Annotated in this window: 51 protein-coding genes and 1 tRNA gene (2 of these 52 cut by a window edge); 17 read left to right on the plus strand and 35 right to left on the minus strand. The window is 37.4% G+C overall.

From position 1 onward, the window contains the following. The 4 genes from HMPREF0693_RS02335 to HMPREF0693_RS02350 all read right to left on the minus strand — a co-directional run. Positions 1–168, minus strand: the 5' portion of a protein-coding gene (locus HMPREF0693_RS02335) for a threonine/serine exporter family protein (RefSeq protein ID WP_004243198.1). Its footprint begins 636 nt before the window's first position; the window shows 168 of its 804 coding nt (coding positions 1–168); the start codon lies at positions 166–168; its stop codon lies beyond the left edge, outside the window. Positions 169–357: 189 nt separating this feature from the next. Then, the gene (locus tag HMPREF0693_RS02340; RefSeq protein WP_004243199.1) at positions 358–1,185 is read right to left on the minus strand and encodes a DUF4435 domain-containing protein; all 828 of its coding nucleotides are present in this window, start codon (positions 1,183–1,185) and stop codon (positions 358–360) included. Further along, positions 1,172–2,266 (minus strand): AAA family ATPase, encoded by a 1,095-nt coding sequence (locus tag HMPREF0693_RS02345; RefSeq protein ID WP_004243200.1) that lies wholly within the window; start codon positions 2,264–2,266, stop codon positions 1,172–1,174. The genes HMPREF0693_RS02340 and HMPREF0693_RS02345 overlap by 14 nt, the downstream gene beginning before the upstream one ends. A 203-nt stretch (positions 2,267–2,469) precedes the next feature. After that, on the minus strand, positions 2,470–2,880 hold the full coding sequence (locus HMPREF0693_RS02350) for a hypothetical protein (RefSeq protein ID WP_004243201.1): 411 nt from the start codon (positions 2,878–2,880) through the stop codon (positions 2,470–2,472). Between the two features lie 318 nt (positions 2,881–3,198). Between HMPREF0693_RS02350 and HMPREF0693_RS02355 the strand changes: the two genes are divergently transcribed. Further along, a complete protein-coding gene (locus HMPREF0693_RS02355; protein ID WP_248694447.1) occupies positions 3,199–3,816 on the plus strand; it encodes a YidX family protein in 618 nt (205 codons plus the stop codon). Between the two features lie 180 nt (positions 3,817–3,996). On the opposite strand, the gene HMPREF0693_RS02360 is transcribed toward HMPREF0693_RS02355, so the two are convergent. From HMPREF0693_RS02360 to HMPREF0693_RS02375, 4 genes are all read right to left on the minus strand, one after another. Then, entirely contained in the window at positions 3,997–4,434 is a 438-nt protein-coding gene (locus HMPREF0693_RS02360) for a universal stress protein (RefSeq protein ID WP_004243203.1), read from the minus strand. A gap of 66 nt (positions 4,435–4,500) precedes the next feature. Beyond that, the gene (locus HMPREF0693_RS02365) at positions 4,501–4,839 is read right to left on the minus strand and encodes a hypothetical protein (protein WP_004243204.1); all 339 of its coding nucleotides are present in this window, start codon (positions 4,837–4,839) and stop codon (positions 4,501–4,503) included. 115 nt (positions 4,840–4,954) lie between these two features. Beyond that, positions 4,955–5,383, minus strand: a complete 429-nt coding sequence (locus HMPREF0693_RS02370; protein WP_004243205.1) for a universal stress protein — start codon at positions 5,381–5,383, stop codon at positions 4,955–4,957. Positions 5,384–5,529: 146 nt separating this feature from the next. Beyond that, positions 5,530–6,420: an NAD(P)H-hydrate dehydratase gene (locus tag HMPREF0693_RS02375; protein WP_004243206.1), complete on the minus strand. Its 891-nt coding sequence runs from the start codon at positions 6,418–6,420 to the stop codon at positions 5,530–5,532. A gap of 290 nt (positions 6,421–6,710) precedes the next feature. On the opposite strand from HMPREF0693_RS02375, the gene HMPREF0693_RS02380 reads away from it, so the two are divergent. From HMPREF0693_RS02380 to HMPREF0693_RS02395, 4 genes are all read left to right on the plus strand, one after another. Continuing rightward, positions 6,711–6,932, plus strand: a complete 222-nt coding sequence (locus HMPREF0693_RS02380; RefSeq protein ID WP_004243207.1) for a DUF2594 family protein — start codon at positions 6,711–6,713, stop codon at positions 6,930–6,932. Positions 6,933–7,209: 277 nt separating this feature from the next. Continuing rightward, positions 7,210–7,572, plus strand: a complete 363-nt coding sequence (locus HMPREF0693_RS02385) for a hypothetical protein (protein WP_004248202.1) — start codon at positions 7,210–7,212, stop codon at positions 7,570–7,572. A gap of 215 nt (positions 7,573–7,787) precedes the next feature. Then, positions 7,788–8,765, plus strand: a complete 978-nt coding sequence (gene hemB, locus HMPREF0693_RS02390; RefSeq protein WP_004243210.1) for a porphobilinogen synthase — start codon at positions 7,788–7,790, stop codon at positions 8,763–8,765. A 154-nt stretch (positions 8,766–8,919) separates the two neighbouring features. After that, positions 8,920–9,384 carry an HIT family protein gene (locus tag HMPREF0693_RS02395; RefSeq protein WP_004243211.1) on the plus strand — a complete coding sequence of 155 codons (465 nt, stop codon included), beginning with the start codon at positions 8,920–8,922 and terminating at the stop codon, positions 9,382–9,384. 85 nt (positions 9,385–9,469) lie between these two features. On the opposite strand, the gene HMPREF0693_RS02400 is transcribed toward HMPREF0693_RS02395, so the two are convergent. From HMPREF0693_RS02400 to betI, 5 genes are all read right to left on the minus strand, one after another. Further along, entirely contained in the window at positions 9,470–10,747 is a 1,278-nt protein-coding gene (locus tag HMPREF0693_RS02400) for a cytosine deaminase (RefSeq protein ID WP_004243212.1), read from the minus strand. Then, positions 10,737–11,987: a cytosine permease gene (gene codB / locus HMPREF0693_RS02405; protein ID WP_004243213.1), complete on the minus strand. Its 1,251-nt coding sequence runs from the start codon at positions 11,985–11,987 to the stop codon at positions 10,737–10,739. Before codB ends, HMPREF0693_RS02400 begins: the two co-directional genes overlap by 11 nt. 378 nt (positions 11,988–12,365) lie before the next feature. Beyond that, entirely contained in the window at positions 12,366–14,033 is a 1,668-nt protein-coding gene (gene betA, locus HMPREF0693_RS02410; RefSeq protein WP_004250946.1) for a choline dehydrogenase, read from the minus strand. Positions 14,034–14,078: 45 nt separating this feature from the next. Beyond that, positions 14,079–15,554 carry a betaine-aldehyde dehydrogenase gene (gene betB / locus HMPREF0693_RS02415; RefSeq protein WP_004243216.1) on the minus strand — a complete coding sequence of 492 codons (1,476 nt, stop codon included), beginning with the start codon at positions 15,552–15,554 and terminating at the stop codon, positions 14,079–14,081. Positions 15,555–15,578: 24 nt separating this feature from the next. Next, the gene (gene betI / locus HMPREF0693_RS02420; protein WP_004248206.1) at positions 15,579–16,181 is read right to left on the minus strand and encodes a transcriptional regulator BetI; all 603 of its coding nucleotides are present in this window, start codon (positions 16,179–16,181) and stop codon (positions 15,579–15,581) included. 209 nt (positions 16,182–16,390) lie between these two features. On the opposite strand from betI, the gene HMPREF0693_RS02425 reads away from it, so the two are divergent. Continuing rightward, positions 16,391–18,433, plus strand: a complete 2,043-nt coding sequence (locus HMPREF0693_RS02425; protein WP_004248207.1) for a choline transporter — start codon at positions 16,391–16,393, stop codon at positions 18,431–18,433. A gap of 259 nt (positions 18,434–18,692) precedes the next feature. After that, entirely contained in the window at positions 18,693–19,850 is a 1,158-nt protein-coding gene (locus HMPREF0693_RS02430; protein ID WP_036932147.1) for a pyridoxal phosphate-dependent aminotransferase, read from the plus strand. Positions 19,851–19,910: 60 nt separating this feature from the next. On the opposite strand, the gene HMPREF0693_RS02435 is transcribed toward HMPREF0693_RS02430, so the two are convergent. The 16 genes from HMPREF0693_RS02435 to nirB form a co-directional block, all read right to left on the minus strand. Further along, positions 19,911–20,468 (minus strand): fimbrial protein, encoded by a 558-nt coding sequence (locus tag HMPREF0693_RS02435; protein WP_004243220.1) that lies wholly within the window; start codon positions 20,466–20,468, stop codon positions 19,911–19,913. 18 nt (positions 20,469–20,486) lie between these two features. Then, the gene (locus tag HMPREF0693_RS02440; RefSeq protein WP_004248210.1) at positions 20,487–21,482 is read right to left on the minus strand and encodes a fimbrial protein; all 996 of its coding nucleotides are present in this window, start codon (positions 21,480–21,482) and stop codon (positions 20,487–20,489) included. A gap of 26 nt (positions 21,483–21,508) precedes the next feature. Beyond that, positions 21,509–24,112: a fimbria/pilus outer membrane usher protein gene (locus HMPREF0693_RS02445; RefSeq protein ID WP_004243222.1), complete on the minus strand. Its 2,604-nt coding sequence runs from the start codon at positions 24,110–24,112 to the stop codon at positions 21,509–21,511. A 33-nt stretch (positions 24,113–24,145) separates the two neighbouring features. Beyond that, on the minus strand, positions 24,146–24,838 hold the full coding sequence (locus tag HMPREF0693_RS02450) for a fimbria/pilus periplasmic chaperone (RefSeq protein ID WP_004243223.1): 693 nt from the start codon (positions 24,836–24,838) through the stop codon (positions 24,146–24,148). Positions 24,839–24,862: 24 nt separating this feature from the next. After that, positions 24,863–25,405 (minus strand): fimbrial protein, encoded by a 543-nt coding sequence (locus tag HMPREF0693_RS02455; protein ID WP_004243224.1) that lies wholly within the window; start codon positions 25,403–25,405, stop codon positions 24,863–24,865. A 61-nt stretch (positions 25,406–25,466) separates the two neighbouring features. Next, positions 25,467–26,027, minus strand: a complete 561-nt coding sequence (gene fimA / locus HMPREF0693_RS02460) for a type 1 fimbrial major subunit FimA (protein ID WP_004243225.1) — start codon at positions 26,025–26,027, stop codon at positions 25,467–25,469. Between the two features lie 249 nt (positions 26,028–26,276). Continuing rightward, a complete protein-coding gene (locus HMPREF0693_RS02465) occupies positions 26,277–26,612 on the minus strand; it encodes a helix-turn-helix domain-containing protein (RefSeq protein ID WP_012368005.1) in 336 nt (111 codons plus the stop codon). 798 nt (positions 26,613–27,410) lie between these two features. Beyond that, positions 27,411–28,418, minus strand: coding sequence for a murein tripeptide/oligopeptide ABC transporter ATP binding protein OppF (gene oppF, locus HMPREF0693_RS02470; RefSeq protein WP_004243227.1), 1,008 nt, complete (start codon positions 28,416–28,418; stop codon positions 27,411–27,413). Then, complete coding sequence (gene oppD, locus HMPREF0693_RS02475; protein ID WP_004243228.1) at positions 28,415–29,404, minus strand: ABC transporter ATP-binding protein; 990 nt, start codon at positions 29,402–29,404, stop codon at positions 28,415–28,417. Before oppD ends, oppF begins: the two co-directional genes overlap by 4 nt. A gap of 7 nt (positions 29,405–29,411) precedes the next feature. Then, entirely contained in the window at positions 29,412–30,320 is a 909-nt protein-coding gene (gene oppC / locus HMPREF0693_RS02480; RefSeq protein WP_004243229.1) for an oligopeptide ABC transporter permease OppC, read from the minus strand. 18 nt (positions 30,321–30,338) lie between these two features. After that, complete coding sequence (gene oppB, locus HMPREF0693_RS02485) at positions 30,339–31,259, minus strand: oligopeptide ABC transporter permease OppB (RefSeq protein ID WP_004243230.1); 921 nt, start codon at positions 31,257–31,259, stop codon at positions 30,339–30,341. Between the two features lie 78 nt (positions 31,260–31,337). Then, complete coding sequence (oppA, locus tag HMPREF0693_RS02490) at positions 31,338–32,975, minus strand: oligopeptide ABC transporter substrate-binding protein OppA (protein ID WP_004243231.1); 1,638 nt, start codon at positions 32,973–32,975, stop codon at positions 31,338–31,340. Between the two features lie 267 nt (positions 32,976–33,242). Beyond that, the gene (locus tag HMPREF0693_RS02495; protein WP_004243232.1) at positions 33,243–34,883 is read right to left on the minus strand and encodes an ABC transporter substrate-binding protein; all 1,641 of its coding nucleotides are present in this window, start codon (positions 34,881–34,883) and stop codon (positions 33,243–33,245) included. 650 nt (positions 34,884–35,533) lie between these two features. Further along, on the minus strand, positions 35,534–36,916 hold the full coding sequence (cysG, locus tag HMPREF0693_RS02500) for a siroheme synthase CysG (protein WP_004243233.1): 1,383 nt from the start codon (positions 36,914–36,916) through the stop codon (positions 35,534–35,536). A gap of 26 nt (positions 36,917–36,942) precedes the next feature. After that, positions 36,943–37,275, minus strand: coding sequence for a nitrite reductase small subunit NirD (nirD, locus tag HMPREF0693_RS02505; protein WP_004243234.1), 333 nt, complete (start codon positions 37,273–37,275; stop codon positions 36,943–36,945). Continuing rightward, positions 37,272–39,818, minus strand: a complete 2,547-nt coding sequence (gene nirB / locus HMPREF0693_RS02510; RefSeq protein WP_004243235.1) for a nitrite reductase large subunit NirB — start codon at positions 39,816–39,818, stop codon at positions 37,272–37,274. The genes nirD and nirB overlap by 4 nt, the downstream gene beginning before the upstream one ends. A 334-nt stretch (positions 39,819–40,152) precedes the next feature. Between nirB and HMPREF0693_RS02515 the strand changes: the two genes are divergently transcribed. The 5 genes from HMPREF0693_RS02515 to HMPREF0693_RS02535 all read left to right on the plus strand — a co-directional run bounded on the left by HMPREF0693_RS02515 (position 40,153) and on the right by HMPREF0693_RS02535 (position 45,195). Beyond that, positions 40,153–41,718, plus strand: coding sequence for an ABC transporter substrate-binding protein (locus HMPREF0693_RS02515; protein ID WP_170827679.1), 1,566 nt, complete (start codon positions 40,153–40,155; stop codon positions 41,716–41,718). 74 nt (positions 41,719–41,792) lie between these two features. Continuing rightward, positions 41,793–42,833, plus strand: a complete 1,041-nt coding sequence (locus HMPREF0693_RS02520; protein WP_004243238.1) for an ABC transporter permease — start codon at positions 41,793–41,795, stop codon at positions 42,831–42,833. After that, on the plus strand, positions 42,833–43,663 hold the full coding sequence (locus HMPREF0693_RS02525; protein ID WP_004243239.1) for an ABC transporter permease: 831 nt from the start codon (positions 42,833–42,835) through the stop codon (positions 43,661–43,663). The genes HMPREF0693_RS02520 and HMPREF0693_RS02525 overlap by 1 nt, the downstream gene beginning before the upstream one ends. Beyond that, a complete protein-coding gene (locus tag HMPREF0693_RS02530; protein WP_004243241.1) occupies positions 43,656–44,492 on the plus strand; it encodes an ABC transporter ATP-binding protein in 837 nt (278 codons plus the stop codon). The genes HMPREF0693_RS02525 and HMPREF0693_RS02530 overlap by 8 nt, the downstream gene beginning before the upstream one ends. Further along, the gene (locus tag HMPREF0693_RS02535) at positions 44,482–45,195 is read left to right on the plus strand and encodes an ABC transporter ATP-binding protein (RefSeq protein ID WP_004243243.1); all 714 of its coding nucleotides are present in this window, start codon (positions 44,482–44,484) and stop codon (positions 45,193–45,195) included. Before HMPREF0693_RS02530 ends, HMPREF0693_RS02535 begins: the two co-directional genes overlap by 11 nt. A gap of 92 nt (positions 45,196–45,287) precedes the next feature. Here HMPREF0693_RS02535 and HMPREF0693_RS02540 read toward each other — a convergent pair whose 3' ends face one another. Continuing rightward, positions 45,288–45,932: a YchE family NAAT transporter gene (locus HMPREF0693_RS02540; RefSeq protein ID WP_004243244.1), complete on the minus strand. Its 645-nt coding sequence runs from the start codon at positions 45,930–45,932 to the stop codon at positions 45,288–45,290. A gap of 514 nt (positions 45,933–46,446) precedes the next feature. Between HMPREF0693_RS02540 and adhE the strand changes: the two genes are divergently transcribed. Beyond that, a complete protein-coding gene (gene adhE, locus HMPREF0693_RS02545; protein WP_004243246.1) occupies positions 46,447–49,110 on the plus strand; it encodes a bifunctional acetaldehyde-CoA/alcohol dehydrogenase in 2,664 nt (887 codons plus the stop codon). A gap of 1,176 nt (positions 49,111–50,286) precedes the next feature. Here the strand turns inward: adhE and HMPREF0693_RS02550 are convergent. Then, positions 50,287–50,883 (minus strand): thymidine kinase, encoded by a 597-nt coding sequence (locus HMPREF0693_RS02550; protein WP_004243248.1) that lies wholly within the window; start codon positions 50,881–50,883, stop codon positions 50,287–50,289. Positions 50,884–51,392: 509 nt separating this feature from the next. On the opposite strand from HMPREF0693_RS02550, the gene hns reads away from it, so the two are divergent. Continuing rightward, positions 51,393–51,797, plus strand: a complete 405-nt coding sequence (gene hns / locus HMPREF0693_RS02555; RefSeq protein ID WP_004243249.1) for a histone-like nucleoid-structuring protein H-NS — start codon at positions 51,393–51,395, stop codon at positions 51,795–51,797. Positions 51,798–52,026: 229 nt separating this feature from the next. On the opposite strand, the gene HMPREF0693_RS02560 is transcribed toward hns, so the two are convergent. The 3 genes from HMPREF0693_RS02560 to rssB form a co-directional block, all read right to left on the minus strand. Further along, a complete protein-coding gene (locus HMPREF0693_RS02560; RefSeq protein ID WP_004243250.1) occupies positions 52,027–53,034 on the minus strand; it encodes an NAD-dependent epimerase in 1,008 nt (335 codons plus the stop codon). 255 nt (positions 53,035–53,289) lie between these two features. Next, complete coding sequence (gene galU / locus HMPREF0693_RS02565; protein ID WP_004243251.1) at positions 53,290–54,195, minus strand: UTP--glucose-1-phosphate uridylyltransferase GalU; 906 nt, start codon at positions 54,193–54,195, stop codon at positions 53,290–53,292. A 181-nt stretch (positions 54,196–54,376) separates the two neighbouring features. Continuing rightward, positions 54,377–55,396, minus strand: coding sequence for a two-component system response regulator RssB (gene rssB / locus HMPREF0693_RS02570; RefSeq protein ID WP_004243252.1), 1,020 nt, complete (start codon positions 55,394–55,396; stop codon positions 54,377–54,379). A 122-nt stretch (positions 55,397–55,518) separates the two neighbouring features. On the opposite strand from rssB, the gene HMPREF0693_RS02575 reads away from it, so the two are divergent. From HMPREF0693_RS02575 to HMPREF0693_RS02585, 3 genes are all read left to right on the plus strand, one after another. Next, positions 55,519–56,010 (plus strand): YchJ family protein, encoded by a 492-nt coding sequence (locus HMPREF0693_RS02575; protein ID WP_004243253.1) that lies wholly within the window; start codon positions 55,519–55,521, stop codon positions 56,008–56,010. Between the two features lie 38 nt (positions 56,011–56,048). Further along, complete coding sequence (gene purU, locus HMPREF0693_RS02580) at positions 56,049–56,897, plus strand: formyltetrahydrofolate deformylase (RefSeq protein ID WP_004243254.1); 849 nt, start codon at positions 56,049–56,051, stop codon at positions 56,895–56,897. A 276-nt stretch (positions 56,898–57,173) separates the two neighbouring features. Further along, positions 57,174–57,258 (plus strand) — tRNA-Tyr (locus HMPREF0693_RS02585). Between the two features lie 24 nt (positions 57,259–57,282). On the opposite strand, the gene HMPREF0693_RS02590 is transcribed toward HMPREF0693_RS02585, so the two are convergent. Beyond that, a protein-coding gene (locus HMPREF0693_RS02590; protein ID WP_036932149.1) for a helix-turn-helix domain-containing protein crosses the window boundary here: on the minus strand, positions 57,283–57,671 show its final stretch. The gene runs 475 nt beyond the window's last position; the window shows 389 of its 864 coding nt (coding positions 476–864); its start codon lies beyond the right edge, outside the window — the gene reads right to left on this strand; the stop codon is at positions 57,283–57,285.

The following is a 57,671-nucleotide window of genomic DNA, read 5'->3' on the forward strand; positions in this document are numbered from 1 at the left end:
TTGATGAACGCCTAAAGCCAGCCCAAGTCGCGTTGAGAGCTGTTCAACCAACATACTTTCAGCACCATGTTGTAACAACAATAGCGCCGTTTGAATACATAATTTCGTAATTTCACGCTGTTTATCTTGTGAAATGGCATATTCTTCAGCCATTATCTGATTATCCATACTACGCCTTAGTATTTATCAAAAAACGCGCCATAACCAATTGAAAGCTTATCAGTATAGTTCAATCATGACGCTATCGTCTTTCTATACTATTATGAATAATTAAAATATTTAAGGCTGAAAGTAGATCAAAGTTTTCTCTTACTATCATATGATTGTAATAAATATAAAATATAGTGATTATATTTCTCAAATAGTATTGATATTAGTCATCATATGTTGCCAAAGGAAATCAAGATCTTCCGGAATAGGTTGTGAATTAAATAACTGTTTTTTAAGTTCTTTTTCTTTTATATTACCAATATGAGAAATAAGCACAGGATAAACTACATTTTTAAAAAAATGTTTCCCGTGTATATATTGTTTTAATTGTTGATCTACTGTGCATGCATTTATTTCTTGCTTTTTATGCTTGAGTTTTTCTAATAATTGAGAAGGCTCAAGATATTGATGCCACTTTTGTAAAATTTGTTCAATTTTTACTGTATCATTGCTTGTATTAAGTTCTAATAACGATTCTTTAAATCCCAAACTTCTTAATCCTTCCCATAAAGGATTAATGATTGCCCATACCGCAGCATGATTTCGCCAATTTTCAAGCTGAGTCTCGATATCTTTCCTTAATGTTTCACATCCATTTTCTATGCTATTTTTCTTATTTTCAGGTAATGCAGACCAAATTTCATCAGGAAGAACAAGATAGTTCTCAATACAAAAACGAGGAAGAATGAATAAATTGGGTAATTGTTCTTGTTTTTCCTCAATTTTAGCATTATCCCATTCATCTCTATCGACAATACCAAGCCAATCTTGTTCTTGGGCTAAAATATCCAACATATTTTGTTTCTTGCCCGTGCTAGCAATAACCCAATACTGTTCCCAACTAGGAAACTTTTTTCTTAAAAAAGCGCCAAAAGCTAACTCATCATCACTGCCTTCAACTAATAATACTTTTTTAGTTGAGCTACCTACTTGTTGATCTTTTATTCGATTAATTGTTCCATCAATTTTCGACATTCACCGATCCTTTTAGCAAAGTAAGATCAATACGTGAACCAAAATTTTCATAGCGTTGCCAAACTTCTGTTGAGTGTGACGTTAAAATTAACTGCCCTTTCTTATTAGCCACAATATTTTCGATAGCCGCTAAGAGAGGTGCTATAACAGAAGGATGTAGATGTAGATCAGGTTCATCTATTAATACAATTCCTCCTGGTTTTAGCCAACGTTGGATTGTAAATAACATAATAAGTATTTGATGTTCGCCAGAACTTAACTCATCAAACGTATGTTGCCTTCCATTTGATAAAATAATCTGTTGACGTGTACCTGGAAGAATTTCACTATCAATTCTTTTATCTGAAAAAAAGTAATTTAAACTCTTTATCATGTTAGGGTATTCATTAGGCAGTGTCGCTTTTAAATTAAACAGTAAAGTTTCTATTTGCCCATTCCAATCATTAGTCACCGTATAAGTCGCGAGCCATGCTTGGTTAAGATCGTCTGGGTATAATGATTTTCTCGTTGCTGTTGGATTTACCCATTTACGCGCTTCTGCATCTAAATAGACAATATTAGGAATAGATAATTCTGGATCCAATTCATTATAAAGTGATTGAATACGTCTTTTCCCTAAATATTTATAGGTCTCAATCAGATTATCATTATGTTTATTTTCACTAGATGGAAAATATAATTTATTTTTCTTTTTATTATTTGAAATTTCACCTATCCACATTACATCTAAATAGTTTGTTACTACTTGGGAAAAAAAATCATCTGAACCATAAAAAAGTCCAATTTTAATCTTATCATCAGAAGAAAGATTAAAATCTTCAAAAATAATAGCGATCCCTCCCCAACGTTCTAACCATTTTCGTGTATTGCTCGCTGGAGCTAACGGTTGTTCAGTACTTAGCCAAATACCTAATGCTTCCCATAAAATAGCTATGCCCCGTAATAAAGTCGATTTACCACAACCATTATTACCGGTAAATAAAACTTGAGCTTCAATCTCATTAGACCAATCATCTTCTAACTTAATAACACCATCAGCTAATGGTCCTACAGATTGTGTATAAATTGAACTAATTCTCATTGGAATGCCCTGAAATGTTTACTTTAATAGCTAAAATACCATCTCTTTATTCTCGCGTCTTTACCTCTTTCACACAACGATAAAATATTCTCTTTCTATTGTTAACTTACATCATCAATATGACTATTACGCTTTCAAATTAGTATAAAAGCACCTTAGGATGCTTTTATACCTAACTTAACTTATTCATAATCCTTTATTTATTATTTATTGCCCAGAAGTTTATTAGCTTGAGCATAAGCCCCATCAAGGGTTTCTTCAACAAAGATAGGTACACCGTACACCGCAGAAACAACGGGAGATAACTGCATCAGTTGCTCTTTATCATTTGTTTGTTGATTGACGGTCATGATCATTCCAGCACAATATTGACTTAATGGCATTTTCCCTGTTTTCAGCCAGCGTCTAACGGCTTTCATGCCCTCCATATCCTCTTGTTCATTTTTCTTGTTGATAGGTGGGTAAACCAATACAAAGTTTTGTTTTTGAGCAAGCACTAAGTCCATTTCAGCAATCCAGTTATTAGCATGCTCTAACGTTTCTGGGAAAACCTGCATGGTAATAATGGGAAATTGGTCAACAGACATTATTGTAAAATTGTTATTATTCAACATATTGTTATCTCTCAGTCATTATCTTCACTTTATATTAGAATAATTATCATTTACATTCAATAAAAAGGCTCTTTATTAGTGCACTGATCGCATTAATAGACAATTTTTGTCAGCAATAAATTTCTATCGACTTATATTATATTTATTCTTTTAATATATAAAACACTATAATTATTTTATATATTCTTTATAATTATTTTATTTTTAATAAATAAGCTATTCATAAAATGACCACTTTATAAATTTGAAAATATATTTGAAGTCATTTAAAGATTATCATGACAGAATTCATTAATTTATAACTAAGAGAAAATTAATATGGTAAGTTTTTTGAGAACAAAGTCCGCTGTCTTATTATCAATAGTTATTTTTCCTATTTTCTTTTTATTATCAGGCTGTTTTTCATTCGGGTTAATGTTATCAACTAAAAATGATAATGGCTATCATCGTTCTCATTGGAAAGGCGATTCAATTACCGCACTCTCTCTAGCAAAAGATAGTAACGGTACTAGTGGGTGGGTATTTATTGGTGATCATTTTGATTATTTATTAATAAGAGGTGGAGATAACGCAGTAAATATTTTAAGAGATCCTCTTATCCACCATGATAAATTGAGCGTAGAAAATCCAGTTGAATTTATTATTGATAATCAAAAGAAGCAATTTAATGGGAAAATTAAAATAAATTATAACTGGATAACTCAAACCGATAAAGAAGCAGCACTAACTTACGGTTTTATATGTAAAAAAGATATAAACACCTGTTCACTAAAAATAGATAATTTACTTGGAACAGTTCATCAAAAAAATAAAGAACAAAAAATGAGTATTTACTACCTTTTAACCATCCCTTTAATGTTGAATTCTACCAATACAAAGAAAATCTTATTGGTGCCAGCACACCAAGAATATTATTACCCGTTACTTTGGCGCTAGATATAGTCACATCTCCTTTACAATTGCTGATGATCCCAATACTAAGCAAGTAGTCTCGATAAAATAATTGATTATCAAACACTAAATATTCTAGTTTGATTAATAAGGAGATAGCGTTACCTCTATCTCCTTTTATACCATATTATACTATGATGTTAGCCTATTTCATCGCTTATAGGATTAACGCACAACCAACACAGATTGTTTGGCGTAAGCCACAATTCCTGATGCATTAGAGCCTAATAAATGAGTTGAAATGCTAGGACGACGAGAGCCAACAACAATTAAATCCGCTTTAATTTTTTCTGCCAGCTCTAACACTTTATCTCTTGCTGAGCCAAATGCGGCAGAGAAATCAACTTGCTCTTTAGGTAAATCTACAGAATTAGCTAATTCTTGCAGTTGTTCTTGAACTCGTTCAATCGCTTTATTAGCAAAAGAGCTTAACATATCATAATGGTAGCTATAACTAATTGAAAAACGTGAAACATCAGGAATAGCATGAAACAAATGGATCTTAGCCCCTTCAAGCTTTGCAATATAAACAGCGTGTTGTAAAGCCTTTTCGGTTAATTCATCTTCTGAAATATCCACGGGCACTAGAATTGTCTTATACATAGCAACTCCTCATTATTAATTATCGTCTGTTTGTTATTTTGATTTTTTCAACCAACAGTATGATTGCTAATCCTCTTCAAGATGCCATTTATGTAATTGTCGATGAATAAAAGGGGTCACCACTAATCCAATCGATAAAATAAAAACACACTGAAGAAACAAACCATAAATCGCAATAAAAAAACGCCCTGTTGGTGTTGCAGGCGCAGGCTCTACCGGTTGACCACTTAACATTGATATTGCGTTTAATGAGGACTCCATAAAAGTATGTCCTTCAATAAAATAGAACCCTAGCACGCCCGGTAATAATCCTAAAAAAAAGAATACAGTACCTATTATATAGTAGCGTAGAATACGTAGAATAAAATGGTCGAGCCTTAAAAGTTCTTGTGTAAATTTTTCCATCCCATTGACTCTATTAATGCGCAACCCAATGAAAATAATTTAATAATGGTAAAATAGATAATTTAAAAGAGAAAAAATAGGTTATGAAACCTCATAACCTATTAGCATGTGTCAATTAACGAACCACTAACACAGAAATATCTGCATAACGAACAACGCCTGCGGCCGTAGAGCCTAATAAATGTGTGCTAATGTTGGGTCTGCGAGAGCCGATAACAATTAAATCTGCTTGAATATCTTTTGCTGTCGTTAAAATTTCATCACGGGGAGAGCCAAAAGTGACAGTGTAAGCCACTTTTTCAGCAGGCAGATCCACCGAATCCACCAACATTTGCATATCATTTTCGGCTTTTACTGTCGCTTTGTCTTTAATTTCGGGATAACCCAGTGAATAAGCATTAATAATGGCTGAAGAGATAGGAAGCACATGGATAAGATGTAAATTAGCTCCTGTTTCTTTGGCTAAATAAACAGCATGGCGTACTGCTTTACTGGTTAACTCTTCTTCTACAATATCGATAGGCACTAAAATTGTTTTATACATAATAACTCCTCTCAACTCTCCATTTGCCTTAATAGTATCGCAATAACCTCAAGATTACTGTGAGTCAATTAACTAAAACCAACCTAATATCAATTATCAATCGGCTTTAAGTATTAATGAGTTACTACAAAAAATAAACTACTCAGTTAAAATAAATCAGTGCTGTGCTGTTGGTGGGTTGCCCACATTTGGTTGCGAACCGCACGGATGGTATCAATAAGCTCTGATGCGGTTAATCCTATTGGCCCTATTCCTTGTTTTATTAATTGGTCTGCGGCAATACCATGTATCCATACGGCACTCGGCACAGCCTCTGCGATTGGCATACCTTGTGCTAAAAAACTTGCCATGACACCGGTTAATACATCACCGCTCCCTGCTGTCGATAATCCACTGTTCCCTGTTGTATTTACTGTGATATCTCCTTGAGGTGAAGCAATCACCGTTCCTTGTCCTTTCACTATGGCCCAGCAATGATATTGGCGTGTAATTTCTATTGCAGCTTGTTGACGGTTATTTTGAATATCAGCAACATCACAATGAAGTAAAGTTGCGGCCTCTTTCGGATGGGGTGTTAATACACAATTAGCGGTTAACTTAGTGTTAATATGCGATAAGTTTAATTGAGCCAATAACACCAGCGCATCGGCATCAAAAACATAAGGTATTTTCTCGTTACGTTGTGCTAGTACTGTAGTCAGCAATTGTTCCGAATCAGAGGAGAGCCCTAAACCGCAGCCAATCGCCCATGCTGATATTTGTGGTTGCTCTAATAATGTTATGGCTGTTTGTAGCATCAGTTCGGGTGCACTATCAATAAAAGGCAGTGGCAATTGTGGTTGTGCAAAGCCCAAAAAGACTTTACCACACCCTGCTTTAAGCGCACTTTTTCCCGCCAAAACAATCGCACCACTCATGCCTTCTGAGCTGCCGATAATGGCTAATGTACCAAAAGTGCCTTTATGTGTATTTCCCATATTTCGCTGAGCGAGTGCAGGATAGTGAGATATTGCTTGTAATAGTTGCTCTCTGTTCATCTATTATTCCTCATATTCCTCACCTTTTATTGCTGAGTGTTTATTTTTATATCAAACCGCATTAAACGGTAATGGCTAATTTAAAGTATAGCGTGATATCGATGACATAATCATAATAAGAGTGTGCTAGCGGAAATGATTTCTTATCTACTATTTGTTTATTCGTTTTATTCATTTATTTCTTTTATGGGCGATAAGAAAAGCTATTCATACCAGATGAATACAATGTTATTCTGTTACTAGGCATTATTTTTAGGTTAATAAACAAACGATATAAAGGGAAATTCACCATGAATGAGAAGTTTAAAACACAAGCAGATGTTGAAACATTAGCGCAAGAAGTTGCATGCCTAAAAACGCTTATGACTTATATGTTAAAAGCATTAGGTCAAGCAGATGCTGGACGCGTTATCTTAAATATTGAGCGAGCTATTTCCGAAGTTGCTGATGAACAACAAGCAGAAACCTTCCGCAACACATTAAACCAAATTAAAACAGCTTATCGTCAATAATGATATTGACGTCATCAAAGTGCAATTGCGCATGATTTTAATTTATTGTCGCTTCTTTTTGTGCTGCACAAATAAGCAAAAAGTAAATCTGAAAAGTCTATATACTTAATTCCGAAATAAACCATTCTTTATTCATTTAACTGCCCCTCTATTGTTATAGAGGGGATTTTTTTATCTGTAATAAATAACTAATGTTAATCCTATTCTGATTTAACGCTATATGGGTTTATATGTTACACTTACAGTGTACGCACCAAAATAAACCATGAGGCTTATAATGAAACCACTTCTGTTATCCCTGCTTTTACTTCCTGCTGTTGCATTTGCTAACCCAAGTAAAATGGCTGAAGATTATTGCAATACATTCAAAGATATCTCAGTAAAAGCTTATGATACTAATGAAGCGCCTGAGAAAATCGCCAAAGACGCATTAGCAACATTGAAATCTCAAAACTTTGATTTTGCAAAACTAGATGCAACGGAAGCTGATTTTTCTAATGGCACCGTTGAAGTTGTTAAATCTTTACGTGATGCAAAAGCAGAAATTGGTTCACGTGAAGAGTTCCAAGAAGGCTTAACGCAAATTGTTGCGGCATGTAAAATTCAAATGGATTCTGTTTTACAAGAGCAGAAAAAATAATCCATTGACTGCCTTAAATGATTAAGCGCAGAGTCCAAGGAGCAGAAATAATCCTGCTCTTTTTTTATTAATCCCCCTATTTCATTTCTTACGTTTAACCCTGCTAACTTTTCCCTGCCGCTATTTATTGTGCATGATAGTATCCATCTATTGCGATTAAGGTTTATAATACTTTAGTAAATAATCATTAGAACTGGCCATAACAAGGAGATATTGTGAGCAACGAACAATCCATCCAGCGATTAAGAAGACTACGCCAGTCAGAGAACCTGCGCGCGCTGTTTCAAGAAACGACACTCAGCAAAAATGATCTAGCCCTACCTATTTTCGTTGAAGAAGGCTTAGAGGATTATCAGCCGATCAAAAGTATGCCAGGTGTGGTACGTATTCCTGAAAAACGCCTTGCTTATGAAATTGAGCGTATCGCTAAAGCGGGTATCAAAACGGTCATGACCTTTGGTGTCTCACACCATCTTGATGAAACAGGTAGCGATGCTTGGAAAAGCGACGGTCTAGTTTCTCGCATGTCTCGTATTTGTAAAGATGCTGTACCAGAAATGATTGTTATGTCAGATACTTGTTTCTGTGAATATACTTCACATGGGCACTGTGGCGTTTTACATGGTGAACATGTCGATAATGATGAAACTATCCATAATTTAGGTCTACAGGCGGTTGCCGCCGCACAAGCTGGTGCTGATTTTATTGCTCCCTCTGCCGCAATGGATGGTCAAGTTGCCGCTATTCGTGCTGCCTTAGATAAAGCAGGATTTACCGATACCGGTATTGTTTCCTACTCAACTAAATTTGCCTCTGCATTATATGGTCCATTCCGTGATGCTGCTGGCTCTCGCTTAATTGGTGATCGTAAAACATATCAAATGAATCCGATGAATCGTCGGGAAGCTATCCGCGAATCATTGATTGATGAGCAAGAAGGTGCGGATATGTTAATGGTTAAGCCTGCTGGTGCTTATTTAGATATTATTCGTGATGTTCGTGAACGTACACTATTACCGTTAGCAGCCTACCAAATTAGTGGGGAGTATGCGCAAATCAAATTTGCTGCATTAGCGGGTGCTATCGATGAAGATCGCGTGGTAATGGAAACACTAGGCTCCATTAAACGCGCAGGTGCTGATTTAATTCTCTCTTACTTTGCGCTTGATTTAGCAGAAAGAAATCTACTTTAATCACCCTTGTATCTAGATGACACGTGAATAGATCACTAAGAATCTTCAGTATATGACTAACCCCACCACTAAAAACATGGCGGTTAGATACGCTAAATACTTCAAGTTATAACGATAATTTGAAGTATTTTTCACCCTATATTATGAGGCGACTATGGATAACTGTATTTTCTGTCAAATTGTAGCGGGAAAAGCACCTTGCCATAAAATTTGGGAGGATGAACATCATCTTGCGTTTCTTTCAATCTTCCCTAATACCAAGGGTTTTACGGTTGTTATTCCGAAAAAACACTATCCAAGTTATGCTTTTGATTTAAGCGATGAAGCCTTAGCGTTATTGATCATTGCCACTAAAAAAGTGGCAAAAATCCTAGATAAAACATTCCCAGATGTGTCACGCACGGGGATGTTTTTTGAAGGTTTTGGCGTTGATCATGTTCATAGCAAACTCAGCCCAATGCACGGTACGGGTGATATGACAAAATGGGCGCCCATTGAAAACAAACAAAAGGTTTTCTTTGATAACTACCCTGGCTACCTTTCATCTCATGATTTTGAGCGCGCAAATGATGAGGAATTAGCGCAATTAGCTGCGCTTATTCGCCAAAATAGTCAGTAATTGATCCAGCCATAATAAACTAATAGCAATAACGGATAAGCATTTATTACTTATCCGTTATTAGTTAATATTGCACAATTATTCTTTATTTATACGTAATTGGCGTTGGCTTAGCTAACATAATTTCTGTCTTAGCCGGCTCAGTTTGTGCAATCACTTTACCGTGACGAATAGAGTAACGTACAGGGACTTGGCGACGTAAAGCATCAAAACCATTTTCAGCAGGAAGAATAATAAAGTTAGCACTATTACCGACTTCCACACCATAATCCGTTAATGCCAATGTTTTTGCACTATTATGACTGATAAGTTGTAATCCATTATCAATTTGCCCATAGCCCATTAACTGACAAACATGTAACCCCATATGCAGCACTTGTAGCATATTTGCTGTACCTAATGGATACCATGGATCAAAGACATCGTCATGACCAAAGCAAACATTAATACCACTCGCTAACATCTCTTTGACACGGGTGATCCCCCGACGTTTTGGATAACTATCAAAACGCCCTTGCAAATGGATATTCACTAATGGATTGGCTACAAAATTAATGCCTGACATTTTTAATAAACGAAATAAACGCGAAGTATAAGCGCCATTATAAGAGTGCATAGCGGTTGTATGACTTGCTGTCACCCGTGAGCCGATATTTTCTTTATGTGCTAATGCAGCAACGGTTTCAACAAAACGCGATTGTTCATCATCAATTTCATCACAATGCACATCAATAAGTCGATCGTATTTCAGCGCTAATGCGAAGGTTTTATGTAGTGACTCCACGCCATACTCACGGGTAAATTCAAAGTGCGGGATTGCCCCCACAACATCCGCACCTAATTTCAAGGCCTCTTCTAATAATGCTTCGCCATTAGGGTAAGATAATATCCCTTCTTGGGGAAATGCCACAATTTGTAAATCAACCCAAGGTTTGACTTCTTGTTTGACTTCTAACATGGCTTTTAAAGCCGTTAACGATGCATCAGAAACATCAACATGGGTTCTTACATGCTGAATACCATTGGCGATTTGCCATTGTAATGTTTGCCACGCCCGTTGTTTAACATCATCATGGGTGAGTAATGCTTTTCTTTCTGCCCAACGCTCAATACCTTCAAATAAGGTTCCAGATTGATTCCAGTTTGGCTGCCCTGCTGTCTGCGTGGTGTCTAAATGTATATGAGGTTCAACAAAAGGAGCGTGAACCAATCCACCTTGTGCATCTAACCCTTGGGGATGAAAATCGCTTTGCGGTTGTGGCTCAATGGCTGCAATCTGGTTATTTTTAACTGTAATGCGCCATAAACCTTCTTTTCCAGCTAAACGAGCATGATTAATTTGTTCTATATTTTTACCCAGCATGACTTATCTCCGCTTGTCGAGCTGTACGACGATTTAATATTGGATTTAATACCGCGAAACTGATTGCGCCACCTAATACGGCATTAACAGGTACGATCCCTGGTAACCAGTGACCGGCAGCAATACCGATAGCCACAGCAAGTAAGGCTACCCAGTTCACATTTTGCATCTTGTCAGCGTTGAATTGATTATACCGCGCTCTATTCATCAGATAATCTGCAATAATAACGCCACCTACAGGAGGGATCGCCGCGGATAGAAAGGTTAACCAACCAACAAAATTATTATAAAGCCATAGCGCACACAATGTGCCGATAATGCCATTAACCACAGATAATTTTTTACTGGATAACCCTGTGATATTGGCAAAACCTAACCCTGATGCATATAACGCATTATCATTGGTCGTCCAGATATTTAAACCTAATACAATGATCGCCGGCAGTAATAAACCTTGCGCTATCATCACATCGGAAATATCCGCCATGCCTAATGATGCCGCTCCCGCAGCACCAAAGACAAACATCAAAGTATTTCCTAAGAAAAAAGCCACAATAGCGACAATCACGGCAATTTTAGGGTTACGTCCAAAACGAACAAAATCCGCCGTTAATGTACCGGCACTGATAAAAGAGCCTACCACCATGGCAAGGGCTAAATTAAAATCGAGTTGTTCGGCAGGCTTCACTGCCATTAGTGTATTAAGCCCTCCCATATCATGTACCGCAAGATATACCGAGTAACTTCCTAGGATAGCAATAGCAGGAACCGCAATAATGGAGAGGATAGTTAATGCAGAGATACCAAAAAACACGGTGATAGTCATTAAAATTCCTGATATTGCAATCAGGAGATTAATATCAATCCCCGTGGCTTTACCAACGGGAATAGCAAACATCGCAACACCGACACCAAACCAACCGACTTGTGTACCACCGAGTAAAAATGAGGGAAGCCAAGAGCCTTTAATACCAAAAGAGTAACGAGCAAGAAGATGAGTGGTGAGACCTGTTTTAGAACCAATAAAACCAAGAAATGCGGTGTAAATACCAAGGAGAAGATTACCGACAAGAACTGCGAGGAAGAAATCATTAAAGGAGAGACCAGTACCAAGAGCGCCGCCAGTCCACATACTGGCTGAAAAAAACGTTAATCCCAACATCACAAAGGTTAACGCTAATCCACCCTTTCTTGCGGATATGGGCACCGGGCCCTGACTATAATTGTTGTCCTGAGACACTTTAACCCCCTATTCATTTCACCAGGCCAAAAAATCTGACGCATTCTATCGGCATAAAAATTTTATGCAAACGTTTTCGTACTCTGTTTATGATAATTAATGGGATCGGTGATAGAAAAAAAATTGATATATCTCACATCAATCCTGATGTTATGGTTGTTTTACTTGAGTCACTCGACTTATTTAAAATGATTGTAAAAAGGAGATTGCTTTAGAAATATTTATGATAACAATGGAAAGTTCATAATCATTTAATTATGAAAAAATACATAAATAATATTTAATAAAAAATAAAATAATAACGAAAAAAGAAGCTTTACTTTCAGTCACAAAAAAGAGGAATTTTCATTCCTCTTGACTATTGTTTTGATAAGTTAATTAATTTCTTCTGGCAGGTGAATGTCCAGCAACATAGTAATCTGCTTGGCTTGCTGGCAATGGTTTAATGCCTTTAATTTTGTCTGCCATTTTTTCAGCAATCATAATGGTTGTCGCATTTAAATTGCCAGTAATTATATTGGGCATAATGGAAGCATCAATAACTCTTAAGCTTTCTATACCATGAACGCGTCCGGCACCATCTACGACGGCCATTTCATCATTTCCCATTTTACAACTACCACAAGGGTGAAATGCTGTTTCTGCCCGTTCACGTACAAAAGCATCCAGCTGTTCATCCGTTTGAATATCTTTCCCCGGACTAATTTCTTCACCGCGATAGGGATCTAATGCAGGTTGCGCCATAATTTCTCTCGTGATACGAATAGCAGCCCTAAACTCTTGCCAATCTTGCTCTGTTGACATGTAATTAAACAAGATGCTTGGATGCTGATGTGGATCTCGTGAGGTTATTTTTATACGTCCGCGACTGGGTGAACGCATCGACCCCACATGAGCTTGAAAACCATGCACTTCCACTGCATTACTGCCATTATAATTAATCGCCACTGGTAAAAAGTGAAACTGAATATTTGGCCAAGCAAACTTTTCACTTGAGCGAATAAAACCCCCTGCTTCAAATTGATTGCTCGCCCCAATACCCGTTCCTTTAAATAACCACTCGGCACCAATTTTAGGTTGGTTATACCATTTTAACGCTGGATAAAGTGAAACGGGTTGTTTGCATTCATATTGCAGATACATCTCTAGATGATCTTGCAAATTCTGCCCCACGCCCGGTAAAACATGTACTGGCGAAATATCAAACTCGTTGAGAACATCTTCAGGGCCGACACCTGAGCGTTGTAAGATTTGTGGTGATGCAATCGCCCCGGCACAAAGCAGTATTTCTTTACGTGCTTTCACATGCTGTGGCGTGGTATTCGTTCCTTTAAAATAGCGCACACCACTTGCTTTTTTACCCTCAAATTCAATAATATCGGTTGTAGCATGTGTCTCAATAGTTAAGTTTTTGCGCGATTTAGCTTGGTCAAGATAACCCCGTGCCGTACTGGCTCGACGCCCATGGGGGGTTACCGTTCTATCCATAGGGCCAAATCCTTCTTGCTGATAACCATTGAGATCATCAGTTCTAGGATATCCAGCTTGTACACCGGCTTCGACCATCGCATGGAATAAAACATTATTCCCCTTTTTCGGTGTAGTCACACTAACAGGCCCACTATCACCATGATAATCATTAGCCCCAATATCTCGGGTTTCTGCTTTACGAAAATAGGGTAAGCAATTTAAATAATTCCAATCTTCAAGGCCGGGTAATTTGGCCCACTCATCAAAATCCATCGCGTTACCACGAATGTAACACATACCATTAATGAGTGATGATCCTCCTAATCCTTTACCTCGACCGCACTCCATGCGGCGGTTATTCATATGTGGCTCAGGCTCTGTTTCATAAGCCCAATTATAGCGTCTACCCTGTAACGGATAAGCTAATGCTGCTGGCATTTGTGTGCGAAAATCGAACCTGTAGTCCGGTCCTCCAGCTTCAAGGAGCAGCACAGTAACATCAGGATCTTCTGTCAAGCGGGTAGCAAGAACGTTACCGGCTGAACCAGCACCGATAATAATGTAGTCATAGACCATTGTTATCTCCTCTGTTTCAGTCATTAAAATTAAAAATAGAATGGATTAAAAAACGGATGAAAACTCCCCAAGTTCAACTTGAATAGATTTGATTTGAGTGTAATTTTGTAGTGTGACAAGCCCATTTTCACGGCCAACACCGGAATGTTTATAACCACCAACAGGCATTTCTGCTGCAGATTCACCCCAAGTATTGATCCAGCAAATTCCGGCTTCTAATTGATGTATAACGCGATGTGCCGTTGTCAGATCTCGAGTCACCAAGCCTGCGGCTAATCCATAGACACTATTATTGGCGCGTAAAATAACTTCATCTTCTGTTTGATAACTTAAAATGCTCATTACAGGGCCGAAGATTTCGTCCTGCGTGATTTTCATATCATCAGTACAATCGGTAAATACCGTTGGCGCCACATAAGCCCCTTTCGCCAATGCACCAGCGAATAAACGTTCACCACCACAAAGTAGTTTTGCACCTTGAGCTTTACCTAACTCGATATAGCTTAAAACTTTTTCAAGATGAGGGAAGCTGACTAATGGTCCAAAGTTGGTATCCATTTCCAGTGGTGAACCAACGCGAATACGAGAGACACGCTCAATGATTTTAGCTTCAAAAGCTTGTTTTAACTTTTCTGGCACAAATACGCGTGTTCCATTGGTACATACTTGTCCTGAACTATAGAAATTAGCCATCATGGCGATATCAGCTGCGGTATCAAGATCGGCATCATCAAAAATAATTAACGGTGACTTACCACCTAGCTCCATAGTGACATCTTTTAAGCTTGATGAAGAAGCGCTCGCCATCACTTTTTTCCCAGTATCGATCCCCCCCGTAAATGAGACTTTAGCGATATCAGGGTGCTGCGTTAGCCATTGCCCTACAGTGGCATCACCCGTTACCACATTAAATACCCCTTGAGGCAAGCCCGCTTCGGTATATATTTCAGCCAATTTTAATGCCGTTAATGATGTCATTTCACTCGGTTTAAAAATCATCGCATTACCTGCTGCTAATGCAGGTGCTGATTTCCATAACGCAATTTGAATTGGATAATTCCATGCACCAATGCCGGCAACAACACCTAATGGCTCACGACGGGTGTAAACAAAAGCGCTGTCACGTAGTGGGATCTGCTCCCCTTCTAGGGCAGGAATAAGACCCGCATAGTATTCCAATACATCAGCACCGGTGACAATATCGACATAACGTGTTTCAGACAGGGGTTTACCGGTGTCTAACGTTTCTAAATGCGCTAACTCATCATTACGTTCACGTAAAATATCCACGGCACGTCGAAGAATACGGGAGCGCGCCATCGCAGGCATAGCAGCCCATATTTTTTGTCCTTGCTTTGCACTTTCTACCGCCCAATTAATATCTTCTTCACAGGCTGATTGTAAATGTGCAATCACCTCACCTGTAGCAGGATTAATTGCGGCAAATTGTTCACATTCAGGTTGTGCGCAATCAACATATCCACCATGAATATAAAGCTTGTGTAACGGTGGGTTTTGCATATTTTCTCCTTTATAGTGAGTAAGTTAAGTCTGTTTATCCTGGCAAAGATTAAGTTGCATATCGATATACTCATCAGTAATTTTTTTTGCTTCTGCTAACGAAAATGGCTCCTCGCTAAGGGCACTACGTAGCCATAAACCATCGATTAAAGCGGCTAAGCCTTTGGCGGCTAAGCGTGCTTTATCTTTTGTTAACGCACGTCCAAATTCATAACAGAGATTAGAGTACAAACGTCTATCATTAACCTTTTGTAAACGATGCAAATTAGGCTGATGCATGCTACTTGCCCAAAAAGCCAGCCAAGTTTTCATTGCGGTTTCACTGGTTTGTGACGTATCAAAGTTACCATCGACAATGGCTTGAATACGCAATTTAGGCTCAGCATCGCTTAAAATACGTAATCGCATTGCGACGGCAAAACCTAACTGATATTGGATATGGCGCATTGCCGCTTCCAATAAACCATTTTTATCACGGAAGTAGTGGCTTATAATGCCATTAGATACCCCGGCCTTTCGTGCAATTAATGCAATGCTGGCATCTTGCATTCCGACCTCATTAATCACCGCTAATGTCGCCTGAATTAATTGCTGTTTACGTATCGACTGCATCCCTATCTTCGGCATGTTTTCAAGACCTAAAAAATACATTGAACACTTTTATTAAACGTTTTTTTAATTGAACATTCAATCAATATTAACTATTGTTTATCACAATTAATTCACAAATGACATAAGGAGCAGATCGTGAAAATTTGAATCTTTGCATATAAATCAATTGATTAGCAAAGAATGCAACTTTTAACTTTTAGATGAATAAATTTTTGGAATTTCTGATGACAACTCTTAATAGCTCAAAAAAACCACAGAAAGACAAGCTCAATTCTGTTGTTTTTTTCGCTTCCGCAACGCTGATTCTAGCGTTCTCTTTTTTCACTATTTTAATGACAGATACCGCCAATGCGTGGATCATTAAAACACTAGGTTGGGTATCAAAAACCTTTGGTTGGTACTATTTATTAGCGGCAACTTTGTACATTGTTTTCGTTATTTTCGTTGCCACATCTCGCTTTGGTAATATTAAATTAGGCCCAGAACAGTCAAAGCCTGAATTTAGTGTATTAAGCTGGTCTGCTATGTTGTTTGCCGCGGGGATCGGGATTGACTTAATGTTTTTCTCAGTCGCTGAGCCTATTACCCAATATATGCTACCGCCTACTGGCGAAGGTGAAACAATAGAAGCAGCCCGTCAGTCGATGGTGTGGACATTATTCCACTATGGCCTGACGGGCTGGTCTATGTATGCACTGATTGGTATTGCACTCGGGTATTTTAGTTATCGCTATAATTTACCCTTGACCATCCGCTCTGCACTTTATCCTATCTTTGGTAATCGTATTTATGGCCCCATCGGTCATACGGTCGATATTGCTGCCGTATTGGGTACTATTTTTGGTATTGCCACCACCTTAGGTATTGGCGTAGTACAACTTAATTATGGGTTGAAAGTTCTCTTCGATTTACCGCAAGGGTTAGGTGTACAAGGTGGTTTAATTCTACTTTCCGTAATTATGGCGGTGATCTCAGCCACATCAGGCGTCAATAAAGGCATACGTATTCTTTCAGAATTAAATGTATTACTCGCTTTAGGGTTAATTTTATTTATCCTATTTGCTGGTGATACTGAATTTTTATTAAATGCGTTAGTACTTAATGTCGGTGATTATGTAAATCGATTCTTAGGAATGACACTAAATAGCTTTGCTTTTGATAGACCGACGGATTGGATGAATAGCTGGACACTTTTCTTCTGGGCTTGGTGGGTTGCTTGGTCACCTTTTGTAGGCTTATTTTTAGCACGTATCTCAAGGGGGAGAACTATCCGTCAATTCGTTATAGGCACCTTGATCATCCCTTTTGTATTCACGCTATTATGGTTGTCTATCTTTGGTAATAGTGCACTTTATGAAGTGATCCACGGTAATCAAACCTTTGCTGAAACAGTATTAGCCTCACCAGAAAAAGGCTTTTATTCTCTACTTGAACTCTATCCGGGATTTGGTTTAACCGCTTCCGTAGCGACTATTACAGGATTACTTTTCTATGTAACCTCGGCAGACTCCGGTTCATTAGTTTTAGGTAATTTCACTTCTCAACTGAGTGATATAAATAATGATGCCCCAAATTGGCTGCGCATATTCTGGTCTATCGCTATTGGTCTATTAACATTAGGTATGTTAATGGCAGACGGGGTTTCTGCTTTGCAAAATACCACGGTTATTATGGGATTACCTTTTAGCTTTGTTATTTTCTTTATTATGGCAGGACTATATAAGTCATTAAAAGTAGAAGATTTTAGACGCGTCAGTTCATTAAACACCAATGCGCCAGCACCTCTTTATGGTAACACCACCATGAACTGGAAACAGCGTCTAGGTCGTGTGATGAATTTTCCAGGTACTACCTATACCCAACGGATGTTAGATTTAGTTTGTACCCCAGCGATGCAAGATGTGGCTAATGAGCTGTCATTACGTGGTGCAAATGTCTCGTTTAATCTTTACCCGCTGGAAGAAGAGCCTCGTTTAAACCATTTAGAATTAGTGGTTGATTTAGGCCAAGAGCAGCATTTTATTTATCAAATATGGCCACAAAAATACTCAGTACCTGCATTTACTTATCGTGCTCGTCGAGGAAAATCCCATTATTACCGGCTAGAAACCTATTTATGGGAAGGTTCACAGGGTAACGATTTAATGGACTACACCAAGGAGCAAGTGATCAGTGATATTCTCGACCAATATGAAAAACACTTAAACTTTATTCACTTAAGTCGTGAAGCGCCCGGTGCAACATTAACATTTCCAGAATCAAATTAATTAGCGACTGAGCTATATTATCTCTCAAGGGAACCCGTTTTATCGGTTCCCTTTTTTATTAGCCTGCACCACACACCTTATGCAATACATCGCTATTTTCTGACTTTATTTCATGTTGACATGCTTAAGCTAATTCCTAAAAACTGACTTAGTAGTGAATAAATAATCAAAATTAAAACATATTTATTTACTTATTGTGTTTTTTTAGTAATCTACATAAACAATAAAAATGTAGAATAATTTACTTGGGAAACATCACATGAATCGTCGTTCATTTTTAACATCATCAAGCTTAGTGATCGGGGGACTTTCATTAAGTTCGTTTGTTAGCGCTGCCTATGCCGCAGAAACTTCAAACCCTAAACAGCTATTTAATGCAGAAAATCCTTTACTGTTAAACTTTAATGAAAACTCGCTAGGCATGTCATCCAATGCCAAACAGGCGATTATTGATGCACTTCCCCATGCTTTTCGCTATCCAGATGATGCGCGAAGCGCACTGATCAGTGCATTAGGTGAAGAATTTAAGCTATCAGACAAACACATCACTCTAGGTAATGGCTCCTCTGAAACCATACAAGCAGCCGTACAATATGTGGCTAATAAAGCGCAAAAAGCAGGTAAAGCGGCACAGCTAATTGTGCCTGATCCAACGTTTAATTATGCCGAACTTTATGCTGAACCTTTAGGTGTCAATATCGTAAAAGTGCCGGTTGATAACACATTGGCTTTTGATTTAACCGCCATGCAGAAAAAAGCACAAGCATTTGATGGTATTAGCATGGTATATCTGTGCAATCCTAATAACCCAACCGCAATGCTGACACCAACAGCGGCATTAACAAATTGGATCACCTCAGCAAAAGAAAATGTCTTTTTTATTATTGATGAAGCTTACGCTGAATTTGTGACAACACCTGAATTTACCAGTGCGATAGCATTAGTTGCTCAAGGTTATAAAAACTTGATTGTTACCCGTACATTTTCAAAAATTTATGCATTAGCTGGATTAAGGGTAGGCTATGGTGTGGCAGTCCCTGAGGTAATTTGTGAAGTAGATAGTTTCGTTTCTATTGATAATACCAATACTGCCGGTGCTGTTAGCGCATTAGCCTCGTTAAAAGATCACGCTTTTGTGGCATATAGTCGCAAGTCAATTGATGTATCACGACAAATGGTGGTTGATACTTTAAACGCCTTAAATATCGAGTATGCACCTTCTCACGCCAACTTTATTTTTCATAAAGTCAAAGGTGATGTGAAAACTTATCAAGAGAGAATGAAAGCGGCAAATATTATGGTAGGACGTGAGTTTCCTCCCGCATTAGGTTGGAGCCGTTTGACCTTAGGAACCCCTGAGGAGATGAGTTATTTTGTCGCGACGTTAAAAGAGTTTAGAACTAAAGGATGGATATAATCCTCTACAACCAATAGTTATAAATGTATTTAAAAGGGAACGACACAGTTCCCTTGTTATTTACAGATATTCTAAAGAAAATAATACTTCACCATTTGCACTTCCCCCAACTACGTTCTTATTAGTTGCGATATATTGCGCATAAAAATCGAGAGAAATATTATTAGTTGTCTCTACAGGGTAAATAATACTACTTTTTCCCGGTAATATTTTATTCTGATTTTTATCTAAAATAGCAATACCTATATTTTGAGCCGCATTTTTTTCTGCCAACTTAAACAAGGTACTATCCTTACTGTCAGTATCACCACTAAACATTACTTTTACACCGCTAGTAACAATACTGCAATCAGTTAAGTTAAGTGTAAACTTTACTGGCTCTGTTGTATTTTTTTGCTGAAAATCTTTTGTTCCCCAAACCCCTAAGTCAACAAATTTATTTAGCGAATCAGGGCTGACTCTACAAGTATTTGCCACAATGTTCGCTTTTATAACAATATTTGTATTAGCTAATTCTGCTGTTGCATCTTTAGTAAAAAATACTGTATATCCGCTAAAAAGTAGCATTCCCCATAATAGAAAGCGCATTATTTTTCTAGTATGTAATAACTCATTCATGATATTAGCCTATTAAAATTAAGGGAAATCAACTCTTAGAAAGCCACTTGATGTGACAGCGCCTTCAGTTGGTGTTTTTCCATCAATACTTACGGGATAAACATTAATCGTGACATTAGCATCAGCATTTTGGTTGAGTCTGAAAGGAATAAAACTTGATAAATCATTAGGTGTTAATTCAGATCCACTTGAATTAGCAACCACAAAGCCAACACTTTTATTATTAGAAACAATAGCATTACCTTGAACTGAATCTGCTTGTAATCGCATTGTTAAATCAGCACTGGCATCTATATTGTCACATTGAATACTTAAGTTTCTAGAAACCGTATTAACTCCTTCGGCTTTTTTCCCTGCTACTTTAAAACTTGATGCAGGAATATTGTCAAAATCAATATTCAACACTTGCCCTGAATTAATAACGCAAGATTGTGGAACTGTCATTGAAAGATTTAAAAATAGCTTTGTAATGATAGTTTGTTTAGTCGCACAATTCTGTGGTTGGCAAAAACCAAATTCGCCTACAAAAATATTTTTTACATAGGTACCAGAAATAATAGCCTTGTCAATTTTTATTCTGGTTTGATACTTTCTTACAGAAACGACGCTTTCTTCGTTTTCAGTATAAGTACGGGCACCACAAGTAGAGCTTAGCGTAGGTACATTATAAGGAACATAAATTGTTCTACAATTATTAGTCATTCTTAACGCAACAGAAATATAGTCATCTATCTTAGAATAAATCCAATCATTATTGCTGGTATTTGCACTAGGAATATTACCATTGGAATATGTCGCCCATGTTTGCGCTTGCCCCGCATTCCATCTTAATGTAATTCGATTGGACAAAGTAATATCAGAAGCATCTTTAGTAACACCGACTTTATTTTCCGTCTTTGATAGTTGTCCACTAAGCGTGGAATATTCATTCGCATTACAACCACTGACACAGCTCACAGCGACTGCATTATTTGAAATAATGGCTATTATTGTAAACAATACTATTCTAATCATAATAAAATCCGTAAATATGCTTGTTTTTAATATTGGCATGTGGAAGAAATAAAATAGATACCTTTTTCTTTTGATGACTTCTCATTAATTTGGTAATCAAATATACATTGTTGATCAGCCATTTTTCCCCATTTTGCTTTTAGCCTACCAACAGGTGCTAAACCAGAGATAAAAACATTCCCATTATCGCCAACAATACCACTTACGGAACGCTCTTCATCAACAACCATCGCACCGAAAGGTATAATAGCGCCATCTTTTTTGCTTAATGTAACCATTGCTCGATAGCCAATATTCGTTTTAAAATTAGCTTCAACCAATGCCCCTTTAGTAGGAACTACATTAATAATCGTATTTTCTAATTCAATATTTTCTTCTAATGAATTAACATCTAATGAAACTCGATTATTTTTATATGTTGAAGCAAACGGTAAGACAGCATAACCATTATTATCAGTTAATATACCATTTGCATTTTCTACTTTAATATTATTAGCATCATTTGCTTTAATAAGAATATTGGTATCCCCTAAAGGTTGAGTTAAAGTAATACCTCCTGCATGAGCAACAACACCACCATTTAAACTATAATTAAACTCATGCCAATCATTACTATAATTATATCCGCTACCTATATTAGCATATTTACCTTTATAATTAGCATAAACCATTCCTGAATAACCAGAACCATTATGCGTATATCCTTGTTGAATATTATAATTTAAATTATTGTCTTCAAGGAGAGTTCCTGTTAGTCCCACTTGATTGACCCAAACATTGTCATCGCTTCTATTCATTGAGTAAACAGCATACATACTATTTCTACTTGAATGTAAGTCACTTACAGTTTGTTGGTTAAATACATCATTAAGAGGAATTGATATATTAAAAGCTACATTTTTATTATCACCACGCATACCCGGTGATTTTAATTTCGATAAACTAAGACTATAATTTATCCTATCAATATTAGCATTATAACCCAGTTGCCATAACTGTTCAGTTTCAGTTGTGCGCCAATAGTTTTGGTAAGAGCCTAAAATATACAAAGAACTATTATTGGTAATTTGCTGATTTATATTAAGTTGAAACCTCCCTTTTTTAGAATAATTTAAATTATAGTAGTTAGATAAGTTATCCTCATCTCTTATTATTCCATTATCTGTTACTATTTCACGCCCTGCCATTTTTTTATAACTAACTTCATTTAGGGTATAATAGCCTTGCGTTGAATATCGATACCCCATTATTTGAAAGTTAGTGCCTGTGCTATTAATCGATTTAGCATAGAGTAATCGGAATGACTGCCCTTTTTTATGCTCATCGTTTGGCAATATACTATTCGCCTGTATTACATCTGCTGATATCGCCCCAAAGGTGCCTAGATTACCACCTAAACCAATCGCATAGGCTTGATAATTATTTGAAAATTGGCTTCCTCCATATAACGTCATATTATAAGGTAAGCCATATACTAAACTTAATTGACCAAAATTAGGTTTATCTTGATAATCTGCTCCGCTACGAAATTCCCCTCCAATCAATTCGTATTTTAAGCGTCCTTCACGTTGTAAAATAGGCACATTTGAATAAGGTACAACAAATTGTGTAATTTTACCGTTATTCTCTTTGATTGTGACATCTAAATTACCGCTACTTGATGTGGCATAGAGATCTTTTATTTCAAATGCACCTGGAGGTACAGAAATTTGATAAATAACAAAACCATTCTGCTTGACTGTAACAATAGCATTGCTATTCGCAATACCCTTTATCGTAGGTGCAAATCCTCTCATGCTATCAGGCAACATATTATCATCAGATTCTAGCTTAATCCCTCTAAAACCAAGACTATCAAAAATGGTTCCATTAGAAAAAGAGTCACCAAGGGTTAATTCAGCACGTAATGGAATAATAGGTTTTTGTACATATGTTCTTATATTCCTCCATTTATTTTGCTTACTTTCACCACTGGCATAGTTCCATGAACTTTCATTTCTAAATCGCCATGAACCAAGATTAATACCAGGATTTAAGTTTAAAAAATAATTATTATTATCAACGTTATCCTTAAAGTTCTTACTATTTCTTCCTGTGAAATTATAATTTAGTAAAAACGCATTAATCCCATTATCCCATTTTTCAGGTGGGATAAATCCACGAACATTATTTTTAAACATTATTTGTGGAATACTTAAAAATAATTTTTGTCCTTCAAAATCGAATTTAACACTTGAGTTTTCTATTTTATCTAAAATATTCTCACAAGCACTATCTTTACTTTCTACCTCTTCTGATTTCTTTTTGCTATTTTCAGTTAAAGTTATTCCAAAATTTGTCAAAGTTTTATTATCTATACAAGGTAATAAACCTGTATCATCGGATGATGCATCGCTTTCATAAAATATTAAATTTTTTGTTTCAACATATTCATCGTTTACATAAATTTCTACTGAATACATTCCTTCAGGTTGGCCTTCACCTTTATCAAATCGAGATAAATCTGCTACTTCATTATCAATATTTGAAATTAAGTTAGGATTAAAAAAACTATCCGCATACACCACACCAGAAAAGCATGTACCTAAAAAGATATATAAATTAAAACATATAGTTTTAGATTTTAGCATAATAAAGCCTTATCATTAATGAATGTTATAGCATTACTTACCAATCTGTTTCGTTACTTTGGGTGTACTAGCACCATAATCATTAATAGTTTGATAAGATATTTGACTATAGTTAGGCTTGCTGACTTTAATCATTACTGTTCCCATAGGAGGAACCATAATACTATTTAGCTGTTCATTATCAGCTTCTAAATTAATTAATGTCGCATAATAAGGTGAAGGATTATTTACTATTATGTTTCCTTGTGATTTTTTAAACTCAAGACTATTAGGTACATCCTCTATGTTAAAATTTAATCCTTGAGGTCTAATAAAAATTTTTATTCTAGATAATACTGCTAGCTGTAATATATTTTTATCTTTTATTTCTTCTCGCTCAATTTCAGGGATTGCTTTTGTATTTAACCAGAACAAACTTTCTCTATCATTTGGTAATGCCTTACCAGCATAAATTATTCTTAGCTTGTTTTCACTTTCTGGTTTGCTGACAAACAGTGGTGGTGTAACAATAAATTCATTACTTTTTTGATCTTGGCTATCATCAATCCATGATTGCACTAAAAAGCGTAATCTTTTATCTGTATTATTAAGAGTAATTGACGTCTGTTTTGCATCCATAGGATAGACTATGCGTGTTGCAGCTAATGCAACACCTCCCGCATATGATAGCGATGAAAAACTGAAGAGAAAAAATAACGCAATAAAGTGTTTAGATATTAAATGCATATTAACCTCAAATGATAGGTTTATTTATTGATAATTGAAAACAAACCAAACTACGCTGTCAGCTTTTCCACCGATAACGTTTTCTTTCGTTGCCAGATAACTTGCTTTAAATTTTAGTTTTAATTCATTCTCTTCAATAAATTTATACTTATTGAATTTATTAGGAATAATTATTTCACCTTCATCATTAAATAATGCAACACCTAATCCTGAAGCTGAATTTTGTTGATCGGTGATGCTAAATAATCGTTTATCATTATTGTTTACATCACCTATAATAATTATACTGACTTTATCCGTAATACTTTTATTACATCCCATTAATTTAATAAAAAATGGGATTTTTATAGAGTGACTTCCTACTCCATGAAATTGGTTACTACTAATAACACCAAGATCAACAATTTGATATTCACTTTCAGAAGATACTGTACAAGCAGGCTCTACAATTCCCCCTTTAAAAGTCACAATACCATCGTCTAAAGAAATATTTTCCCTGTCATTAGAATAGGCTGTAAATGAAAGAGTAAAAAATAGGACAATAGAATATATTAAACTATATTTCATATTTCCCTCGATATAAAAGTATGACCTTTATCAGGTCATACTTTAAATTAATCCAATTTATTTATTCATATTGCATTTTGAAAGTTACATCAGCATCAGCATGACCAGGGGTAACGGTATCTAATGTAGATTTATAACGTGCAACAAAGTTAAGTGTATTTGATCCATCAATTAACTGTTTTGCTGTAGAAAAAACAGAGCCGTCTGGTGGTAACACTTTTCCTGTATGGTCTGTAATTTCAATACCAACGCCCGTCGCAGCACCCGCACCACCTGTTGTAATATTGCTTACAGCTAATACTGTTTTATCATTTGAATCACTTACACCTGAAAATGAAACTGAGGCATTTTGTGCGACAGTCGTATCACAAGCTTCTAAATTGATATAAAAATCAGTATTACCAACTGTTTTCCCTACACTATCAAATTGTGCGGTACGATATTGTCCAATATTAACAGTTTGATCTATTGATTTTGTACTAACAACACATGCAGCATTAACAATTTCTCCAGTAAAATTAATTTTACCACCATTAACAATAGTCGCTGCAGAAGCAACACCGCTCAGTGATAAAACAGATACTGTAAATAGAGCTTTAACTAACATCTTTTTTTTAAGCATTGACTTTTCCTTTTACATTACAGGTAAATATACACAACAACTTCACTTATAAATTAAAATAGTAAATCTATATTAGATAACAATATTTGAATCCATATACTAATTATATGATAAAGTGTTAACTGCCTTAATAAGGGTAATTTAATAAACATTAAATAAATAGGATTTTAATTTTAAATAAAATCCCTATTAATTAATTCATTGATATACTTAATATACTTGCCACCAATAATATTACTTATCTTACATTTAAATAATATTCTCAAAGAATGGAATATTATTATCAGAATCATATTTTATTTTATATTTTAATGTGATAACTCTTTTGGAAACCTTTTCAAAGAAATCACTTATTGAAATATCAAATATATTTAGTATGTGAAAAAGTATATCAATAGGTATTTTATTTATTCCTCGTTCATAACGAGAAATTTGTTGTTGAGAGATATTCAATAATTTTCCTAACTCAGCCCCCGTCATAGAATTACGTTGCCTTAAAAGAAAAAGTTCATATCCAATCGAATGACAAAATATTTTTCTTTCTGAAATATATTCAAAATTCAATGAGAAATTATTTATTTCCAAAATTCACTTCCTCAACTGTATTTGCATTTAATTTACTTTATGAGATTAATAAAATCAATTATTCAAAAATTTCTAACGAATTAAAAACCTCATAATAAAACACTAAATAAGAGTAGGTAAATATACTCATTTTATTTGTATCAGGGAGTTAATTGATTATCTGATTTGAATAGTCGTTTTAAGGCAGTGATTAATTCTAAAATTACGAGAAAATAGACACAAATAAGACATAATAATCTATTAATGAAAACATATTAAATTTTTATTAATTTTTAATAGAAATATTTTTTATTGTTTTTGCTTACTGTAAAACTAAAACAGATAGGGTTAGTACAAAACTTATACTTCTTTGTTTCAAATGTTATTTTAACAAAGTTACAATAATAAATTTTATTAATGATTATACCTTTATATCTCATCCTAAAAATTTTTACTTGATATAAATTAATATTTATTTATTTTTTTTGGTACTGATATTTGTAATTAGATAAGTTTTTTTAACCATTATTTTATCTTATTAAAAAATAATATTTTTATAACTATAAAAACTTTTGATATTAAAATTACAAACCGATAAAAACAACATAACTTATTGATAACAAATGATTATCATCATTATCAACACTTTTCATATTTAAAAAAATGATAATATCAAATAGAAAATAATTTTTTAGAAAAAATCTATTACAAATAAGTTTATTTGAATATTAAATTTTTGAGCCATATGCTTTATATATAAAGAAAAAGGGCCTGAATAAATTCAGGCCCTTTTTCCTATTAATATAATTTTATTATTTATTAAAGCGGATCGACTTTTAAACAAGATACCGCATGGCGGAAACTTCCCTCTAATAAGGGGCGCGTTTTAGCACATTCTTCATCAGCCATCGGACAACGTGTACGGAAAATACAGCCTGATGGTGGATTAATTGGTGAAGGAAGCTCTCCTTCTAACAAATCAATATGCTTGTTACGCTCTTTATCCGGATCAGGAATAGGCACCGCTGACATCAATGCTTTGGTATAAGGGTGTAATGGGTGATGATAAACTTCATCATAAGTCCCCAATTCCACCGCATGACCTAAATACATCACTAAGACACGATCTGAGATGTGTTTCACTACCGCAAGATCATGCGCAATAAAGATGAGCGATAATCCCATCTCTTTTTGGATATCTTTCAGTAGATTGACTACCTGAGCTTGAATAGAAACATCCAGAGCCGATACAGGTTCGTCACAGATAACCAGTTTTGGCTCTAAGATCAGTGCGCGAGCAATACCAATCCGTTGACACTGTCCACCAGAAAACTCATGAGGATAGCGATTAATTAAGTTTGGTAATAACCCCACTCGCATCATCATCGCTTTGACTTTTTCAACCACTTCAGCCTGTTTCATTTTCGGATGATAGGTTTTTAGTGGTTCAGCAATAATATCGCCAATCGTCATTCTTGGGTTTAAGGAGGCAAGTGGATCTTGGAATATCATCTGAATATCTTGACGAACATCGCGCCACTGTTTATTGCCCATGCCTAATAAGTCATTGCCTAACCAAGTGACTGTACCACCCGATGCTTTAACTAAGCCGATAATGGCACGCGCAAAAGTTGATTTGCCACAACCTGATTCCCCTACTACACCTAAGGTTTCACCTTCGTATAAACGTAAGGTAACACCATCAACGGCTTTGAGGCTTTTTTTAGGTTGCCAGAACCACTGCTTATTATCTTGTACATCGAAATAAACTTTTAGATCGTTGACTTCGAGGATCACTTTTCTATCTTGTAAGGTGGCTTGGCTCATACTAACTCCTCCGCCGCTTTAAAACAGGCTCGTAATCTTCCCTGAGCAAATTGTGTTAATTGAGGTTCACTATTCAAACACTGCTCTGTTGCATATTGGCAACGAGGCTGGAATGGGCAACCTTTAGGTAAACGCAATAAGTTAGGAGGATTACCCGGAATGGTCGCCAAACGTTCATCTTCACCATCTAAACGAGGTACTGCTTGCAGCAACCCAATAGAATATGGGTGTGATGGTTGGTAGAAAATATCTCGCGCATTACCATATTCCATGGTTCGCCCAGCATACATTACCAGTACTTTGTCGCAAATACCCGCAACCACCCCGAGGTCATGGGTGATCATGATAATGGCAGTATTAAGCTCTTTTTTTAGCTCGTTTAGCAGTGTCATGATTTGTGCCTGAACAGTCACATCCAGTGCCGTTGTTGGCTCATCAGCAATTAATAGTTTTGGCTTACATAATAGTGCCATCGCTATCATTACCCGTTGGCGCATCCCACCAGAGAACTCATGGGGATACATGCCCATACGTTTATGGGCTTCGGGCATTTTTACTGCATCAAGCATGCGAACAGATTCCGCATATGCATCATTTTTACTCATACCCTTATGAAGCATAAGCACTTCTATTAACTGAGTGCCGACTTTCATATAGGGGTTAAGTGAGGTCATCGGATCTTGAAATATCATGGATATTTCTTCAGCACGCATTTTGTTTAATTGACTTTGGCGTAAGTTTAAAATTTCACGACCATTAAAATGCGCACTTCCAGCAGTACGACCGTTTTTAGCTAATAATCCCATTAAGGCGAACGCAGTTTGCGATTTCCCAGAGCCAGATTCACCGACAATTCCTAAGGTTTCCCCTGCAGATAGCTCAAAGTTGAGCTTATTTACTGCAGTTACATCCCCATCTGGAGTACCAAAGGTGACACAGAGATCTTTTACACTTAACAATGGCTTATTTGTTGAATTTGTCATCATGTTCTCCTTAACGATCTTTCGGATCTAACGCGTCACGTAAACCATCACCGATAAAGTTAAAGCAAAACAAGGTGACAACTAAAAATGCAGCAGGGAAAAGTAATAACCAAGGAGAAACTTCCATTGAATTTGCACCATCACTCAGTAGTGCTCCCCAACTACTTAATGGCTCTTGTGTCCCTAATCCTAAGAAACTTAAAAATGATTCAAATAAGATCATGCTAGGAACCAGTAATGAAGCGTATACCACAACAACACCTAATACATTCGGCACTATGTGTTTAAGGACGATATTACGTGATGACACACCACAGACTAACGCCGCTTCAATAAACTCTTTACGTTTTAAACTAAGTGTTTGTCCCCGTACGATACGAGCCATATCGAGCCAAGATACCATGCCGATGGCAACAAAGATCAGTAAGATATTTTGCCCAAAAAAGGTCACCAGTAAGATAACAAAGAACATAAATGGGAAGGAGTTTAATATCTCCAGTAAACGCATCATCACTGAGTCAACGCGCCCACCGATATAACCTGCCATCGCGCCATAGAGGGTGCCAACAATCACCGCGACAAATGCCGCTGCAATACCTACCATCAGTGAAATACGTCCACCAATTGCTACACGAACTAATAAGTCACGTCCTGATGAGTCAGTGCCAAAATAGTGCGCTGAGGCAAAATCAGGTGGCATTGACATCATTTCCCAATCCGTATCGTCATAAACAAAAGGCGATAACATGGGGGCGAAAATGACAAAAAGTAAAATACAAAATAGTAGTACTAGGCTGGTGATCGCCGCTTTATTGTGCATAAAACGACGACGGGCATCTTGCCATAAACTACGACCTTCAACATCTAGCTGCTCCGAGAAATTCCCCAGAGCTTCGCTATTTTCTTTCATCGATAACATAACGTGCTCCAGTCTCTATTAATAACGAATTTTCGGATCGATTACGGCGTATAAAATATCAACTATGGCATTAAATAAAATGGTTAAACCACCCACAATAATGGTTAAACTCAATACCAATGAGTAGTCTCGATTTAATGCACCATTAACGAAAAGCTGACCAATACCCGGTAATCCAAAAATGGTTTCAATGACCATAGAGCCTGTAATAATCCCCACAAATGCCGGCCCCATATAAGAGATCACTGGCAGTAATGCTGGTTTTAACGCATGACGTAGCACTATGCGTTTCATTGGCAAGCCTTTGGCTTTGGCCGTTCTGATAAAGTTTGAGTGTAAAACTTCAATCATAGAACTACGTGTGATACGCGAAATACTTGCAATGTAGGAGAGCGATAATGCAACCATCGGCAGTAACATGTACTGGATTTGCCCACCATTCCAACCTCCCGCCGGTAACCAACGTAAGGTAATCGCAAAGATAAGCACTAATAGTGGCGCCACCACAAAGCTCGGTATCACAACCCCCGTCATGGCAAATGTCATGACGGTATAATCCCATTTGGTATTTTGATTCAGTGCGGCTATCACGCCTGCCCCCACACCAAAAATAACCGCTAATACAAAGGCCGATAGCCCTAATTTTGCAGAAACAGGGAATGCTTTACCGACTAAAGTGTTAACACTGTAGTCTTTATATTTAAAAGAAGGCCCCAAATCCCCTTTCGATAATTGAATTAAATAATCGAAGTATTGTTTGTAAATGGGATCGTTTAAATGATATTTCGCTTCGATGTTGGCCATAACTTCAGGGGGTAATTTCCTTTCCCCAGTAAAAGGGCTACCCGGCGCTAAGCGCATCATAAAGAACGAAATCGTTATTAGAATAAAAAGTGTCGGGATCGCTTCCAAAAAGCGACGAAAAATAAATTTGAGCATTGCCCGTTCCTATAACACAAACCTATTCAGGCGTGGTGATAAAAAGACCTCGCTTAACTTAAGCAAGGTCTCGCCCGATTATTTAGCAATAATATACAAGTCTTTAGTATGTAAATTATCCAGTGGATCTTTACCTGAATAACCACCAACATAAGGTTTAACCAAACGGGTGTTTACGTAGTAGTAAAGTGGAACAATGGCAGAATCTTTATCTAATACACCTTCTGCTTTTTGATAAATTTCTGCACGTTCATCATCCGATTTCACGCGTAAAGATTCTTTCATATACGCATCAAATTGTTTGTTTTTATAGTGAACGGTATTATTACTGCTGTAAGACAGCATCATGTTAAGGAATGAAGAAGGTTCGTTATAATCTGCACACCATCCTGCACGTGCAACATCATAATTACCTTGGTGACGTGTATCTAAGAACGTTTTCCACTCTTGGTTTTCAAGAGAAACCTCAGCACCTAAGTTTTTCTTCCAAATAGAAGAGGCCGCAATCGCAACTTTTTTATGTAGATCAGAGGTGTTATACAGTAACTTGAATTTTAATGGATTGGCTTTGTTATCACCCGCCTCTTCTAATAATTGGCGCGCCTTTTCATTACGTTGCTCTTGGGTCCAAGAAGCGAACCACTCTGGTTTACTCTCTTTAATGCCATCGGTGAAAGGCGGTGTAAATCCGTAAGCAGGGATATCACCTTGGTTTTTCACTTTATAAGTGATGATATCTCTATCCATAGATAGTTTTAGTGCTTCACGTACTCGTGGATCGTCAAAGGGAGCTTTCTCATTATTAATTTCATAATAATAAGTACATAAGTATGGACTGATACGTAATTCATCTGGGATCTCTTTTTTCAATTTTTGGAAAAATTCAATCGGCAGATTGCTATAAGTCATATCGATTTCACCCGCACGATAGCGGTTTACATCGGTGACTTCTGATGAGATAGGTAAAAAAGTAACTTTATTGATAACCGTATTTTTATTGTCCCAATAGGTTGGACTACGCTCTAATTCAATACGTTCGTTTACCGTCCAATTTTTCAGTACATAAGCACCATTGCCGACAAAGTTCGCAGGTTGCGTCCACTTTTCACCAAATTTTTCAATCACTTTTTGATTCACTGGCGACATCGAGGAGTGAGCTAGCAATTTAGGTAAATAAGGTACGGCCTCTGATAATGTGATTTCTAATGTATTATTATCAAGCGCTTTAACACCTAGTTCCGTCGGTTTTTTCTTACCGGCGATAATATCGTCAATATTAACAATATGGGCATATTGTAGATAACTTTCATAAGGTGATGCTGTATTCGGATCTGCTAAACGTTGCCAGCTATAAACAAAGTCTTGCGCTGTTACAGGGTCACCGTTTGACCATTTCGCGTCTTCACGAATTTTAAACGTCCAAACAGTAAAATCTTTATTTTCCCAGCTAGTCGCAGAGCCCGGTAGAATTTCACCATCAGGCCCTACAATCGTGATCCCTTCAAATAGATCTCGTGCTAATGCTGATTCAGGTACACCCTCAATTTTATGAGGATCAAGTGATTGTGGCTCAGAGCCATTATTACGCACTAACTCTTGTTTATCAGCCAGTTTTACCCCATCAGGCACAACAGCCGCAGTAGCATTGAGCGCCGTAAAACCAAAGATAGTACCAATGGCGATCGCTAGCGCACTTTTTTTAGTTACATTTATCATCTTATCAAATACTCCCAGTTAGTGAGTCGGCCATTGTTCGGCCTTCCTGTGATGCTTCGCTGTGTTTTTGGAACGTTTTACACAACTTATTGTTTTACAAAAAAATAAAATATTGTTGCAGATTGACTATCTATGCTTAACTGCATGATGTCTTTATCATTTTTGTGCCGTTATATTTTGTGTAGTACTTTTTATGCTGTACTTTTTTAAATTGCTTTTGCTAATTAAAATCAGATATAGCTATAGATGCGTTATAACTTACCAGTTTTATTTATCTGCCTTTATAAAATAGCGCTTTAAGTCCGTATAATCAAAGGGGTCTTTACCGGTAAATCCGCCCACTTTAGGACTGACCATTCTGACACTCACACGATAATAGACTGGTACAATAGCGGAGTCCTTGTCTAACAAGGCTTCAGCACGTTGATACAGTTGGTGACGCGCTTCATTATCAGTGGCCAGTAACGCATTCTTTAATGCAGCATCATAATCACTATTTTCATATAAAATAGTATTTAGACTGCTAGTGGAGAGGAAAGAGTTTAAAAATGATGTTGGTTCATTGTAATCGGCACACCATGTTGCCCTTGCCACTTGGTAATTACCTTGGTTACGATTTTCTAACGTCGTTTTCCACTCTTGATTTTGTAAAGTGACATTAGCACCAATATTCTTTTTCCACATAGAAGCGGCAGCAATAGCTTGTTGCTTATTCTGATCGGATGTGTTGTACAACAATGTAAACGATAATGGGTTTTGGCTGTCATAACCGGCTTCTTTTAATAACTCACGCGCTCTTTCATGACGCTGTTGTTGCGTCCAACCTGCCCATTTAGGGGGTTTAAACTTACCATTATTAATAAAAGGTGGAGTAAAAGAATAAGCCGGTATTTGCCCTTGCCCCATGATCTTTTCCGCGATAATTTCTCTATCTAAACTTAATTTTACCGCTTCACGCACACGGGGATCATCAAAAGGTGGACGTTTATTATTAAGCTCATAAAAGAAAGTACATAGGTAAGGCGTAATATGTAGAGCCTCCGGTTGCTCTTGTTTCATCTTTCGATAAAGCGTAGGAGGAATAGCGCTATTGGTGATTTGAACTTCACCGCTACGGTAGCGATTAATATCACTGGTTTCTGAACTAATAGGTAAAAAAGTCGCTCGTTCAATAATGGTGTTTTTGTTATCCCAATAAAGCGGATTACGTTTTAAAGTGATTTTTTCATTAACCACCCAATTATCAATTAAATACGCCCCATTACCGACAAAGTTTTCCGGGCGAGTCCAATTGACACCATATTTTTCAACAATCTCTTTTTTAACTGGTTTTAATGAGGTGTGGTTTAGCATATCCACCAGATAGGGAACCGGTTGTGTGAGCGTAACTTGCAAAGTATGTGGATCAATTGCTTTTACCCCTAGACTCTCTGGGGATTTTTTGCCTGTCAGAATATCTGCAACATTTTCCACATAGGCATATTCAAGATAACTGGCATAAGGCGAGCCAGTTTGGGGATCTGTTAATCGACGCCAACTATAAACAAAATCATCTGCAGTAACCGGTGTACCATCACTCCATTTCGCATCATCGCGTAAATAGAAAGTCCATGTTTTATTGTCTTCTGAGCTCTCCCATTTAGCGGCAACCCCCGGCATACTTTCACCATTAGGCCCCATATAAGTGAGCCCTTCTAATAAATTTAAAATAATATTACTTTCTGGTACCCCTTCCACTTTATGTGGATCAAGGGAGGAAACTTCAGTGCCATTATTAATAACAATATCTTGTTGTTTCGCAAGAAGAGTACCTTCTGGAGGTATTACCGCATGAGAAAGAAAAGAGGTCAGCGCAAGTGATATAATGCTGACAGGAAACATCATTTTTAACATAACTTTCTTTTTCATGGGTACCTCTCCTAATAAATAATCATCTATAGCGGGGTTACTCAATTTACATATAAATTATTTTTAAATAATATTCAGATATTTCATGCTATTTAATATGTTGAGATAATTGTTAGATAAAATTAATAACAATATTCTTCTTTTTTACACTTATGGTGAATTTTGTCAATTAGTGCGGTGTTATTATCACTTAAACTTTACTAAGCCCAGTAGACTTCTATCTTATGAAAAAAGAAAATTCTCATCACGCTATCTACAACAAGAAATAAACATTTAATTAACACCGCGCAACTTTTATAGATAGAAAACCTACATAGCTCACAAAATTAATATAATCAGATGGGTTTTTAGCGAGGATACAGAACTTTATGATGTGTTCGGTGTAAGTTTTTTTTCACACAACTTGATTATAAACAATAACAAATCTGTCTTTAAATGACAGAAACTGGCTAATCTAAAAATAACGGTAGATTAATAAAAAAACATTTTTATTATTTGTTTTTAAAAATTAATATATTTTTTGAAATGCAATTAAAATCAGTACTATTTTCATTTATATCCCGATGAATTAGCAAAAAAATATCCTTTATCGTTGTTATGAACCATAAAGGATATTCTGAGCGTTAGCCTACTTCTTCAAAATTTTTGCTTTAATTGGCTAAAGTCGTACCAAACCATTGTAGCTTTTGATTTAAACTGACGACTTCACCAACAATAATTAATGCAGGACTTTGCATTGAGTTTGCCATTTCAGCCAGTTGCTGTAATTGACCAACAACCACTTTTTGTGTCGCCAGTGTACCTTTTTCTACTATTGCCACTGGCATAGTGGCACGCATATGCTGATTAAGTAACATTTGCTGAATGTAATCGGCTTTACTTAGCCCCATATAAAAAACCAAAGTTTGGTTATCTTGTGCGATACATTGCCATTGTGCGTCGTTCAGCCCTTTTCCATGCCCAGTAATAAAACGCACACTTTGTGCATAATCCCGATGTGTTAACGGAATACCGGCATAAGTGGTACAGCCTGATGCCGCAGTAATGCCGGGCACCACAGAAAAAGGTATTTGATGCTCAATTAAAGCTTCTAACTCTTCACTTCCTCGACCAAATATAAAAGGATCCCCCCCTTTTAACCTCACTACCCTTTTCCCTGCCTTAGCGTGATTAATAAGAATTTGGTTAATCTCCTCTTGAGGAACACAATGAAAACCAGCTCGTTTACCAACATAAATACGCTCCGCATCTCTGCGCACTAAATGCATAACCTCATCAGAGACTAATCTATCATAAACCACAACATCGGCTTGCTGACATTGTTGCAGCCCTTTAATAGTCATTAATCCTGCATCTCCAGGGCCTGCCCCCACCAACACCACACTCCCTTGGGGCTGGTTATTTTCCGCTAGCAATGTGCTGATACGTTGTTGAATGCCGTTATCTCTACCTGCATCAATTTCTGCTTGTAGCGCTTTATCTGCAAAAAAACGCTCCCAAAAATAGCGTCTAGCACTCATGGTGGCAAAACGTTGTTTAACTTGCTCACGTAATTTCCCTGCTAACTGCGCTAAAGCGCCTAGCGAGTTGGGCAACCACTGTTCCATTTTTTCACGTAAGATACGTGCAAGTACTGGGGCTTTTCCTCCCGAAGAAATTGCAACCATAATAGGGGAACGGTCAATCACTGAGGGCATAATAAAGCTAGCTTGCTTGGGCGAGTCAACCACGTTACAAAAAATGCGTTGTTCTGTGGCCTGCTGATAGACGAGTTGATTCACTTGCTCATTATCTGTGGCCGCAATGACTAGCCATTTGTCAGCTAAATCAGCAACACTAAATTCAGCCGTGAAACACTGTAATCGTTGCTCGTTTTGCCACTGCATAAATTGTGGTGTGAATGTCGGTGCAACGACGGATATAACCGCCCCCGCGTCCATCAGTAAACGTGCCTTACGCTCTGCTACTTCACCGCCACCTACTAATAAACAAGGTTTATTGTTGAGCTGACAGAATATTGGAAAATAATCCATCTGGGTTCCCCTATTTATTGGTTTTATCAATGACGCGAACGCACACTGACGGTATTGCCTTCGACTTTGACTTCATAATGAGTAATTGAATAGTGCTCATCTTCAAGGCAATAACCATCTGTTAAGCGAAAATGCTGCTTTTTCAGTGGACTGACGATATATAACTCATTGTCATGCTCTGCAATTAATCCCCTTGATAAAACACTCGCTTGCGCGAAGGGATCAATATTACTTAATGCGTAGAGCCGTTCATCTTGGTATGGACGGAAAATAGCCACCTGATCTTGCTCCACCAGCGCACAAACGCCAGTCCCCACAGTGATGTCATCTAATTGGCAAACCGCTATCCATTGACTCATGATTGCGTCTCCTCTGTTACCATTTTGATATCAATACGTTCATGCACGCGGGCAGGACGATGCTGAGCACGCTCTTTTACCATCTGTATATTAGGATCGGGCTTCGGATTGTTAATAAAGTGCGCAAAACGTTTCAATGCTTGTGGTGAATCAAGGGTTTCTTGCCACTCACAGGCTACGCGCTCTTGTAAAACTTTAAGCTCTTTTTCTAACTGTGCATTTAAGCCTAACTTGTCGTGAATAATGACCTCACGTAAATATTCAACGCCCCCTTCTAGGCTTTCTAACCAAACGGAGGTTCGTTGTAATTTGTCTGCAGTACGGATATAGAACATCATAAAGCGGTCAATATAATGGATCAGCGTTTCTTCATCTAAATCCGCCGCGAATAGATCGCCATGACGCGGTTTCATGCCCCCATTACCACCAAAATAGAGATTCCAGCCTTTTTCTGTGGCAATAATCCCTACATCTTTCCCCTGAGCTTCGGAGCATTCACGGGTACAACCAGATACCCCAAATTTCATTTTATGCGGCGTGCGGATCCCTTTATAACGATGTTCTAAAAAGACACCTAATCCAACACTATCGCCAACCCCAAAACGACACCAACTGTTTCCTACACAAGTTTTTACCATACGGATCGCTTTGGCATAGGCATGGCCTGTTTCAAAACCCGCGGCAATTAATTTCTGCCAAATCGCCGGTAAATCTTGCTTCTGTGCACCAAACATCGCCATACGTTGAGAGCCTGTGATTTTGGTGTATAAATTGTATTCTTGTGCAATTTGTCCAATCGCAATAATACCCGCTGGCGTAATTTCACCGCCGGGGGAGCGTGGAATAATAGAGTAAGTGCCATCTTTTTGCAGATTGGCGAGGAAGTTATCATTCGTATCTTGTAGCGCAACTAAGTCATCACGCAAAATATAGTCGTTCCAACACGAAGCCAGCAGAGAGCCGACGGTCGGTTTACAAATTTCACAGCCATAGCCTTGACCATGTTTTTTCAATAGTTCATCAAAGCTTTTCAGCCCTTCAACACGAATAAGATGATAAAGCTCTTGGCGAGAATAGTGAAAGTGTTCACAAAGGTGATGGTTAACTTCAATGCCTTGTTTTGTGAGTTCCGCATTTAATACTTGAGTGATAAGCGGAATACATCCCCCACACCCCGTTCCCGCTTTTGTTTCTGCTTTAATCGCCGCAACCGTATGACAACCTCGTTCAATAGCTTGAATAATGTCGCCTTTGCTTACATCAAAACAGGAGCAAATTTGTGCTGTTTCAGGTAATGAATCAACCCCGATTGCCGGTTTACTTCCAGCATGAGCAGGTAAGATTAATGTGTCAGGATGTTCTGGTAATTCAATTGTATTTAATGCTAACTGTAACAGATTGCCATAATCTTCCGTGTCCCCAACCAATACCGCACCTAATAGGTATTTATTGTCTTCACTCACTATCAGACGTTTATAAATCTCTTTACCTTCATCAAGATAAATATAGCTACGACAACCTGCTTGGCGACCATGAGCATCACCAATTCCCCCTACATCAACCCCGAGTAGTTTTAATTTTGCACTTAAATCCGCCCCTTGGAATGCTGTCTGTTGACCTAATAGATGATCAACGGCTACCTGAGCCATTTTATAACCCGGGGCAACTAACCCAAATGTTTGGTTATGCCATGAAGCACACTCCCCAATGGCATAAATATCCGCATCTGAGGTTTGGCAATAGTCATTAATCACAATTCCCCCTCGTGGTGCTATATCGAGAGAACATTGGCGTGCTAATTTATCTTTCGGACGTATACCGGTTGAAAATACGACAAAATCAACCTCAAGTGAGGAGCCATCGGCAAACTGTAATGTTTTACGCGCATTTTCCCCTGTCGATAAGATCGCTTGGGTGTTTTTCGCTGTGTGTACTTTAACCCCCATGCGCTCTATTTTACGTTTAAGTTGCTCTCCTCCCATGCTATCAAGCTGTTCTGCCATTAGCGTTGGCGCAAATTCAATCACATGGGTTTCAATACCTAAACTTTTTAGCGCACCAGCGGCTTCTAAACCTAACAGCCCGCCGCCAATAACCGCCCCTTTACGGCTTAAACGAGCACAAGCTTCAATCGCATTTAAATCTTCGATAGTTCGGTAAACAAAACAATCTGGTGAGTTGTTTCCATTAATAGGAGGAACCCATGGGTAGGAGCCTGTTGCCATGATCAATTTGTCGTAGCTAACACAACGCCCAGTATTGGTGTGCACCACTTTTTCTTCACGATTAATGGTGATCACACGCTCACCCACTAATACTTCAATATGATGTTTCTCGTAATAACCGGGTTTAACTAACGAGAGCTCTTCAGCGGTGTGATGAGAAAAATAGGAAGAGAGATGGACTCTATCATATGCAATACGAGGTTCTTCACAAAAGACGATAATATTGAACGTTTCATTGCCGCCCTTATCAATCAATTCTTCTATATAACGGTGTCCAACCATGCCGTTACCGATGATTGCGAGTGTTTTCTTGCTCATTTTTGCCTCAGATCTAAAGGTATCTAAGGTTAAAATACGAGGCTACTCATAAGAGATATTGATGAATATCAAATACAGCTTAATCAATTCAGCCAATACAACTTAATAGTCAACATATTACTACCAAAGTAGTATTTTATTCGTCGTTTGTTGCGATTAATTATTCCTCAACCATAATTAATTCAAAAGGCTTATAACGAGGTGTTATATATAAGTGTAATAAAAACTTTGCGAAATGCGCTTATTTTGCCTAAGTTAATTTCCAAAAGTAATAACTAATAAGTTATTGACATAATAACGAAAGCGAGACTATTTCAGGGAGCGTCCAATGAAAGTGAAAACCAAATTATTATCATTACTTGTGATGGGTGCTCTCAGTGCCCCTGTATTGGCAGCAACACCCGCCAATACATTGATTGTAGTACAAGGCCTTGATGATATTGTTAGCCTTGATCCTGCCGAAAGTAACGAATTATCAAGTATTCAGACCGTACCAAGTTTATATCAACGTATTGTTCAGCCTAACCGTGACAATCCAGAAATTAACGAGCCAATTTTAGTCGAGAGTTGGCAGGCTCACCCTGAACAAAAATCTATCGTCTTTAAAATTAAACAGGATGCAAAATTTGCCTCCGGTAATAGCGTACGCCCAGAAGATATTATCTTCTCTTACCAGCGTGCAGTGACGATGAATAAATCCCCTGCTTTTATTTTAAATGTGCTAGGTTGGAAAGCAGATAATATTAATACCCTATTGAAAAAAGTCAGTGATAAAGAGATTGAAGTACGTTGGACAGCAGATGTTAGCCCTGATGTGGTACTTAACATCCTTTCTACACCAATCGCTTCTATTGTTGATGAGAAATTGATTGCCGCACATATTAAAAATAATGACTTTGGTAATAATTGGCTAAAAATGAATTCGGCTGGTAGTGGTGCTTATAAAATGCGTGCCTACAAACCTCGCCAAGCCATTGTGTTAGAAGCTAACCCTCTTTCACCGACCGGTGCGCCTAAGATAGCCAATATTATTATCAAAAATGTGCCCGATCCCGCTTCACGCCGTCTGTTAATTGAAAAAGGCGATGCGGATATTGCCCGTGACTTAGGTACAGACCAAACTGCAGCATTAGCAGGTAAACCTGGCATTCAAATTTTAAATATCCCTTCTGCTGAGCAAGTCTATATGGCGTTTAATACCGGTAGCGGAAATCCGCTTCTTAGCAATCCGGCATTTTGGCAAGCAGCGCGCTATTTGGTCGATTATAAAGGGATCACCAATGACTTAATGCGTGGGCAATATTTTATTCACCAAAGTTTCTTACCGGTGGGATTACCGGGGGCATTAGAAGATAATCCATTTAGTTTTGATCCGCAAAAAGCGAAAGATATCTTAGCAAAAGCAGGAATTACTCATGCACGTTTTACTCTCGATGTAGAAAACAAAGTTCCTTACATCACCGTTGCACAATCTATTCAAGCAAGCTTTGCACAAGCGGGTGTACAGGTTGATCTGTTACCTGCTGCCGGTAGTCAAGTTTATAGCCGAGTGAGAGCAAGGCAGCACCAAGCGGCGATCCGTTTTTGGATCCCCGACTATTTTGATGCTCACTCCAATGCTAGCGCTTTTGCCTATAATGACGGGCAATCAAATACCGTGGCTTGGTTAAATAATTGGAATATTCCTGAGTTAAGTAAACAAACACTCGTCGCCCTTAATGAAGCGGATAAGGCTAAACGTCAGTCCCTTTATACTGAAATGCAAAAAGAGCTACAACGCAGTTCACCTTACGTGTTTATCGACCAAGGCAAAAATCAGATTGTATTACGGGATAACGTGAAAGGTTATGCTCAAGGTCTAAATGCCGATATGGTCTATTACGACAAAGTCACTAAGTGATCATTTTCCTGCCGCCACTCACAATCATGTTATTGTGAGTGGTCTATTTTTTGCGATTTCAAGGCTGTTGCCGTATGAATACACTCACGATATCCACTCGCCTAAAAAGCCAGTTGTTTACCTTGGTTCAAGGTATATTGACATTGGCGCTAACACTTTTAGGGTTACTGGTTATTACTTTTACGCTTTCTGCGTTTTCCCCTGTTGATCCTGTTTTACAAATTGTTGGTGATCACGCCAGTATTGAAACTTATAATCAAGTAAAACATGAGTTAGGGTTAGATTTACCCATCTACATGCAATTTTTCCACTATGTAGAAGCACTATTGCAAGGAAATTTAGGTACGGCGACGTCAACGGGTCAACCGGTATTTGATGATTTAATCGCCACCTTTCCAGCCACTTTGGAATTAGCCACTGTCGCCTTAGTCATTGGCGCTAGTTTGGGGATTTTATTTGGTGTGTTATGTGCGCGTTTTGTTGGCACCCCCTTTGATTTTACCTTACGCTTTTTAACGCTATTAGGTAGCTCAGTCCCTATTTTCTGGTTAGGTTTGATATTACTCCTTATTTTTTATGCCACATTGCAATGGACAGCAGGCCCAGGACGTTTGGATGATATTTATCAATTTACCATTGAGCCTGTAACCGGCTTTGCCTTGATTGACACTCTACTGGCAGGTGATAAAGATGCCTTTCTAAACGCCCTATCACATCTCATATTACCGGTTTCTCTGCTAGCCTATTTTGCGCTGGCATCTATTACCCGTTTAACACGCTCTGCCTGTTTAAATGAGATGAATAAAGAGTACGTCACTCTCGCCAGAGCAAAAGGGATTGGCGAATTACGTCTCTTATTTACCCATGTATTACCTAATATTCGCGGTGTGTTGATGACCATTATCGCCTTGTCTTATACAGGGATGTTAGAAGGTGCCGTATTAACAGAAACGGTATTTTCTTGGCCGGGGATTGGTCGTTATCTCACAACGGCTCTCTTTGCGGGTGATACCACCGCAATTATGGGGGGCACACTTGTTATTGGTCTATGTTTTGTGCTGATTAATAATATGACAGATATCGTTATTCGTTTGACTGATCCGAGGTTACGCTAATGTCACTCTCCTTTTTAACAAAAATAGCGCGTTCACCTTCAGCGTTTATCGGTCTGTCATTGTTGCTTCTTCTGCTACTAATTGCCATTTTTGCCCCTTGGCTAGCGCCTTATGATCCAAATTGGCAACACGCTGCACAACGCTTATTAGCCCCCAATGCTGCACACTGGTTAGGTACTGATAGTTATGGTCGCGATATTCTTTCACGCTTAATTTATGGTACACGCCCAATGTTAGGTTTGGTGGGTCTTGTTGCCTTGATAACACTACCATTAGGGCTATTTATTGGCATTTTATCCGGTTATTACGGCGGTTGGACAGAGCGGATTTTAATGCGTTTTACCGACATCATTATGTCTATGCCCTCCTTAATTTTAGCCTTTGCCTTTGTCGCCATGTTAGGGCCGGGATTACTTAACGGTGCATTAGCCCTTGCACTTACAGCATGGCCGGCTTATGCCCGCCAAGCCCGTAGTGAAATTCAACACTTACGTAATAGTGATTACCTTGCAGCCGCTGAAATGATGGGAATTAACGGTATTAGACTATTATGGGGGCATATTCTTCCTTTATGTTTACCGTCTGCCATTGTACGTTTAGCCCTTAATTTAGCGGTGATCATTCTTGCTGCAGCAGGTTTAGGTTTCCTTGGGCTAGGTGCTCGCCCTCCCATGGCGGAATGGGGAGCAATGATTGCCGAAGGGATGCCCGTTATTTTTGATCAGTGGTGGGTGGCAGCTATTCCGGGTACGGCAATTTTGATCAGTAGCCTTGCTTTTAACTTATTGGGTGATGGATTACGCGATGTATTAGGAGAAAGCCATGAATAAAGCCCCTTTAATCGAAGTCGATAATCTGTGTATTGATTTTCCACGTGCTAGAGTGGTGAATAATGTCTCCTTTCAGTTAGGACAAGAGCGGTTAGCACTGGTGGGTGAATCTGGTTCAGGAAAATCGATGACGGCACGCTCATTAATGGGCTTAGTGCGTAAGCCGGGCAAAGTTTCTGCTGATAAATTGCATTTTATGGGGGACGATCTCCTCGCTTATTCTCCTAAGCAATGGAACCAGTTACGAGGAAAAACAATATCAATGGTATTACAAGATCCTCGTTATGCATTAAACCCAGTGAAAACCATTTATCAGCAAGTAGAAGAAACGGTAAAACTCCATCAAAAATTATCCCATAAAGATCGACATGCATTAATTACTGAAACTTTGCTTTCTGTGGGATTACCGGAACAGAGTATTTCTCGCTACCCCGGTGAATTATCGGGCGGTATGGGACAACGCGCGATGATCGCTATTGCGCTGATTAATAACCCAACGGTACTGATTGCGGATGAGCCAACTTCCGCACTAGATGCACAGCTACGACATCAAATATTAGAACTTATCATTACCCAATGCGCACAACGAGATATGGCTTTGTTGTTAATTAGCCATGATCTACCTTTAGTGGCTGAATATTGTGATCGTGTTATGGTCATGTATCAAGGGGAGCAAGTGGATGAACTTGAGGCAAAAGCATTACCTCAAGCCACACATCCATACACCCGCACCTTATGGACCTGTCGCCCTAATGCGAGTACCTATGGCACACAATTACCGGTATTAGATAGAACACTGAATTTTAAAGGTACACCTTATGCTAATTGATATTCATCATTTACGCGTTCAATTTGAACAAAATAGACAGATTAAGCAGGTGGTAAAAGGTGTCAATCTACAAGTTAAACAAGGCGAAACCTTTAGTTTAATTGGTCGTTCTGGTTGCGGTAAATCAACTGTATTACGGGTTATAGCCGGATTATTACATCATTGGCAAGGGGATATTAAGTTGTTAGGGCAAGCAATTAAGCCACAGCAACGCTTTCAAGGTAAGTTACGCCGTAACATACAGATGGTGTTTCAAGATCCCTATGCTTCATTACACCCTCAACATCGGATAGAACGAGCATTTATTGAGCCGTTAAAAATTCATCATATTGCTTATGATAAAACAACAATAACCTCAGCGTTAGAGCAAGTCGGTTTAGAAGGCGATATTGCTTATCGTTATCCACATCAACTATCAGGTGGACAACGTCAACGTGTGGCTATAGCCAGAGCATTACTGTTGCAACCACAGTTGTTATTGTTAGATGAGCCTACCTCTGCACTGGATATGTCGGTACAAGCAGAAATTTTAAATCTGCTTAATACCTTAAAAAAACAACATAACATGACTTACCTTTTGGTCAGCCATGATGCAGATGTTATTGCACATATGTCGGATAGCGCAGCGCTAATGGAAGAGGGTCAATTGACTTGCTATTATGATAGAAAAGCGCTTTCTCAAGGGCTTCATCGTCTTGATTAATTAAAAATAGCAACAAAAAAGATAACAAAGAGAGAAATGATAAGAGCAGTATTAAATATCAATACTGCTCCTTTGGTAATATTACACTGTGCTTATACTAATAATCCCGGAAAAATAGAACGTAACCCGGTGACAATAAATTCAATACCTAACGACATCAACAATAACCCCATAATACGCGTGACAACGTTGATACCGGTTTGACCTAAGTATTTAACTAATAAAGTGGCACTACGAAACAGTAACCAACAACAAAAAGCAAAAAAGATACTGGTCGCAGCAAGACCTAAGAAATTAGTCACCCCTTCCCAACGTGAACTCCAAACAATACAGGAGCTAATTGCGCCAGGACCTGCCATCAATGGCAATGCTAAAGGCACCACCGCAACACTGCTACGTACTGCTGATTCATTTTTTTCTTGGTTATTTTGTTTATCTTCTCCTAAGCGCCCATTTATCATGGTCATTGCGATTGTCACTATCAGCATCCCCCCAGCGATACGAAATGAGTCAATAGAGATGCCAAAAATACTCAGTATCGAATCACCTATTAATAGGGAAATAACCAAAATAATCGCAACGGAGCCATTGGCAATTAAGTTTGTTTTATTACGTCCTGCATCCGTTTGATAACTCGTCATACTGATAAATACAGGCAAGATCCCTATCGGGTTTACAATAGCAAAAAGACCGACAAAAAATTTAATATAACCGGATAAATCCAGCAGTGCCCCCATGAAAAGCCCCTTCTTGGCTAATAAACATGCGAATTATGCTCTAAAAGATAGAGTAACTCCAAAAAATGCGCGTTACTTTAAATCAATAAACCAGTTAATTCTATTACTTAACATTATTTTGGCTAAATTTTTCGCTAGTAAACAACCATAACTCCAGTGATTTAATTTTATATCCTAGAGAGTCTTACAACAAAAAAATAGTCCATTTATTTTTGTAATTAATTATCATTACCATTTAAACACTTGCTGAAAGGTGTCAGCTTGCTATTATTGTGATGTAGATCACTTTAATTAATTAGAAAGATGATAAGCTGTCATCATTCAGAAAAAGGAGATCTTTTTAAAATATATTTGTATTTGTTATTGTTTTTTCTTAGCTTTTTAAGCAAATTAGAGCTTCTAATAATAATGACTTAAATAAGTATAGAAATTTTGATTTGAGCTATTCTTATTTAGTGATGATTTTACCGGCTAATTTGCTTAAAAAGTTTAACATTTTATCAGGAGTCTCTTTATGTCTGTAACTAACGTTACTGAACTCAATGATCTGGTTGCTCGTGTAAAAAAAGCTCAGCTTGAATTTGCTAACTTTTCTCAAGAAAAAGTTGATGCAATTTTTCGTGCTGCTGCATTAGCTGCCGCTGACGCCCGTATTCCTCTTGCAAAATTAGCTGTTGAAGAGTCTGGCATGGGTATCGTTGAAGATAAAGTGATCAAAAACCACTTTGCTTCAGAATATATCTACAATGCGTATAAGGACGAAAAAACCTGCGGTATTTTGTCTGAAGATTTAACCTACGGTACTATCACTATTGCTGAACCTATCGGTATTATCTGTGGTATCGTGCCAACAACTAACCCTACTTCTACCGCTATTTTTAAAGCATTAATCAGCTTAAAAACACGCAACGGTATTATTTTCTCTCCACATCCACGGGCGAAATTAGCCACAAACCGTGCGGCTGAAATTGTGTTAAACGCTGCAATCGCCGCGGGTGCACCAAAAGATATTATCGGCTGGATCGATGAACCTTCAGTGGCATTATCCAATGCATTAATGCACCATGATGATATTAACCTGATCTTAGCGACAGGTGGCCCAGGAATGGTAAAAGCCGCTTACAGTTCAGGTAAACCTGCTATCGGTGTTGGTGCGGGTAATACTCCTGTTGTTATTGATGACTCAGCAGACATTAAACGTGCAGTTGCTTCTATTTTGATGTCAAAAACCTTTGATAATGGGGTTATTTGTGCTTCAGAGCAATCTGTTATCGTCGTAGACAGTATCTATAAACAAGTTCGTGAACGTTTCGCCACTCACGGCGGCTACATGTTAACCGGTAAAGAGTTAAAAGCTGTTCAAGATATTATCTTAAAAGATGGTAACTTGAATGCGGCCATCGTTGGTCAACCGGCAGTGAAAATCGCAGAAATGGCCGGTATTGAAGTGCCTGTTAACACTAAGATTTTAATTGGTGAAGTTAAAGAAACTACTGATGCAGAACCTTTTGCTCACGAAAAACTATCTCCTCTGTTAGCAATGTACCATGCACAAAACTTTGAAGATGCGGTACATAAAGCAGAAAAATTAGTTGAAATGGGCGGTATTGGTCATACTTCTTGTTTATATACCGATCAAGACAACTGTCCTGAACATGTTGCCTACTTTGGCGACAAAATGAAAACTTCCCGTATTTTAATCAATACACCGGCATCACAAGGGGGTATTGGTGACTTATACAACTTTAAACTCGCTCCTTCTCTCACTTTAGGCTGTGGCTCATGGGGTGGTAACTCCATTTCTGAGAACGTAGGGCCAAAACACCTTATCAACACTAAAACCGTGGCGAAAAGAGCAGAAAATATGTTGTGGCACAAACTTCCTAAATCAATTTATTTCCGCCGTGGTTGCTTACCTATTGCACTGGAAGAGATTGCAACTGATGGTAAAAAACGCGCATTTATCGTTACAGACAGTTTCTTATTCAACAACGGTTACGTTGATGAAGTGACCAATGTACTGAAAAAATTTGGTGTTGAAACGGAAGTTTTCTTTGAAGTTGAAGCAGATCCCACATTAAGTGTCGTACGCAAAGGTGCAGAGCAGATGAACAGCTTTAAACCTGATGTGATCATCGCATTAGGTGGCGGTTCACCAATGGATGCGGCTAAGATTATGTGGGTAATGTATGAACACCCAGAAACACACTTCGAAGAATTAGCATTACGCTTTATGGATATCCGTAAACGTATTTATAAATTCCCGAAAATGGGTGTGAAGGCTCAAATGGTAGCAATTACCACAACATCAGGTACAGGCTCTGAAGTTACACCATTTGCTGTTGTGACTGATGATGAAACAGGCCAAAAATATCCATTAGCAGACTACGCATTAACGCCAGATATGGCGATTGTAGATGCCAATCTGGTGATGAATATGCCAAAATCACTCTGTGCTTTTGGTGGTTTAGATGCGGTGACTCACGCATTAGAAGCTTATGTTTCTGTATTAGCCAATGAGTATTCTGATGGTCAGGCACTGCAAGCTCTGAAATTGCTGAAAGAATATCTGCCAGCAAGCTATCATGAAGGTGCTAAAAATCCGGTTGCTCGTGAGCGTGTCCACAATGCAGCCACCATCGCAGGTATTGCATTTGCTAACGCCTTCTTAGGGGTTTGTCACTCAATGGCGCATAAATTAGGCTCTGAATTCCATATTCCTCATGGTCTTGCTAATGCGTTATTAATTTCTAACGTTATTCGTTATAACGCGAATGATAACCCAACAAAACAGACTGCATTTAGCCAATATGACCGTCCACAAGCACGTCGTCGTTATGCTGAAATTGCTGATCACTTAGAACTGTCTGCTCCTGGTGATCGCACAGCCGCTAAGATTGAAAAACTGTTAGCTTGGTTAGAAGAGATGAAATCTTCATTAGGTATCCCTGCTTCTATCCGTGAGGCGGGCGTACAAGAAAGTGATTTCTTAGCGAAAGTGGATAAATTATCAGAAGATGCGTTTGATGATCAGTGTACTGGTGCTAACCCACGTTATCCGCTGATCTCTGAGTTAAAACAACTGTTATTAGATTCTTACTACGGCCGCGAATTTAACGAGCACCCTGTTGCTGAGGTAAAAGAAGCGAAGCCTGCGAAAAAAAGCAGTAAGAAATAATAGCGCTATCTCTGTATTAACAGATTAGCCTTCAATCTTCGTTGATTGCTTTACTATAAAACCAGCCACAAGGCTGGTTTTATTTTGTCTATCAATGGATAACAATAATGTTCTAATCCCCTTATCTCTCAATTTATTTTTCTTCCTTGTATTTAATATGACGTCCAGCAAGATAGATGAGAGAGCCGCCTTGTGATTATCACTTTTAGGTATACGTTGCTAAAACAGCACCAATCGCCCTCTCCCTCATTTTTATCAACATCCATCTCTTTATTCAGCTTAACCGTGATTAAGCACTTAACGTGCTTTACAGCGCCTTGATATCTGATTACCTAGAAATGAAAACGCTAAAATTTCTCATTGAGTTAAACCACACGACACAATTATTCTTATGATAAGGTTTATCACACAAAAATGAGAGTTGAGCAAAAGTAGGCACTATTAATGTAATAAAATGAGGTGCTTATTTTTTAATAAGCACTTTTTACCGCAACACCATAAAAAAGAGAAATATCAAAAGATTTTGATCTATCGAAGAAAGGAATAAACTTATAAAAATAAAATTTCAATAAAATATTATCGAACTCACTTTTGCTTATTAAGCAGTATATAACATTCAAAGTAGGGGCTATTTGTGTATTTTTTATCTAATAAATACTACTTTAGTGGTAATTCACATGTTTATATTTGGTCTATTAAGCACAGTTTCCTCTTTTTTACTCATAACCAATATGAATATTTAGATATAAACATTTCACCTGAGCCATTAAATGGTTGAAATATTTTTTCACTCACAAGCATTTTTTCTCTTCTTTATTCAGTTTTATTAAACTATAAATAATGGCGAAGTATCAAATGTCATCATCTTAGAACATTTGTAAAAATCAATATCTACATCACAAAACAAAGAACCTACGTATATCTGATTACCTTTTTATTGATTAAAGATAATGAAACGGAGAAAACGAATAAATGTTTCTAGAAAAAAACTAACATTTTTTTACATTATTGATGCTATTTTCAGTTATGAATTATAAAATACAGTAAATATAAAACGTAACTTCTAAAAATAGATAACCTTTTTTTAGTATAACAAGAGATAACATTTATTTAGACGATTATATTTCCCCCCCTCTATTCCCGCACCAATTAACAATAGAGAAGAGGAATTTTGCATTATAACTGTTCAATTCGTCCTTTTAACGTAGCCTCTGTATAATGTTTGCGGCACACTGAAACATATTTTTCATTACCACCTATTTCCACTTGTGCGCCGTCTGAAAGTACTTTCCCATTTGCCGCTAAGCGTAATACTTTATTTGCTTTACGCCCGCAGTAACAAACTGTTTTAAGCTCAACGAGCTTGTCAGCCCATGCAAGCAAATAAGCACTACCAGTAAATAATTCACCTCTAAAATCCGTTCTTAAGCCATAGGTTAAAACGGGTATATCATAACTATCGGTAATTTCACAAAGTTGCTCTACATGTGCTTTAGTCAAAAATTGGCATTCATCAATCAAAACACAATGAATAGGCTCTTTATTATTTTCAGCTAAAATAGCATCACGAATATTCATATCATCACTGAAAAGCAATGCATCAGCACTTAACCCTATCCTTGAGGTTACTTTTCCCTTGGCAAAACGCGTGTCTATCGCTGCCGTAAAAATCAAAGTTCGCATTCCTCGCTCATTATAGTTATAAGAAGACTGCAATAAAGATGTTGATTTTCCGGCATTCATAGCTGAATAATAAAAGTAAAGCTGAGCCATCAGCTCTCTCCTTAAATAGTGTGTATTATCGCGGGAAGCAGTTTAACATAAACAAACGAGAAGTTATCAACGACAACTATTTATAGCCTTTATTTCTATAAAAGATATAGCGAAAAAAGCGCAGGATCACTGATGAGGCAAATTTTTTGTTTAAAAAATAAATAGCCTTAATAGGTACTTAACATATTAACCCCGCCTTTGATATACAGTTATTAAACTATGAAAGTTACTCTAAGCGCATTTTTAGAAAAAAATCCGTTATTATAAAAAAGTAGACAACGTTTTCTATTCTTTTACATTAGCGCTATCACCAGTTAAAAGATGTATATCATTACTAATATTTCCTTTATTGGCGAAAGATGCCCCAACTTTTAATATTTTTTTGTAAAGATATTCGTTTTAAAAAAAGAAAATTTACGTTTGGTTTGTATTTAGCTATTGCAGAATTTTAAATAGCAATCTATTATTAGTATTACATCAGCCAACAACATTTATTTGAGACCAGGAAAATGAGCGAATCTTTAAAAATATTAAATAACATCCGTACTCTTCGTGCACAGGCAAGAGAAACTTCTTTAGAAACTTTAGAAGAAATGCTTGAGAAACTTGAAGTCGTTGTTAATGAACGCCGCGAAGAAGAACAAGCAATGCAAGCTGAAATTGAAGAACGTCAGCAAAAATTACAAAAATACCGTGAGCTATTAATTGCCGATGGTATTGATCCAACTGACCTGCTTGAAGCTGCTGGCGCAAGCAAAACTGGTCGTGCTAAACGTGCAGCACGTCCTGCTAAATATTCATACGTTGATGATAATGGTGAAACTAAAACTTGGACAGGCCAAGGCCGTACACCAGCTGTAATCAAACGTGCAATTGAAGAAGAAGGCAAATCTTTAGAAGATTTCCTCATCTAATTTAATGCATACTCTATTTAAAATACCCTTTTAAAAATTAAAAGGGTATTTTTCTTGTTTAGTCATTTTTATTAAACGAGCGTTTAACTTTAATAGGCTGATGAAGCTTTTAAATAAAAAGGGCTTTACAAATATAGTGAATGTATTGATAAAATTAATTAGTTAATTTTATAATAAAAAAGGAGCTTTAAGGCTCCTTTTTGTCTTGTGCATTATATCTATGCTCTGATTATTGCTGGTAATAATCTACATACCAATCCACAAACTGCTTCACACCATACTCTACTGCAGTGTTGGGTGAAAAACCTGTTGTCTGAGCTAAATCGCTACAATCAGCACAGGTTGAAAGTACATCACCATCTTGCATCGGCATTAAGTTCAATTTAGCTTTAATATTGAGTGATTTTTCTATTGCTGTAATAAAATCCATTAACTTTGTAGGTTGCCCATTACCCACATTATATATTTTATAAGGTGCAGAACTTGATGAAGTTTCACCCTGCTCTACGGTCCAATTTGGGTTGGGTTCAGGAATAATATTAATTAAACGTACCACAGAACTGACAATATCATCGACATAAGTGAAATCACGGGTCATATTTCCGCCATTATAAACATCGATAGGCTCACCCGCTAACATAGCTTTAGTAAATTTAAATAGAGCCATATCAGGACGCCCCCAAGGACCATATACGGTAAAAAATCGCAGTCCTGTTGTGGGTAGCTGATATAAATGAGAATAGCTATGAGACATTAATTCGTTGGCTTTTTTCGTCGCAGCATAAAGTGACACCGGATGATCAACACTATCTTCTGTAGAGAAAGGTTGTTTTTGATTTAAACCATATACCGAGCTTGATGACGAATAAATCAAATGCCCAACGTTATGATGGCGACAACCTTCTAATATATTAATATGGCCTACAATATTAGCATCGATATATGCCATTGGGTTTTCAATTGAATAACGAACGCCAGGCTGAGCCGCCAAGTGAATAACTCGATCAAAACGGTGATCAGCAAATAATTGCGCAATACTCACTGAATCTGTAATATCAATTTTCTCAAATTGGAAGTTATCCAACTGATTAAGTTTAGCTAATCGTGCTTCTTTTAAGCGCACATCATAATAATCATTGAGATTATCTATCCCGACAACATGATAACTCATTTCTATCAAACGCTGGCTTAAATGGTAGCCAATAAATCCTGCTGCACCTGTTACTAATATTTTCATATTATACTCAAATAACCCAATTAATTGATTTCTGCGCTAAACGCTATCATGCTTAATATCACCTAAATTAACATCATAACGCTTAACCTAGTCAATGCCGATATATATATCAATATTAGCACTGTAATTTATCATCTTTTATAGCGGTACTTTTAAGCTTTAAGCCATAAATAAATGCCGCACCACATTATAAAATTAAAATGACAGTGCGACACTATTAACAAGATAAATCGTTAAATTTTGTTACTCAACACATTAAGCTTGCAGTGATTTTATCCATTTCGTGAACTCTTCGCCAAACTCTTCGTGCTGTAAACCATATTCAACAAAAGCTTTCATATAGCCTAATTTATTACCACAATCGTGGCTTTTCCCTTGTAGGTGATAAGCTTCTACAGGCTCTTTTTCAATTAACATTGCAATCGCGTCAGTTAATTGAATTTCATCCCCTGCTCCTGGTGCCGTTTTGGCTAATAAAGGCCAAATGTTTTCAGACAACACATAACGACCAACAATAGATAAATTTGAAGGTGCTTCTTCTTTCTTCGGTTTTTCTACCACACGAGTAATGGGTTTACTGTCGCCAGGCTGTAAATGTTCTCCCATGCAGTCAACAATCCCGTAGTTAGATACTTCCTCTTCAGGAACAGGCTCTACTAAAATTTGACTTGCGCCAGATTGTTCAAAATGAGAAAGCATCTCTTTTAAATTAACCTTAGTCAGATCAGCACTATATCGGTCTAAAATAACATCCGGCAAGATAACAGCGAAAGGCTCATCACCCACCAAAGGTTTTGCACATAAAATGGCATGGCCTAATCCTTTTGCTATTCCTTGGCGAGTTTGCATAATAGTAACGTGACTTGGACAAATACCTTGTACTTCTTCCAACAACTGACGTTTAACTCGTTTTTCTAAAATAGCTTCTAATTCAAAACTGGTATCAAAATGGTTTTCAATAGAATTTTTTGAAGAGTGTGTAACTAGCACAATTTCATTGATGCCAGCTGCTATACATTCATTAACAACATATTGAATTAAAGGTTTATCAACAACAGGTAGCATCTCTTTTGGGATAGCCTTGGTGGCAGGCAACATTCTTGTTCCTAGCCCTGCAACAGGGATCACCGCTTTTCTTACTTTACGCACCACTGATGACATTACTCTTCTCCTACAAATTAAGTACCATGATATTCCTATGATGTTATGGTACATATAAAAAAATAATCGCCAGAGTATACCAGCTAATATCTACGGATAAACAGAGCATCATCGCTTAATTGAGATTGTTCTTCATTTATGTTTAATATATGTGCAATAACAGATTTTATTTAATCTAAATTTAACGTTTATGTATAGGTGAGAACATTAAATTAATTTTATGGTGCTGATTCCAAATTTTACATTGCCAATCTATTCCCACACACTTTATTTGGTTAATATATAAAGAGTGTAGTGTTCCTAAAGGTATACCACTATTTAAAACATATTTTTTATTCTCTGTTTTTATTTCAGCTCGTAGTCCTGCTGACGCTAATAATATATTTTTTTCCTTGGTGTGGTAATAACCTAAAATCAGCGGGAATGATCCTCTCACCCCCATATCCTCAAGCATTTTATTGATTTTATTCAATATGTTATACATACTAGGTAAGAAGCGTCTTTTCTCAGTAGCTTTTAGGAAACGATTAAAAACCACCCTTAAAAGCAGCGCAACGAGTAACCCATTTTCTTCATCATTAGAGACGTCAACACAGTAAAAAATGATTTGATCTTTTGATAAAGTCGCTATATCAAATAACAACCCCATTTGGGATGCATCATTTAATTGACGATAATTAACATTATATCCTGCGACAATTTGTTTAACTTGCGGTTGCATCTGTTTAACAAAGGATTGAATATAATGAGGCTGTTCTCGTAAGTTATTCCAAAGAGGTCCAAATTGTCCCCTTGCAATTAATTCAGACTCAAAAAAACCTGGACATAATACTTCAATGACCTTCTGTTTTAACTTAGCTAAATTAGTTACGGGCTTAAGAAAAACGTCCTGAGCGCCAAAGCGCAACATATCATCAATTTCAGCCATGTTGTCAGTACATGAAATAGCAATAACAGGGAAAGACCAATGACGCTGCTCTAGATGACATAAAAAAGTCGGCCCATTCATAACAGGCATTCTGATATCACATAAAATAAGATCAGGTCTTAGTCCCTCTTCAAGTAACAACAATGCTTGGCTACCATTGTCAGTCGCATAAACGCAAGCCTTTTCGTGTGAAAAATACTCAGTGAGCATTGTGCGAAATACAACCTCATCATCAATAATGAGAATTTTTTTACCGACTAAGGCTTTATTCATTAGTAATACCCATAACTATCATTTCACTTGCAGTTTATTTAGCGTTACATTATTAGTTTAGTTCAACATTGACGTTTATTATTCCTAATCGCTATTTTTCTGATGGGGATCGTCGTATAAAAATGGATCAGGACATTACCTTGTCAAATTTATGCCCCTGCAATAGCCAATTGCCTTATAGTGAGTGCTGTGAGCCTTACTTATTAGGGACAAAAAATGCCCCTACAGCTCAAGCGTTAATGCGCTCTCGCTATAGTGCTTTTGTGACTCATAATGCAGATCACCTAATCAAAACATGGCACCCTTCGTGTCGTACACCTTCTTTACGGGATGAGTTAATCGCCACGTTTCCCAATACACAATGGCTAGGGTTACATATTATATCGGCACAAGAAAACCCTCGTGATAACGAAGCCTTTGTTGAATTCTCAGCTTGCTTTATTGAAATAAATGCTGATGATAAGCAGTATCTACATGAACGCTCTCGTTTTCTAAAAATAGACGACTGCTGGTTTTATATTGATGGTGTACAGCCTAAAGTAGGACGAAACGATCCCTGTCCTTGTGGCTCAGGCCGTAAATACAAAAAATGTTGTGAACACAACAGAAAATAATTGCAAACACAGAAGTAAATTAAAGGATTTATCCATACATGCAACACCAAAATACTCAAAAGAAAATACTACGTACTATTTGTCCAGATGCGAAAGGACTTATCGCAAAAATTACTAATATTTGTTATAAACATCAGCTCAATATTGTTCAAAATAATGAGTTTGTTGATCATCGCACTGGCCGCTTTTTTATGCGCACTGAGCTAGAAGGCATTTTTAATGATGAAACCTTTTTAGCCGATTTAGATGATGCACTTCCACAAGGCTCACAGCGAGAGCTTAATACTGCCGGTCGCCGCCGTATCGTCATTATGGTCACTAAAGAAGCCCATTGTATTGGTGACCTCTTAATGAAAAGCGCTTTTGGTGATCTGGATGTTGAAATTGCAGCAGTTATTGGTAATCACGACACGCTAAAACACCTTGTTGAGCAATTTGGGATCCCTTTCCATCTCATTAGTCATGAAGGGTTAACCCGTGATCAACATGATGAAAAACTGATAGCACAAATTGACCAATACAAACCTGATTATGTGGTATTAGCTAAATATATGCGTGTATTAACCCCCGCATTTGTACAACATTACCCAAATCAAATTATTAATATTCATCATTCTTTCTTACCGGCATTTATTGGCGCCCGCCCATATCATCAAGCCTATGAACGTGGTGTAAAAATTATTGGCGCCACAGCTCACTATGTAAATGATAATTTAGATGAAGGCCCTATTATTACTCAAAATGTAATAAACGTAGACCACACTTTTTCAGCAGAAGATATGATGCGCGCAGGACGGGATGTAGAAAAAAACGTACTAAGCCACGCCCTCTATTGGGTGCTCTCGCAACGTGTTTTTGTCTATGGCAACAGAACAATTATTTTGTAGGCTTACCCGTTTTAAATCAGTGTAACTACGACACTAGCCTAAAGTAACAAGAGCCTGAGATAGTTATTTTATCACAGGCTCTTTTTATTTTTTGTTACACATCCAAGTCAATCACTATAGCTTTCTATCTAAAATCAATACGATATAGCACAACAGTTAAGCAAAGCGGATATTTTTACAGCAGTTGATCGCTTTTTCTTAAAATAGCACTTTACACATCTCAGGTATTTGGTATTATTGCGCCCGCTGTCACGGACAGCAAGACAATTTAATGTTGGTGGGATACCCAAGCGGCCAAAGGGAGCAGACTGTAAATCTGCCGTCACAGACTTCGAAGGTTCGAATCCTTCTCCCACCACCATCTTCAATACTCTTCACTATTTTTTCATTCCAATTCTTTTATTAAATCAACAAACCTGTTCAATATACTCGAGTGATATTTAGATTTATAGATATAACAATTATAAATCAGTTCCGTTTGTGTTAAAGGTATAAAGCACAGTTGCTTTTCATCCTCACTTTTAATCGGGTTTTCATCAGTAAATAATAGCGAATGGTGAGTTTGAATAAAGTTTAAACAACAGTTTAAATCATCCATCAATCTAATACTGATAGGTTTACCCTGATCCGCTATTTCATTTTCTAATTTCTTTATTTTTGCTGTTTTATATAAAGCGGGATCACATAACCAAATATTTTCTTTTAGCAATGTATTGATATTCTCTTGTGCTTTTTGTGCTAAGATTTGTTGGCAACATATTCCTAGATATTTAT

Origin of the sequence: Proteus mirabilis ATCC 29906 (assembly GCF_000160755.1) — a bacterium.
Lineage (GTDB): Bacteria > Pseudomonadota > Gammaproteobacteria > Enterobacterales > Enterobacteriaceae > Proteus > Proteus mirabilis.

Coding starts and splice junctions, on each gene's coding strand:
- betI (WP_004248206.1), bottom strand. CDS start 16,181: ATGCCGAAGATAGGGATGCAGTCGATACGTAAACAGCAATTAATTCAG.
- HMPREF0693_RS02495 (WP_004243232.1), bottom strand. CDS start 34,883: ATGAAAAAGAAAGTTATGTTAAAAATGATGTTTCCTGTCAGCATTATA.
- cysG (WP_004243233.1), bottom strand. CDS start 36,916: ATGGATTATTTTCCAATATTCTGTCAGCTCAACAATAAACCTTGTTTA.
- HMPREF0693_RS02440 (WP_004248210.1), bottom strand. CDS start 21,482: ATGATTAGAATAGTATTGTTTACAATAATAGCCATTATTTCAAATAAT.
- HMPREF0693_RS02550 (WP_004243248.1), bottom strand. CDS start 50,883: ATGGCTCAGCTTTACTTTTATTATTCAGCTATGAATGCCGGAAAATCA.
- adhE (WP_004243246.1), top strand. CDS start 46,447: ATGTCTGTAACTAACGTTACTGAACTCAATGATCTGGTTGCTCGTGTA.
- HMPREF0693_RS02450 (WP_004243223.1), bottom strand. CDS start 24,838: ATGCATTTAATATCTAAACACTTTATTGCGTTATTTTTTCTCTTCAGT.
- HMPREF0693_RS02560 (WP_004243250.1), bottom strand. CDS start 53,034: ATGAAAATATTAGTAACAGGTGCAGCAGGATTTATTGGCTACCATTTA.
- HMPREF0693_RS02375 (WP_004243206.1), bottom strand. CDS start 6,420: ATGAACAGAGAGCAACTATTACAAGCAATATCTCACTATCCTGCACTC.
- fimA (WP_004243225.1), bottom strand. CDS start 26,027: ATGCTTAAAAAAAAGATGTTAGTTAAAGCTCTATTTACAGTATCTGTT.
- HMPREF0693_RS02540 (WP_004243244.1), bottom strand. CDS start 45,932: ATGGGGGCACTGCTGGATTTATCCGGTTATATTAAATTTTTTGTCGGT.
- HMPREF0693_RS02425 (WP_004248207.1), top strand. CDS start 16,391: ATGACAACTCTTAATAGCTCAAAAAAACCACAGAAAGACAAGCTCAAT.
- HMPREF0693_RS02530 (WP_004243241.1), top strand. CDS start 43,656: ATGAATAAAGCCCCTTTAATCGAAGTCGATAATCTGTGTATTGATTTT.
- HMPREF0693_RS02400 (WP_004243212.1), bottom strand. CDS start 10,747: ATGCTGGGTAAAAATATAGAACAAATTAATCATGCTCGTTTAGCTGGA.
- HMPREF0693_RS02360 (WP_004243203.1), bottom strand. CDS start 4,434: ATGTATAAGACAATTCTAGTGCCCGTGGATATTTCAGAAGATGAATTA.
- HMPREF0693_RS02355 (WP_248694447.1), top strand. CDS start 3,199: ATGGTAAGTTTTTTGAGAACAAAGTCCGCTGTCTTATTATCAATAGTT.
- hns (WP_004243249.1), top strand. CDS start 51,393: ATGAGCGAATCTTTAAAAATATTAAATAACATCCGTACTCTTCGTGCA.
- oppB (WP_004243230.1), bottom strand. CDS start 31,259: ATGCTCAAATTTATTTTTCGTCGCTTTTTGGAAGCGATCCCGACACTT.
- HMPREF0693_RS02535 (WP_004243243.1), top strand. CDS start 44,482: ATGCTAATTGATATTCATCATTTACGCGTTCAATTTGAACAAAATAGA.
- HMPREF0693_RS02455 (WP_004243224.1), bottom strand. CDS start 25,405: ATGAAATATAGTTTAATATATTCTATTGTCCTATTTTTTACTCTTTCA.
- HMPREF0693_RS02380 (WP_004243207.1), top strand. CDS start 6,711: ATGAATGAGAAGTTTAAAACACAAGCAGATGTTGAAACATTAGCGCAA.
- oppC (WP_004243229.1), bottom strand. CDS start 30,320: ATGTTATCGATGAAAGAAAATAGCGAAGCTCTGGGGAATTTCTCGGAG.
- HMPREF0693_RS02575 (WP_004243253.1), top strand. CDS start 55,519: ATGGATCAGGACATTACCTTGTCAAATTTATGCCCCTGCAATAGCCAA.
- HMPREF0693_RS02395 (WP_004243211.1), top strand. CDS start 8,920: ATGGATAACTGTATTTTCTGTCAAATTGTAGCGGGAAAAGCACCTTGC.
- HMPREF0693_RS02385 (WP_004248202.1), top strand. CDS start 7,210: ATGAAACCACTTCTGTTATCCCTGCTTTTACTTCCTGCTGTTGCATTT.
- HMPREF0693_RS02365 (WP_004243204.1), bottom strand. CDS start 4,839: ATGGAAAAATTTACACAAGAACTTTTAAGGCTCGACCATTTTATTCTA.
- HMPREF0693_RS02345 (WP_004243200.1), bottom strand. CDS start 2,266: ATGAGAATTAGTTCAATTTATACACAATCTGTAGGACCATTAGCTGAT.
- nirD (WP_004243234.1), bottom strand. CDS start 37,275: ATGAGTCAATGGATAGCGGTTTGCCAATTAGATGACATCACTGTGGGG.
- HMPREF0693_RS02430 (WP_036932147.1), top strand. CDS start 18,693: ATGAATCGTCGTTCATTTTTAACATCATCAAGCTTAGTGATCGGGGGA.
- nirB (WP_004243235.1), bottom strand. CDS start 39,818: ATGAGCAAGAAAACACTCGCAATCATCGGTAACGGCATGGTTGGACAC.
- oppD (WP_004243228.1), bottom strand. CDS start 29,404: ATGATGACAAATTCAACAAATAAGCCATTGTTAAGTGTAAAAGATCTC.
- galU (WP_004243251.1), bottom strand. CDS start 54,195: ATGTCATCAGTGGTGCGTAAAGTAAGAAAAGCGGTGATCCCTGTTGCA.
- HMPREF0693_RS02370 (WP_004243205.1), bottom strand. CDS start 5,383: ATGTATAAAACAATTTTAGTGCCTATCGATATTGTAGAAGAAGAGTTA.
- HMPREF0693_RS02350 (WP_004243201.1), bottom strand. CDS start 2,880: ATGTTGAATAATAACAATTTTACAATAATGTCTGTTGACCAATTTCCC.
- HMPREF0693_RS02445 (WP_004243222.1), bottom strand. CDS start 24,112: ATGCTAAAATCTAAAACTATATGTTTTAATTTATATATCTTTTTAGGT.
- betA (WP_004250946.1), bottom strand. CDS start 14,033: ATGGTCTATGACTACATTATTATCGGTGCTGGTTCAGCCGGTAACGTT.
- oppA (WP_004243231.1), bottom strand. CDS start 32,975: ATGATAAATGTAACTAAAAAAAGTGCGCTAGCGATCGCCATTGGTACT.
- oppF (WP_004243227.1), bottom strand. CDS start 28,418: ATGAGCCAAGCCACCTTACAAGATAGAAAAGTGATCCTCGAAGTCAAC.
- HMPREF0693_RS02340 (WP_004243199.1), bottom strand. CDS start 1,185: ATGTCGAAAATTGATGGAACAATTAATCGAATAAAAGATCAACAAGTA.
- HMPREF0693_RS02435 (WP_004243220.1), bottom strand. CDS start 20,468: ATGAATGAGTTATTACATACTAGAAAAATAATGCGCTTTCTATTATGG.
- rssB (WP_004243252.1), bottom strand. CDS start 55,396: ATGAATAAAGCCTTAGTCGGTAAAAAAATTCTCATTATTGATGATGAG.
- betB (WP_004243216.1), bottom strand. CDS start 15,554: ATGCAAAACCCACCGTTACACAAGCTTTATATTCATGGTGGATATGTT.
- purU (WP_004243254.1), top strand. CDS start 56,049: ATGCAACACCAAAATACTCAAAAGAAAATACTACGTACTATTTGTCCA.
- HMPREF0693_RS02525 (WP_004243239.1), top strand. CDS start 42,833: ATGTCACTCTCCTTTTTAACAAAAATAGCGCGTTCACCTTCAGCGTTT.
- HMPREF0693_RS02520 (WP_004243238.1), top strand. CDS start 41,793: ATGAATACACTCACGATATCCACTCGCCTAAAAAGCCAGTTGTTTACC.